56 protein-coding genes, 3 tRNA genes and 1 pseudogene (2 of these 60 cut by a window edge) are annotated in these 55,899 nt (G+C 70.6%); 29 read left to right on the top strand and 31 right to left on the bottom strand.

The window, feature by feature from the left end; translation table 11 throughout:
• The 3 genes in view from QZL85_RS09070 to sufU are tightly spaced (at most 49 nt apart) and all read left to right on the top strand, a layout consistent with a single transcriptional unit that may run on beyond the window.
• Positions 1-1,057, top strand: partial view of an APC family permease gene (locus QZL85_RS09070; RefSeq protein ID WP_295576221.1) — the 3' portion only. Its footprint begins 992 nt before the window's first position; the window shows 1,057 of its 2,049 coding nt (coding positions 993-2,049); its start codon lies off the left edge, out of view; the stop codon is at positions 1,055-1,057.
• A gap of 49 nt (positions 1,058-1,106) precedes the next feature.
• Positions 1,107-2,402, top strand: coding sequence for an aminotransferase class V-fold PLP-dependent enzyme (locus tag QZL85_RS09065; RefSeq protein WP_295576220.1), 1,296 nt, complete (start codon positions 1,107-1,109; stop codon positions 2,400-2,402).
• Complete coding sequence (gene sufU, locus QZL85_RS09060; protein ID WP_295576218.1) at positions 2,399-2,842, top strand: Fe-S cluster assembly sulfur transfer protein SufU; 444 nt, start codon at positions 2,399-2,401, stop codon at positions 2,840-2,842. The genes QZL85_RS09065 and sufU overlap by 4 nt, the downstream gene beginning before the upstream one ends.
• 24 nt (positions 2,843-2,866) lie before the next feature.
• On the opposite strand, the gene QZL85_RS09055 is transcribed toward sufU, so the two are convergent.
• From QZL85_RS09055 to QZL85_RS09040, 4 genes are read right to left on the bottom strand one after another with little or no spacing between them, the layout of a single operon-like run.
• Entirely contained in the window at positions 2,867-3,844 is a 978-nt protein-coding gene (locus QZL85_RS09055) for an SRPBCC family protein (RefSeq protein WP_295576216.1), read from the bottom strand.
• 28 nt (positions 3,845-3,872) lie between these two features.
• Positions 3,873-4,238 (bottom strand): helix-turn-helix domain-containing protein, encoded by a 366-nt coding sequence (locus tag QZL85_RS09050; protein WP_295576213.1) that lies wholly within the window; start codon positions 4,236-4,238, stop codon positions 3,873-3,875.
• 60 nt (positions 4,239-4,298) lie between these two features.
• Positions 4,299-4,646: a TraR/DksA C4-type zinc finger protein gene (locus QZL85_RS09045; RefSeq protein WP_295576211.1), complete on the bottom strand. Its 348-nt coding sequence runs from the start codon at positions 4,644-4,646 to the stop codon at positions 4,299-4,301.
• A gap of 6 nt (positions 4,647-4,652) precedes the next feature.
• Positions 4,653-5,558: a TerC family protein gene (locus tag QZL85_RS09040; RefSeq protein ID WP_295576209.1), complete on the bottom strand. Its 906-nt coding sequence runs from the start codon at positions 5,556-5,558 to the stop codon at positions 4,653-4,655.
• A 99-nt stretch (positions 5,559-5,657) separates the two neighbouring features.
• Between QZL85_RS09040 and QZL85_RS09035 the strand changes: the two genes are divergently transcribed.
• The 5 genes from QZL85_RS09035 (at position 5,658) to QZL85_RS09015 (ending at position 10,184) form a co-directional block, all read left to right on the top strand.
• Positions 5,658-5,882, top strand: a complete 225-nt coding sequence (locus tag QZL85_RS09035; protein ID WP_295576207.1) for a hypothetical protein — start codon at positions 5,658-5,660, stop codon at positions 5,880-5,882.
• Between the two features lie 81 nt (positions 5,883-5,963).
• Positions 5,964-8,297 (top strand): phosphoribosylformylglycinamidine synthase subunit PurL, encoded by a 2,334-nt coding sequence (purL, locus tag QZL85_RS09030; RefSeq protein ID WP_295576205.1) that lies wholly within the window; start codon positions 5,964-5,966, stop codon positions 8,295-8,297.
• Positions 8,294-8,428 (top strand): hypothetical protein, encoded by a 135-nt coding sequence (locus QZL85_RS09025; protein ID WP_295576203.1) that lies wholly within the window; start codon positions 8,294-8,296, stop codon positions 8,426-8,428. Before purL ends, QZL85_RS09025 begins: the two co-directional genes overlap by 4 nt.
• Positions 8,429-8,466: 38 nt before the next feature.
• Entirely contained in the window at positions 8,467-9,420 is a 954-nt protein-coding gene (locus QZL85_RS09020) for a hypothetical protein (protein ID WP_295576200.1), read from the top strand.
• A gap of 29 nt (positions 9,421-9,449) precedes the next feature.
• Entirely contained in the window at positions 9,450-10,184 is a 735-nt protein-coding gene (locus tag QZL85_RS09015; protein WP_295576199.1) for a hypothetical protein, read from the top strand.
• 11 nt (positions 10,185-10,195) lie between these two features.
• Here the strand turns inward: QZL85_RS09015 and QZL85_RS09010 are convergent, their stop codons facing one another.
• Positions 10,196-10,501, bottom strand: coding sequence for a chorismate mutase (locus QZL85_RS09010; protein WP_295576197.1), 306 nt, complete (start codon positions 10,499-10,501; stop codon positions 10,196-10,198).
• A 92-nt stretch (positions 10,502-10,593) separates the two neighbouring features.
• Here QZL85_RS09010 and QZL85_RS09005 point away from each other — a divergent pair, with 92 nt between their 5' ends.
• On the top strand, positions 10,594-11,235 hold the full coding sequence (locus QZL85_RS09005) for a hypothetical protein (RefSeq protein WP_295576195.1): 642 nt from the start codon (positions 10,594-10,596) through the stop codon (positions 11,233-11,235).
• On the opposite strand, the gene QZL85_RS09000 is transcribed toward QZL85_RS09005, so the two are convergent.
• Positions 11,236-12,450 (bottom strand): beta-propeller fold lactonase family protein, encoded by a 1,215-nt coding sequence (locus tag QZL85_RS09000; RefSeq protein WP_295576193.1) that lies wholly within the window; start codon positions 12,448-12,450, stop codon positions 11,236-11,238.
• On the bottom strand, positions 12,447-13,730 hold the full coding sequence (locus QZL85_RS08995; RefSeq protein WP_295576190.1) for an adenylosuccinate synthase: 1,284 nt from the start codon (positions 13,728-13,730) through the stop codon (positions 12,447-12,449). The genes QZL85_RS09000 and QZL85_RS08995 overlap by 4 nt, the downstream gene beginning before the upstream one ends.
• A 101-nt stretch (positions 13,731-13,831) precedes the next feature.
• Between QZL85_RS08995 and argG the strand changes: the two genes are divergently transcribed.
• Both argG and QZL85_RS08985 read left to right on the top strand, forming a co-directional pair.
• Positions 13,832-15,274 (top strand): argininosuccinate synthase, encoded by a 1,443-nt coding sequence (gene argG, locus QZL85_RS08990; RefSeq protein WP_295576188.1) that lies wholly within the window; start codon positions 13,832-13,834, stop codon positions 15,272-15,274.
• A 101-nt stretch (positions 15,275-15,375) separates the two neighbouring features.
• Positions 15,376-17,940, top strand: coding sequence for a penicillin acylase family protein (locus QZL85_RS08985; protein WP_366208651.1), 2,565 nt, complete (start codon positions 15,376-15,378; stop codon positions 17,938-17,940).
• Position 17,941: 1 nt separating this feature from the next.
• Here QZL85_RS08985 and mnhG read toward each other — a convergent pair whose 3' ends face one another.
• From mnhG to QZL85_RS08950, 7 genes are all read right to left on the bottom strand, one after another.
• On the bottom strand, positions 17,942-18,298 hold the full coding sequence (gene mnhG / locus QZL85_RS08980; RefSeq protein ID WP_295576185.1) for a monovalent cation/H(+) antiporter subunit G: 357 nt from the start codon (positions 18,296-18,298) through the stop codon (positions 17,942-17,944).
• Positions 18,295-18,567: a monovalent cation/H+ antiporter complex subunit F gene (locus QZL85_RS08975; RefSeq protein ID WP_028496188.1), complete on the bottom strand. Its 273-nt coding sequence runs from the start codon at positions 18,565-18,567 to the stop codon at positions 18,295-18,297. The genes mnhG and QZL85_RS08975 overlap by 4 nt, the downstream gene beginning before the upstream one ends.
• Positions 18,564-19,118, bottom strand: a complete 555-nt coding sequence (locus tag QZL85_RS08970) for a Na+/H+ antiporter subunit E (RefSeq protein WP_295576183.1) — start codon at positions 19,116-19,118, stop codon at positions 18,564-18,566. The genes QZL85_RS08975 and QZL85_RS08970 overlap by 4 nt, the downstream gene beginning before the upstream one ends.
• A complete protein-coding gene (locus QZL85_RS08965; protein WP_295576182.1) occupies positions 19,115-20,674 on the bottom strand; it encodes a Na+/H+ antiporter subunit D in 1,560 nt (519 codons plus the stop codon). The genes QZL85_RS08970 and QZL85_RS08965 overlap by 4 nt, the downstream gene beginning before the upstream one ends.
• Positions 20,671-21,216, bottom strand: coding sequence for a Na(+)/H(+) antiporter subunit C (locus tag QZL85_RS08960; RefSeq protein WP_295576179.1), 546 nt, complete (start codon positions 21,214-21,216; stop codon positions 20,671-20,673). Before QZL85_RS08960 ends, QZL85_RS08965 begins: the two co-directional genes overlap by 4 nt.
• Positions 21,213-24,146 carry a Na+/H+ antiporter subunit A gene (locus QZL85_RS08955; RefSeq protein ID WP_295576177.1) on the bottom strand — a complete coding sequence of 978 codons (2,934 nt, stop codon included), beginning with the start codon at positions 24,144-24,146 and terminating at the stop codon, positions 21,213-21,215. The genes QZL85_RS08960 and QZL85_RS08955 overlap by 4 nt, the downstream gene beginning before the upstream one ends.
• 73 nt (positions 24,147-24,219) lie before the next feature.
• Positions 24,220-25,263, bottom strand: a complete 1,044-nt coding sequence (locus tag QZL85_RS08950; RefSeq protein WP_295576175.1) for a LacI family DNA-binding transcriptional regulator — start codon at positions 25,261-25,263, stop codon at positions 24,220-24,222.
• Positions 25,264-25,321: 58 nt separating this feature from the next.
• Here QZL85_RS08950 and QZL85_RS08945 point away from each other — a divergent pair, with 58 nt between their 5' ends.
• Positions 25,322-26,554, top strand: coding sequence for an MFS transporter (locus tag QZL85_RS08945; RefSeq protein WP_295576173.1), 1,233 nt, complete (start codon positions 25,322-25,324; stop codon positions 26,552-26,554).
• Between the two features lie 12 nt (positions 26,555-26,566).
• Here the strand turns inward: QZL85_RS08945 and nucS are convergent, their stop codons facing one another.
• A complete protein-coding gene (nucS, locus tag QZL85_RS08940) occupies positions 26,567-27,256 on the bottom strand; it encodes an endonuclease NucS (protein WP_295576172.1) in 690 nt (229 codons plus the stop codon).
• Positions 27,257-27,324: 68 nt separating this feature from the next.
• Here nucS and QZL85_RS08935 point away from each other — a divergent pair, with 68 nt between their 5' ends.
• Both QZL85_RS08935 and QZL85_RS08930 read left to right on the top strand, forming a co-directional pair.
• Entirely contained in the window at positions 27,325-28,005 is a 681-nt protein-coding gene (locus tag QZL85_RS08935) for an HAD hydrolase-like protein (RefSeq protein WP_295576170.1), read from the top strand.
• Positions 28,002-29,258: a hypothetical protein gene (locus QZL85_RS08930; protein ID WP_295576168.1), complete on the top strand. Its 1,257-nt coding sequence runs from the start codon at positions 28,002-28,004 to the stop codon at positions 29,256-29,258. The genes QZL85_RS08935 and QZL85_RS08930 overlap by 4 nt, the downstream gene beginning before the upstream one ends.
• Positions 29,259-29,267: 9 nt before the next feature.
• Here QZL85_RS08930 and QZL85_RS08925 read toward each other — a convergent pair whose 3' ends face one another.
• Complete coding sequence (locus QZL85_RS08925) at positions 29,268-29,474, bottom strand: cold-shock protein (RefSeq protein WP_028496198.1); 207 nt, start codon at positions 29,472-29,474, stop codon at positions 29,268-29,270.
• A 292-nt stretch (positions 29,475-29,766) separates the two neighbouring features.
• Here QZL85_RS08925 and QZL85_RS08920 point away from each other — a divergent pair, with 292 nt between their 5' ends.
• The 5 genes and pseudogenes from QZL85_RS08920 to QZL85_RS08905 all read left to right on the top strand — a co-directional run bounded on the left by QZL85_RS08920 (position 29,767) and on the right by QZL85_RS08905 (position 33,976).
• On the top strand, positions 29,767-30,405 hold the full coding sequence (locus tag QZL85_RS08920; protein ID WP_295576166.1) for a GntR family transcriptional regulator: 639 nt from the start codon (positions 29,767-29,769) through the stop codon (positions 30,403-30,405).
• Between the two features lie 118 nt (positions 30,406-30,523).
• Complete coding sequence (locus QZL85_RS08915; protein WP_295576163.1) at positions 30,524-31,075, top strand: hypothetical protein; 552 nt, start codon at positions 30,524-30,526, stop codon at positions 31,073-31,075.
• Between the two features lie 440 nt (positions 31,076-31,515).
• The gene (locus QZL85_RS08910; protein WP_295576161.1) at positions 31,516-32,421 is read left to right on the top strand and encodes an Ltp family lipoprotein; all 906 of its coding nucleotides are present in this window, start codon (positions 31,516-31,518) and stop codon (positions 32,419-32,421) included.
• A 739-nt stretch (positions 32,422-33,160) separates the two neighbouring features.
• A pseudogene (locus QZL85_RS15185) lies at positions 33,161-33,328 on the top strand (DUF2510 domain-containing protein); the annotation flags it as partial.
• Positions 33,329-33,460: 132 nt separating this feature from the next.
• Entirely contained in the window at positions 33,461-33,976 is a 516-nt protein-coding gene (locus tag QZL85_RS08905) for a hypothetical protein (RefSeq protein WP_295576160.1), read from the top strand.
• 250 nt (positions 33,977-34,226) lie between these two features.
• Here QZL85_RS08905 and QZL85_RS08900 read toward each other — a convergent pair.
• Positions 34,227-34,310 (bottom strand) — tRNA-Leu (locus QZL85_RS08900).
• A gap of 146 nt (positions 34,311-34,456) precedes the next feature.
• Between QZL85_RS08900 and QZL85_RS08895 the strand changes: the two genes are divergently transcribed.
• The 7 genes from QZL85_RS08895 to pknB all read left to right on the top strand — a co-directional run bounded on the left by QZL85_RS08895 (position 34,457) and on the right by pknB (position 43,324).
• Positions 34,457-35,182 carry a DUF3662 and FHA domain-containing protein gene (locus tag QZL85_RS08895; RefSeq protein ID WP_295576158.1) on the top strand — a complete coding sequence of 242 codons (726 nt, stop codon included), beginning with the start codon at positions 34,457-34,459 and terminating at the stop codon, positions 35,180-35,182.
• On the top strand, positions 35,179-35,715 hold the full coding sequence (locus tag QZL85_RS08890; RefSeq protein WP_295576157.1) for an FHA domain-containing protein: 537 nt from the start codon (positions 35,179-35,181) through the stop codon (positions 35,713-35,715). The genes QZL85_RS08895 and QZL85_RS08890 overlap by 4 nt, the downstream gene beginning before the upstream one ends.
• A gap of 12 nt (positions 35,716-35,727) precedes the next feature.
• Positions 35,728-36,969, top strand: coding sequence for a PP2C family serine/threonine-protein phosphatase (locus QZL85_RS08885; RefSeq protein ID WP_295576154.1), 1,242 nt, complete (start codon positions 35,728-35,730; stop codon positions 36,967-36,969).
• The gene (locus QZL85_RS08880) at positions 36,966-38,345 is read left to right on the top strand and encodes an FtsW/RodA/SpoVE family cell cycle protein (protein ID WP_295576153.1); all 1,380 of its coding nucleotides are present in this window, start codon (positions 36,966-36,968) and stop codon (positions 38,343-38,345) included. Before QZL85_RS08885 ends, QZL85_RS08880 begins: the two co-directional genes overlap by 4 nt.
• A 1-nt stretch (position 38,346) precedes the next feature.
• A complete protein-coding gene (locus QZL85_RS08875) occupies positions 38,347-39,804 on the top strand; it encodes a penicillin-binding protein 2 (protein WP_295576152.1) in 1,458 nt (485 codons plus the stop codon).
• The gene (locus tag QZL85_RS08870) at positions 39,801-41,561 is read left to right on the top strand and encodes a serine/threonine-protein kinase (protein ID WP_295576151.1); all 1,761 of its coding nucleotides are present in this window, start codon (positions 39,801-39,803) and stop codon (positions 41,559-41,561) included. Before QZL85_RS08875 ends, QZL85_RS08870 begins: the two co-directional genes overlap by 4 nt.
• Before the next feature lie 80 nt (positions 41,562-41,641).
• Complete coding sequence (gene pknB, locus QZL85_RS08865; RefSeq protein ID WP_295576150.1) at positions 41,642-43,324, top strand: Stk1 family PASTA domain-containing Ser/Thr kinase; 1,683 nt, start codon at positions 41,642-41,644, stop codon at positions 43,322-43,324.
• 4 nt (positions 43,325-43,328) lie between these two features.
• On the opposite strand, the gene QZL85_RS08860 is transcribed toward pknB, so the two are convergent.
• Genes QZL85_RS08860 through QZL85_RS08850 form a run of 3 tightly spaced genes read right to left on the bottom strand, consistent with a single transcriptional unit; the run spans position 43,329 to position 44,904 of the window.
• Positions 43,329-43,970 (bottom strand): aminodeoxychorismate/anthranilate synthase component II, encoded by a 642-nt coding sequence (locus QZL85_RS08860; protein WP_295576149.1) that lies wholly within the window; start codon positions 43,968-43,970, stop codon positions 43,329-43,331.
• Positions 43,970-44,128: a hypothetical protein gene (locus QZL85_RS08855; protein ID WP_036272641.1), complete on the bottom strand. Its 159-nt coding sequence runs from the start codon at positions 44,126-44,128 to the stop codon at positions 43,970-43,972. Before QZL85_RS08855 ends, QZL85_RS08860 begins: the two co-directional genes overlap by 1 nt.
• The gene (locus tag QZL85_RS08850; RefSeq protein ID WP_295576147.1) at positions 44,128-44,904 is read right to left on the bottom strand and encodes a class E sortase; all 777 of its coding nucleotides are present in this window, start codon (positions 44,902-44,904) and stop codon (positions 44,128-44,130) included. The genes QZL85_RS08855 and QZL85_RS08850 overlap by 1 nt, the downstream gene beginning before the upstream one ends.
• A 71-nt stretch (positions 44,905-44,975) precedes the next feature.
• On the opposite strand from QZL85_RS08850, the gene QZL85_RS08845 reads away from it, so the two are divergent.
• Positions 44,976-45,215, top strand: a complete 240-nt coding sequence (locus QZL85_RS08845) for a cell division protein CrgA (RefSeq protein WP_028496210.1) — start codon at positions 44,976-44,978, stop codon at positions 45,213-45,215.
• Positions 45,216-45,314: 99 nt separating this feature from the next.
• Here QZL85_RS08845 and QZL85_RS08840 read toward each other — a convergent pair whose 3' ends face one another.
• Entirely contained in the window at positions 45,315-46,175 is an 861-nt protein-coding gene (locus QZL85_RS08840; protein WP_295576144.1) for a rhomboid family intramembrane serine protease, read from the bottom strand.
• A gap of 10 nt (positions 46,176-46,185) precedes the next feature.
• Positions 46,186-46,743, bottom strand: a complete 558-nt coding sequence (locus tag QZL85_RS08835) for a peptidylprolyl isomerase (protein ID WP_295576143.1) — start codon at positions 46,741-46,743, stop codon at positions 46,186-46,188.
• A gap of 89 nt (positions 46,744-46,832) precedes the next feature.
• Here QZL85_RS08835 and QZL85_RS08830 point away from each other — a divergent pair, with 89 nt between their 5' ends.
• A complete protein-coding gene (locus QZL85_RS08830; protein WP_295576141.1) occupies positions 46,833-47,408 on the top strand; it encodes a DNA helicase in 576 nt (191 codons plus the stop codon).
• Entirely contained in the window at positions 47,401-47,874 is a 474-nt protein-coding gene (locus QZL85_RS08825) for an aminoacyl-tRNA deacylase (RefSeq protein WP_295576139.1), read from the top strand. Before QZL85_RS08830 ends, QZL85_RS08825 begins: the two co-directional genes overlap by 8 nt.
• On the opposite strand, the gene QZL85_RS08820 is transcribed toward QZL85_RS08825, so the two are convergent.
• The 9 genes from QZL85_RS08820 to dnaN form a co-directional block, all read right to left on the bottom strand.
• Positions 47,871-48,308 carry an NUDIX hydrolase gene (locus QZL85_RS08820; protein WP_295576137.1) on the bottom strand — a complete coding sequence of 146 codons (438 nt, stop codon included), beginning with the start codon at positions 48,306-48,308 and terminating at the stop codon, positions 47,871-47,873. The two genes, QZL85_RS08825 and QZL85_RS08820, sit on opposite strands and share 4 nt — an antisense overlap.
• A 75-nt stretch (positions 48,309-48,383) precedes the next feature.
• Positions 48,384-48,456: transfer RNA gene (locus QZL85_RS08815), tRNA-Ala, on the bottom strand.
• 16 nt (positions 48,457-48,472) lie between these two features.
• A tRNA-Ile gene (locus QZL85_RS08810) sits at positions 48,473-48,546 on the bottom strand.
• 71 nt (positions 48,547-48,617) lie between these two features.
• Complete coding sequence (locus QZL85_RS08805; protein WP_295576135.1) at positions 48,618-49,022, bottom strand: DUF3566 domain-containing protein; 405 nt, start codon at positions 49,020-49,022, stop codon at positions 48,618-48,620.
• Positions 49,019-51,610 (bottom strand): DNA gyrase subunit A, encoded by a 2,592-nt coding sequence (gene gyrA / locus QZL85_RS08800; protein ID WP_295576132.1) that lies wholly within the window; start codon positions 51,608-51,610, stop codon positions 49,019-49,021. The genes QZL85_RS08805 and gyrA overlap by 4 nt, the downstream gene beginning before the upstream one ends.
• A 25-nt stretch (positions 51,611-51,635) precedes the next feature.
• Complete coding sequence (gyrB, locus tag QZL85_RS08795) at positions 51,636-53,675, bottom strand: DNA topoisomerase (ATP-hydrolyzing) subunit B (RefSeq protein ID WP_295576131.1); 2,040 nt, start codon at positions 53,673-53,675, stop codon at positions 51,636-51,638.
• A gap of 123 nt (positions 53,676-53,798) precedes the next feature.
• Positions 53,799-54,296: a DUF721 domain-containing protein gene (locus QZL85_RS08790; RefSeq protein WP_295576129.1), complete on the bottom strand. Its 498-nt coding sequence runs from the start codon at positions 54,294-54,296 to the stop codon at positions 53,799-53,801.
• A complete protein-coding gene (recF, locus tag QZL85_RS08785; RefSeq protein ID WP_295576127.1) occupies positions 54,289-55,443 on the bottom strand; it encodes a DNA replication/repair protein RecF in 1,155 nt (384 codons plus the stop codon). The genes QZL85_RS08790 and recF overlap by 8 nt, the downstream gene beginning before the upstream one ends.
• Positions 55,444-55,505: 62 nt before the next feature.
• Positions 55,506-55,899: the 3' portion of a DNA polymerase III subunit beta gene (gene dnaN / locus QZL85_RS08780; RefSeq protein ID WP_295576125.1), read on the bottom strand. It continues 749 nt past the right edge of the window; only the last 394 of its 1,143 coding nucleotides appear in the window; the start codon falls outside the window, past its right edge — the gene reads right to left on this strand; its stop codon occupies positions 55,506-55,508.

The raw sequence follows: 55,899 nt of genomic DNA, 5'->3' as shown, positions 1-55,899 counted from the left end.
CTACGTCATCCAGGCCGCGACCGCGTGCGTGCTCCTCCTGGCGGCCAACACGGCGTTCAACGGCTTCCCGCTCCTCGGCTCGGTCCTCGCGCGCGACGGCTACGCGCCGAAGGCGCTCAACACGCGCGGCGACCGCCTCGTGTACTCCAACGGCATGATCCTGCTGGGTCTTGCGGCGATCGCCGTGCTCGTGGTGTTCCAGGCGAGACTCACGACGCTCATCCAGCTGTACATCATCGGCGTGTTCGTGTCGTTCTCGCTCGGACAGCTCGGGATGGTGCGGCACTGGCGCCGCGAGCTGCGCCTGCTGCCGGCATCCCGCCGCCGCGAGCGCCGCGAATCGCACATCGGGCTCTTCATCAACTCCCTCGGCGCGACGTTCACGATCCTCGTGCTGGTCATCGTCACCGTGACGAAGTTCACACACGGCGCGTGGCTCGTCTTCTTCGCGATCCCGGTGCTCGCCCTCCTCATGATCGGCGTCAACCGCTACTACCGCGACGTCGAGCACGAGATCGCGATGGACGACGACGTCGAGTACGGCTCCTCCGGCGACGTCGCCATCATCCTCGTCAAACGCGTGCAGAAGCCGGTCGCGAAGGCCGTCGACTACGCCCTCGCGGCACGACACGACCAGACGCTCGCGCTGCACGTCGCGGTGACGAAGGAGGACGCCCTCGCGGTGCAGACCGACTGGGAGGTGCACCGGATGCCGGTCCCGCTCGTCGTCATCGAGTCGCCGTACCGCCACTACGCGTCGCCCGTCACGCAGTTCATCGAGGCGTACCGCGAGAAGCACGGCCCGTCGGTGGTGACCGTCTACCTGCCGCAGTACATGGTCGGCCACTGGTGGGAGTCGCTGCTGCACAACCGCCGGGCCCGCCGCATCGCGCAGCAGCTCCTCCTCGTGCACGGCGTCACGGTGACCCTCGTCCCGTGGCTGCTGGACTCCTCCGAGCTCGTCTACGGCCGCCGGTCGCGCCCGCTCCCCGGCGACGACCGCGGCGGACGGCTCGCGACCTACGGCCTCGTGGCGCACACCGACGAGGAGCCGTGAGCGCTCGCCCCCCGGCGCCCGCCCGGCCCAGGCGGCGTAGCCTAGAGGGGTGACTTCCGCCCTTCCTCAGACGATCCCCGGTCTGGATGCCGCCGCGCTGCGCGCGGACTTCCCGATCCTGGGCGAGCAGGTGAACGGGCGCCCGCTCATCTACCTCGACTCCGCCGCCACGAGCCAGAAGCCCCGGCAGGTCCTCGACGCCGAACGCGACTTCCTCACCCACGCCAACGGGGCCGTGCACCGCGGCGCGCACACGCTCGCTGCCGAGGCGACCGACCTCTTCGAGGACGCGCGCGCCACCGTCGCCTCCTTCGTCGGCGCGCGGCCCGAGCAGCTCGTCTGGACGAGCGGCGCCACGATGGGCCTCAACCTCGTGGCGTACGCGATCGGCAACGCCACGGCAGGGCGCGGCGGCGCGGCGGCCGCCCGCTTCGCACTGCAGCCCGGCGACGAGATCGTCGCGACGGCGATCGAGCACCACGCGAACCTCATCCCGTGGCAGGAGCTCGCGGCCCGCACCGGCGCGGTGCTGCGGCACATCCCCGCACACGAGGACGGGACACTCGACCTCGACGCCGCGGCGTCCCTCATCGGCGCGCGCACGCGCGTCGTCGCGTTCACGCACGTCTCCAACGTCCTCGGCATCGTCAACCCCGTCGCCGAGCTCGTCGCGCTCGCGCGCGAGGTCGGCGCGCTCACCGTCCTCGACGCGTGCCAGTCGGCGCCCCACCTTCCCCTGGACCTCCCGGCGCTGGGCGTCGACCTCGCGGTCTTCAGCGGCCACAAGATGCTGGGGCCCTACGGCGTCGGCGGGCTGTACGGCCGCGCCGACGTGCTCGAGGCCCTGCCCCCGTTCCTCACCGGCGGCTCCATGATCACCACGGTCACCCTCGACGGCGCGGAGTACCTGCCGCCGCCGCAGCGCTTCGAGGCCGGGACGCAGCCCGTGGGCCCGGCGGTCGGTCTCGCCGCCGCCGTCCGCTACCTGGACGGCGTCGGGCTCGGCGCGATCCACGCGCACGAGGCGGCGCTCGCGGCGCGTCTGGGCGAGGGACTGCGCGCCATCCCGGGCATCCGCCTCCTCGGCGACGCCGCCGGAGTCGAGCGGGTCGGGCTGTGGTCCTTCGACGTCGACGGCGTGCACGCGCACGACGCCGGCCAGTTCCTCGACGCGCGCGGCATCGCGGTGCGCGTCGGGCACCACTGCGCGGCGCCGCTGCACCGGCAGTACGGCATCACGGCATCCGTGCGGGCGAGCGCCGCGCTCTACAACACGGCGGACGAGATCGACGAGCTGCTCGACGCCGTCTCCGGCATCCGCGCCTACTTCGGAGCGGAGTCATGAGCGACCTCGACGGCCTGTACCGCGAGCTGATCCTGGATCACTCCAAGCACCCGCAGCACTTCGGCCTCGCCGACGAGGACGGCGCCCACGCGACCTCGCACCAGCGGAACCCGGTGTGCGGCGACGAGATCACCCTCCGCGCGCGGATCACGGCGGACGGCGACGCCATCCGCGATGTCACGTGGGAGGGGTCGGGCTGCTCGATCTCGCAGGCGTCGGCGTCGATGCTCTCCGACCTCGTCGAGGGGATGCCGCGGACCGAGGTCCGGACGCTCATCGACGGGTTCCGCGAGGCGCTGCGCTCGCGCGGCCAGCTCGAGCTCGACGAGGACGTGTACGGCGATGCCGCGGCCCTCACCGGCGTCTCGAAGTTCTCCGCGCGCGTGAAGTGCGCGATGCTCGCGTGGGTCGCGCTCGAGGACGCCCTCGCCCGCGCCTGAGCACGGGGAGGGCGTCCGCCCTCGTCAGGCCCGGATGACCTGCTCTTCGAGCCGCGCGTAGCTGGCCTCCATGCCCTCGGTCATGCCGGTGGCGAGGATCATGTCCCGCGTGTCCTTGTCGGGGTACTCGATGAGGATCGTCAGCAGGGTCGCCCCGTCCTCCTCGTAGAGCGTCATGTCGTTGACGGTCGAGGGACCGTCCATGCCGATCATCTTCTCCGTCGTGACGGCGCGCCGGGTCGGCTCGCTCAGGAGCGACTCCCCTTCGAACCCGAAGCCGCTGTCCGGGACGCCGTCCTGCTCCCACACGTAGCGGTACCGGTCGCCGGTCTTCTGGGCGATCTCGCACTCGGTCATCGACCAGCCGTCCGGGCCGAGGAGCCACTTCTTCATGAGGTCGGCATCGTGGTGCGCGCGCCAGACGAGGTCGCGCGGACCGTCGATGAGCCGCGTGATCCGCACGTGCGTGTCATCGAGCAGCTCGGTGCGCGTGCCCTTCCCCTGCGCGTACTCCCGGAGGCTCTGCAGGACGGCGTCGAGCTGGTTCAGCGCGAGACGCGAACCCTCGACGGCGCCCATCGCGACGACCTGCTCGAGGGCGTCGAGCGAGGTGAAGTACGTGACACTCGTGAGCCGCGATCCGTCGCCCGCGGCATCGACCGCGAACGTCATCCGCATGCTGGGGAAGCCCTCGAGCGGAGCGCCGTGCTCGTCGACGAACGAGTCGAGCACCTCGAACGAGGTGCCGTCCTCGATGCGGAGGAACTCCCACGCACCGCGCGACGCCTCGCCGTGGGGACTCGTCATGTGGTACTCCGCGCGCCCCCCGACGGCGAAATCGAACGCCGTGAAGGTCGCCGGCCATCCCGGCGGCCCCCAGAACCGCTCGAGCTGGCGCGGATCCGTGAGGGCGTGCCAGAGCCGGGTGGCCGGCGCGTCGAACTCCGCGAGCAGCGTCATCTGCAGGTTCTCGGGATCGGTGGTGATGTCGGTGACAGGCATGTCGGTCTCCTTCGTTCCGGTGGTGGTGTCAGCGTTCGGGGTGGGCGGGGTCGGCCAGCAGCGCGTCGAGGCGGTCGACGCGGCTGCGCCACAGCTCCTCGTAGCGGGCGAGCAGGGCACGGGCGCGGGCGATCATGACGGGATCCGCACGGACCAGGCGCTCGCGGCCCTCGGCCCGCTTGACGATGAGCCCGGCCGCCTCGAGGACGGCGACGTGCTTCTGCACCGCCGCGAACGACATGTCGTAGTCCGCGGCGAGCGCCGAGACGGACTGCTCGCGCTGGATCGTGCGGCGCAGGATGTCGCGGCGCGTCGCCGCCGCGAGTGCGTGGAACAGGCGGTCGGTTTCATCATCGGTCAGCTCACTGTGCTGTCGGGAGTATTGTGCAACCATTTGGTTGTACGTTAGACCTCGGGATGCCGCTCGTCAACCCCCCGCGGGAATCCGGTTCCGTCAGACCCGTCCCGCGCACGCGACGCAGAGCGACGCCATCGGCCGGGCCTCGAGCCGCGCCGCGGGGATCGGCCGGCCGCACGACGCGCACACGCCGTAGGTCCCGTCCGCGACGCGCTGCAGCGCGGCATCCACGTCAGCCCGCTCGCCGCGGGCCGCGCCACGGAGCGCCTCGATGCGCTGCCACTCCCCGGAGAGCGTCGAGCCCTCCGGGTCGTGCTCGTCGTCGGCCGTCGCATCCGCCCGGTCGGTGCGGATGCTCTGCTCGTCGCGGTCGAGCCGCGCCAGCAGGTCATCGAGCTCGCGCGCCCGCGCGCGCAGCGCCCGCTCCGGCTCCGCGGCGGCCATCCCCGGTCAGCCCAAGCCGTGGCGGTCGTCGGGGCCGGCGACGTCCGTCCCCGCGACGGGGCGGTTCGACAGCCCCACGGAACCCGCATTCGGGTCGGTCGAGGTCGCCGCGCGGACCGCGACCGACTCGTCGATCGCCGGGTAGGTCGGGCGCAGGCGCACGGGATCGGCCGACCGCGCGGCGTCGCGGCGACGCTTGCGGGCCGCAGCCGCGAGGTTGAGGCCTTCGACGAAGATCGCGAACGCCATGGGTCCGTAGATGAGCGCCTTGTCGATCTTGATGTGGAAGCCCTCGGCGATGAGGAAGACGCCGATGAGGAGGAGGAACGACAGCGCGAGCATCTTCACGGTGGGGTGCGCGTTGACGAAGGCGAAGATGAAGCGCGAGGCGAACAGCATGATGCCGAAGGAGAGCACGACGGCGGAGATGATGACGATCATGTTGCTCGTCATCCCGACGGCCGTGATGACCGAGTCGAGGGAGAAGACGAGGTCGAGCAGCAGGATCTGGACGAGGACGCTGCCGAAGGTCGCGGTGGCGACCTTCTCGCCGGTACCGTGATGCTCCTCGGCGCCCTCCAGCTTCTGATGGATCTCGTGCACGGCCTTGTAGACGAGGAAGAGCCCGCCGACGATGAGGATGAAGTCCTTGACGGAGAACTCGAGCTCGCCGAGCGTCACGATCGGCTCGGTCAGCGTGATGATCCAGCCCGCGGCGAACACCAGCAGCACACGCATGAGCATGGCGAGGGTCAGGCCGAGGTTCCGCGCCCGTGCCTGCTGGGCGACGGGCAGCCGGGAGGAGAGGATCGAGATGAAGATCACGTTGTCGACGCCGAGCACGAGCTCGAGCACGAAGAGCGTGAGGAAGACGGCGATCAGGTCGGGCGAGAGCTCGAGCGAGAAGTCCATCGTCCCAGCGTAAGCGGCTACCGTCGCGATCCCGATCGGTCAACCCCCTGGGCCCGGCGGGCCGGGTGGGCCACGCTGTCCTCGAGGAAGGGAGCCGTCATGTCCGACACGACTCAGGAGACCACCGGCGCGCCGAGCGAGGACCCCGGGACCGGCACGCCGCACGCGCCGGAGGAGGAGCCGACGACGGCCGAGCTGGCCGAGCCGAGCACGGAGAAGGACCCCGGCGAGGAGCCGAAGGCCCCCGCGCCGAAGGGCGGCGAGCCCAGCCACCACGCCGTCGGCATCGGCGTTCTGGACGACGAGGACCCGCACGAGGACTGACTCCGGGCGATCGGAAGGGGGCGCGGGCGGCGCCGGTAGGATGAGAGCATCCCCGGCACCCGAATCTTGGAGCCCAGCCGCGTGAGCACCCCTGTCGCAGACACTGTAGAGAACGCCGTCGCCACGCCGGAGAAGGAGCAGCCGTACGCGGCGCTCGGCCTCAAGCCCGACGAGTACGACCGCATCCGCGAGATCCTCGGGCGTCGCCCGACCTCCGGCGAGCTGGCGATGTACTCCGTCATGTGGAGCGAGCACTGCTCGTACAAGTCCTCCAAGAACTACCTCCGGCGCTTCGGTCAGAAGGTGTCCGAGGAGATGAAGACCCGGCTCATGGTCGGCATGGGCCAGAACGCCGGCGTCGTCGACGTGGGCGAGGGCTGGGCGGTGACCTTCAAGGTCGAGTCGCACAACCACCCCAGCTACATCGAGCCGTTCCAGGGCGCCGCGACGGGCGTCGGCGGGATCGTCCGCGACATCATCTCGATGGGCGCGCGCCCCGTGGCCGTCATGGACCAGCTCCGCTTCGGCGCCATCGACCACCCCGACACGGCGCGCGTCGTGCACGGCGTCGTCTCCGGCATCTCGTTCTACGGCAACTGCCTGGGCCTGCCGAACATCGGCGGCGAGACGGTCTTCGACGCCGTCTACCAGGGCAACCCGCTCGTCAACGCCCTCGCGGTCGGCGTCATGCGCCACGAGGACATCAAGCTCGCGAACGCCACGGGTGCGGGCAACAAGGTCGTGCTCTTCGGCGCGCGCACCGGCGGCGACGGCATCGGCGGCGCCAGCATCCTGGCATCCGACACCTTCGCCGATGGCGGTCCGACCAAGCGCCCCGCCGTGCAGGTCGGTGACCCGTTCGCGGAGAAGGTGCTCATCGAGTGCTGCCTCGAGCTCTACCAGGGCGAGCTCGTCGAGGCGATCCAGGATCTCGGCGCCGCGGGCATCTCCTGCGCGACGAGCGAGCTGGCCGCCAACGGCGGCTCGGGCATGCGCGTCGATCTGGAGAACGTGCTGCTGCGCGACTCGACGCTCACGCCGGAGGAGATCCTCATGAGCGAGAGCCAGGAGCGGATGATGGCGATCGTCGCTCCGGAGAAGCTCGACGCCTTCCTCGCCGTCACCGGCAAGTGGGATGTCGAGACGAGCGTCCTCGGCGAGGTCACCGGCGACGGACGCCTGCAGATCTTCTGGCACGGCGAGGAGATCGTCAACGTCGACCCCTCGACGGTCGCGGTGGACGGCCCCGTGTACGACCGGCCGGTCGCCTACCCCACCTGGATCGACGCCCTGCGCGAGGACTCGGCCTCGGCCCTGCCGCGCACGGACGACGCCGACACGCTCCGCCGCCAGTTCCTCCAGCTGCTCGCGAGCCCCAACCTCGCCGACACGTCGTGGATCACGAACCAGTACGACTACTACGTCATGGGCAACACGGCGCTGAGCTTCCCGGATGACGCCGGCATGATCCGCGTCGACGAGGAGTCCGGACTCGGCTTCGCGATCGCCACCGACTGCAACGGGCGCTTCTGCCAGCTCGACCCGTACGCGGGGGCCCAGCTCGCCCTCGCCGAGGCGTACCGCAACGTCGCCGTCACCGGCGCGGTGCCGACGGCCGTCACCGACTGCCTGAACTTCGGCAGCCCGGAGAACCCCGAGGTCATGTGGCAGTTCGGTCAGGCCGTGGACGGTCTCGCCGATGCGTGCCTCGAGCTCGGCGTCCCGGTCACCGGCGGCAACGTGAGCTTCTACAACCAGACCGGCGACACCCCGATCTTCCCGACCCCCGTGGTCGGCGTGCTCGGGATCATCGACGACGTCGCCCGCCGCATCCCGAGCGGGTGGCAGGATGCCGGCGAGAACATCTACCTCCTCGGCGTGACGTCGACCGAGCTCAGCGGCTCCGCCTGGGCGGGCACCGTGCACGGTCACCTCGGCGGTCGCCCGCCGGCGGTCGACCTGCAGAACGAGAAGAAGCTCGCCGAACTCATCCACGCGGCCTCGCACCAGGAGCTCGTCTCCGCGGCGCACGACCTGTCCGCAGGTGGACTCGGCCAGGCGCTCGCGGAGGGCGTGCTGCGCTTCGGCCTCGGCGCCCGGGTGTGGCTGCGCGAGATCATGGAGCGCGATGGAGTGGATGCCGCGACGGCGCTCTTCAGCGAGTCCACGGGTCGCGTCATCGTGTCGGTGCCCCGCGAGGAGGACGTGAAGTTCCGCGGCCTCTGCGAAGGACGCGGCTACCCGGTCCTGCGGATCGGCGTGACCGATCCTGCGGCCGCAGGGGAGGAGCCGGCGCTGGAGATCCAGGACCTGTTCACCGTGCCGCTCTCCGAGCTGCGCACGCAGTCGCGGGGGACGCTCCCGGCGGCCTTCGGGGCGATCATCCAGGAGAACACGGTGGAGGCCGGCGCATGAGCGATCAGGACGAGTACGCGGGCTTCGGCGACAAGCGGGCCGCGCGGATGAAGGTCATCGCGTGGACCGTGATCGCCGCCCTCATCATCGTCGGCGGCGGCGCGACGGTCCTCGCCCTGCTGTTCGGCTGACCCGCCGCACTCCCAGGCGGAGTGGCTAGCATGACGGCGTGGACCCCTTCTGGGCGGCGATCGCCGAATTCTGGTGGGTGGCGCCGGCCGTGATCGGCACGGGCGCCGTCGGCTGGTTCGGCGTGCGCCGCCAGCGTGCGGTCCACGCCCGCCGTCTCGCCTACGACGCGGCCCGCCACGAACTGCGCGGCGCCCGCACGACGGCAGCGGGCGCGCGCGCCGAGGTGCGTGTCGCACGGGCCGACCTCGCCCGCATCCAGGCCGAGCGCGCAGCGGGCCGCGCGTCGTCGTCCGATGTGACCCGCGCCCGCGACGAGCTCATCCGCGCCCAGCGCGACGCGCGCGCGCTCTCCGCCGGCGTGCGTGCACAGCGCGCGCGCGTCGCCGCCGCGCGCGCCGTCCTCCCGGGGGCGGCGTCCGATCCCGCGCGCCTGCCGCTCGCGCAGCTCATGTCCGCGCACGACACCGTGACACGGCGCTGGCTCGACTACGAGACCGACCCCGCCAAGCTCATCGCGTTCCCCGCCGTCAGCGACGCCCGCGCACCGCTGACGGCGGTGTACCTCACCGAGCGCGCGACGGCGCAGCGGCTGCGGCCGCGGTCGGCGCAGGCCGTGATCTCCCCGGCGGACTTCGCCGCCTACCGCGATGCGGTCCGCCGGCTCGAGGCGACGTTCGACGCGGCCGAGAAGGAGGCGTGGCGCCAGGCCCGCGCGAGCGGCGCCGTCCCGCCCGCCGAAGCAGAGACGCCGGCACCGCGCTGGACCGAGGTCGCGCAGCGCCTGACCGAGACCGTCATCGCCTCCTCCGCCGAGGTCATCGCGCGCGTCGGCGACGCGACCCGCTCCACGGCGCGCGCCGACGAGCCGGCCGCCGACCCGGCTCCGGACCCCGCCGCGGCACGGCCGACCCCGCCGCCACCCGCCGACATGACGCCGCCGCCGGTGTGGCCCGTGCCGTCCCGCTCGAACCGGCAGCCGCCCCGCCCATGACGGGCGGCGCGGTTGCATAGCATGGCACCGTGGATGCGTTCTTCGAGTTCCTCGGCCACTACTGGTGGCTGGCGTTCCCGCTCATCGGAGCGGCGGGCGCCGCTGCACGGGGCTGGGAGGGCGCCGCGCGTCGTCGGCACAAGCGCCGCCTGGAGATCCTGCGGGCCAAGGGGGAGTTGAAGGCGGCCGCCCACACCCCCGTCGCGACGGCGACCGAGCCGAAGCCCATCACGCGACCCTCGCCCGTCCCGACCCAGCTCGAGCAGCTGTTCGCCGCGCATGATGCCGTCACGGCGCGCTGGCTCGACTACGAGCTGGATGTCGCCAAGCTGATCGCGTTCCCCACGATGAGCGATGGCCGGCAGGACCTCACCGCCGCCTTCCTGCGGGCGAGGAAGACCGCCGACAACCTGCGGCCCCGCTCGGTCGACGCGCGGGTGAGCGCGGGTGACCTCGCCGCATACCGTGCTGCCGTCACCGACTTCGAGGTCGCGTTCGACATCGCCGAGCGCGACGCGCGCCGCGTGCGGGATTCGTCCTTCACCGAGGTCGAGCGCAAGCGACTGAGCACCGCGAAGCAGCTCCTCACGATCGCGATCGATCAGGCGGCGACCCCCGCGGAACGGCAGCTCGCCTACCGGCGCGTGCGGGAGGAGCTCGACGGGCTCATCTCCATCTCGGACGAGGCCATCGAGGTGCTCGAGAACAAGGTCGCGCTCGAATTGGATGCCGGACGCCGTCCGAGCGACCGGCCCGCGGACTGACCGGCGACCGCTCAGTCGGCCTCGGCGGCGGCGGTGTGGTGGCGGATCACCTCGGCCACGACGAAGCTGAACCACTTCTGCGCGAACTCCGGGTCGAGGTCGGCGTCGACGGACAGGCGGCGCAGCCGCTCGATCTGCTGCTCCTCCCGGGTGGGGTCGGAGGCCGGCATCCCGTGCTGCGCCTTCAGGACGCCCACCTGCTTCGTGCAGCGGAAGCGCTCGGCGAGCAGGAAGATGAGCGCGGCGTCGATGTTGTCGATGCTCGCACGCAGGTCGTGCAGTCGTGCGGTGGCGTCTTCGGCGGTGGCGTCGTCCATGGTGTCCTCCTCGTTCGACACTACCGGCCTCGTCGCGGCCGCCACCCGGCCTCGGTCCTGACGTCCCGCGGCTCGTCTGCGACGATGGTGGCGTGGACGACCTGAGCGCGCTGCGCGCCCGTGCCTACGGTCGCGGCGCCGCACCCCTCTCCGCCGAGGACGCCGCCCGGCTGGCGGAGCTCGAGCGCGCCCAGCGCGCGCCGGTCGTCGCGGATGCCGTCGGCGCCGCCGCCCCCGTCGAGACGCCGCTCCCTCCGGGTGCACCGCTTCCGCCCGCCCGGCGGATCTCCGCGTGGCTCCTCGCCGGAGCGGCGGTCCTCCTGCTGGTGCTCGGCGTCGCCACCGGCTACGCGCTCAGCGCCGTGCAGCGCGCCCCGGCCGCCGCCCCGACACCGACGTCCACCCCGCTGTCCCTTCCGGACGGAGCGCTCGCCAGTCGCGATCGCGTCGCCGCACGGCAGCCCTGGGACGACGGATCGCTCCGGCTCATCACCTGGATCGACGGCGCGAGCTACTGGTGGGGGACGCGGTCGGACGGGTCCCTGACGTGCCTCGCGTCGGACGGCGACGATGTCATCGTGACGTGCCTGCCGACGGACGAGGTGCGCGCCCGCGGCCTCGTGCTGACGGCGACCTTCTTCGATGCGGACACCGGCCTGAACGACGACGAGACGGAGATCTCCTTCGACCCCTACGGGACGGGGCAGCTGTACGTCCGCCACCAGGGCGGCTGATCAGGGCGCGTCGGGCAGGATGCAGGACGGCGACGGCGCCGCCGTGCGGTGCCGCACCCGCCCGGGGACCCCGGTGCGCTCGTCGAGCGTGAGCGAGGCGACCTCGTCGGAGCGCTGCCCGGCGACCAGCAGGGTGTCCCGGACGACGACATGGTGCCGCGGCCCTCGCACGCCGGCCTCGGCGAGCGCGACGGGCGTGAACGACGCCCCCGCATCGCGCACCCGCACCGAGGCGATGGCATCCGTCCCCCGCACACCGGCGTAGACGAATTGCGCATCGCGGGAGAGTGCCACCTCGGCGGCCGCATCCCCCGCCGACACGGCCGGCGAGAGAGGCGTGCCTCCGACGAGGCGCCACGCCCCCGCGGCATCCGGGGCGAGCGCGAAGAGCTCGAGCGAGTGCTCGGTCACGACGTAGAGGTGTCCGCTCGGATGCCACACCGTATGCCGCGGCGCGGAGCCCCGCGGCAGCACGACGCGCCCGCGTTCGCGGAGCCGGCCGCCGGCGGTGCTCCAGAAGCGGATGACGTCGAAGCCGGCGTCGGTCGTCACGAGCGTGCCGTCCGGGAGGAACCGGGCCTGGTGCGCGCGCGAGGATCGTCGCGCCGGCGCCGACTCCGGCACCGGCGACGGCGCGTCGGCCTGCCCGGACTCGTCCGCCTCGGCGGCGAACGGCACGAGGTGCGCGAACTCGGCGCCGGCGGCGTCCCGGAGCGCCCGTGCCGCGGCGGCGAGATCGATGCCGCCGTCGGTCAGGGGGCCACCCGCAGCCGGCACCGGACCGCCTGCGCCGTGCGGGTCCTCGGCGGGGGCGGCGACGGCCGGAGCCGACGGCGTCCCGTCGGCGGCGAGCGTCATCCGCACGACGCGGCCATCGCCCCAGCACGCGGCGACGAGCGAACCTCCGTCGGGGGCGACCGCGAGGTGGCACACCGCATCGCCGGCGGCCACAGCGGTGCCGAGCCGGACGAAGGACACTTCCCCCGTCCGGCGGAACGCCTGCACTGCGCCGGCGCCCTCGAGCGCGGCGTAGAGCACATCGCCGCGCGGATGCCACGCGATCCACGACGGCGAGCCGCCGATCGCGACCGCGTCGGGACCGGTCCCGAGGGGGCCGCCGGCGAGGACGTCGTGCGGTGTCCCGGCGTGCAGAACGCCGATGCCGGTCGCGGCCCCGTCCATCTCGGCGGTGTACCCGCCCAGGAGGAATCTCACACGAGGTCGTGGCGCACGATGACCGCGTCCCGCGCGGCCCCGACGCCGATGACGGAGATGCGGGTGTTGCTCATCTCCTCCAGTGCCAGGACGTAGTCCTGCGCCTCGACCGGCAGATCGTCGAACGAGCGCGCGGTGGAGATGTCTTCCTTCCACCCCGGGAAGTACTCGTAGACCGGCTTGGCGTGGTGGAAGTCGGACTGGTTCACCGGGACCTCGTCGAACCGCACACCGTCGACGTCGTACGCGACGCACACCGGGATCTGGTCCAGGCCCGTGAGGATGTCGAGCTTGGTCAGCACGAGGTCGGTGATGCCGTTGATCCGCGTCGCGTATCGCGTCACGGGGGCGTCGTACCAGCCGACGCGGCGCGGGCGGCCGGTCGTGGTGCCGAACTCGAAGCCGCGCGAGCGCAGCCAGTCGCCGGACTCGTCGAAGAGCTCGGTGGGGAAGGGTCCCGAGCCCACGCGCGTCGTGTAGGCCTTGACGATGCCGACGATCCGGTCGAGCCGGTTCGGGCCGACGCCGGACCCCGTCGAGGCGCCGCCGGCGGTCGCCGACGAGGACGTCACGAACGGGTACGTGCCGTGGTCGACGTCGAGCATCGTGGCCTGGCCGCCCTCGAAGACGACGACGTCGCCGGCATCCAGCGCGTCGTTCAGGAGCAGCGCCGTGTCGGCGACCATCGGGCGCAGGCGATCGACGTAGGAGAGGAGGTCGGCGACGACCTCGTCCACCGCGATCGCGCGCCGGTTGTAGATCTTCAGCAGCAGGTGGTTCTTCTGGTCGAGGGCGCCCTCGACCTTCTGCCGGAGGATGTTCTCGTCGAAGAGGTCCTGGATGCGGATCCCGACGCGGTTGATCTTGTCGGCGTAGGCGGGCCCGATGCCACGCCCCGTCGTGCCGATCATGCGCTTGCCGAGGAAGCGCTCCGTCACCTTGTCGAGGGTGCGGTGGTACTGCGTGATGACGTGCGCGTTGGCGCTCACGCGCAGCCGCGACGTGTCGAGTCCCCGGGCGTGCAGCGCCTCCAGCTCCGCGAAGAGCACCTCGAGGTCGATCACGACGCCGTTGCCGATGACGGCGTTGACGCCCGGCGAGAGGATGCCGCTGGGCAGGAGGTGCAGCGCGTACTTCTCGTCGCCGATGACGACGGTGTGGCCGGCGTTGTTGCCGCCGTTGAACTTGACGACCCAGTCGGTCCGGTCGCCGAGGAGATCGGTGGCTTTGCCCTTGCCCTCGTCTCCCCACTGGACGCCGACGATCACGATGCCTGGCATGGGTGCTCCCCCGTTATCGGACGGTTACACCCCATCCTATCGAGATGCCGCGGACCACCCGTCAGCGGGGCGGCGGGAGCACCGTCGATAGACTGGACCCCATGTCCAAGGTCCTCCAGTCCCTGCCCGTCGGCGAGCGCGTCGGCATCGCCTTCTCAGGGGGCCTCGACACCTCCGTCGCGGTCGCGTGGATGCGCGACAAGGGCGCGGTGCCGTGCACCTACACGGGCGACCTCGGGCAGCCCGACGAAGACGACATCGCCGCGATCCCCGGCCGCGCGCTCGAGTACGGCGCGGAGGTCGCGCGCCTGGTCGACTGCAAGACGGCCCTCGTCGAGGAGGGTCTCGTCGCCCTCGCGTGCGGCGCGTTCCACATCCGCAGCGGCGGCCGCACGTACTTCAACACGACCCCCCTCGGGCGTGCCGTCACCGGCACGCTGCTGGTGCGGGCCATGAAGGAGGACGGCGTCGACATCTGGGGCGACGGATCCACCTACAAGGGCAACGACATCGAGCGGTTCTACCGCTACGGCCTGCTCGCCAACCCCGCGCTGCGCATCTACAAGCCGTGGCTGGATGCCGACTTCGTCACCGAACTCGGCGGCCGCACCGAGATGAGCGAGTGGCTCGTCGCGCACGGCTTCCCCTACCGCGACTCCGCCGAGAAGGCGTATTCGACCGACGCGAACATCTGGGGCGCGACGCACGAGGCGAAGACCCTGGAGCACCTCGACGTGTCGCTCGAGACCGTCGAGCCCATCATGGGCGTCCGGTTCTGGGACCCCGCGGTCGAGATCGCCACCGAGGACGTCACGGTCACCTTCGACCGCGGCCGCCCCGTCGCGCTCAACGGGGTCGAGTTCGCCGATCCGGTCGCGCTCGTCTTCGAGGCGAACCGCATCGGCGGGCGTCACGGTCTCGGCATGAGCGACCAGATCGAGAACCGCATCATCGAGGCGAAGAGCCGCGGCATCTACGAGGCGCCGGGCATGGCCCTGCTGTTCATCGCCTACGAGCGCCTCGTCAACAGCATCCTGAACGAGGACACGCTCGCCACCTACCACGAGCAGGGCCGGCGCCTCGGGCGCCTCATGTACGAGGGCCGCTGGCTCGAGCCGCAGTCCCTCATGCTGCGCGAGTCGATCCAGAAGTGGGTGGGCTCCACCATCACCGGCACCGTGACCCTGCGCCTCCGGCGGGGCGAGGACTACACGCTGCTCGACACCACCGCCCCGGTCATGTCGTACGGTCCCGAGAAGCTCTCGATGGAGCGCGTCGGCGACGCCGCCTTCGGCCCGACCGACCGGATCGGGCAGCTCACGATGCGCAACCTCGACATCGCCGACTCTCGGTCGCGGCTCGAGCAGTACGCCGGCCTCGGCCTCATCGGCGGCGCGACCGCCGAGCTCGTCGGCGAGCTCTCCCGCGGGAGCGCGGACGAGATCACCGGCCGCGCCGAGCCGCAGGACGCGGCGGGCGCCCAGCTCGCGGACGCCGTCGAAGAGGCTTCGGACTCGGCGTCGTTCGACTTCGGCGCCGACTGAGTCCGCCCGGGATACGATTCCACCACGGTCCCGCCGACCCTGGGGGCACGGGACCGGGCCCGCTGCGGGCTGCGTCTGCACCGCCCCCGGAGAGCGCTTCGATGACGATGCCCGACCTGCCCGCGACCCCCGACGGCTCCCCGCCGACGGCGCGGCGCTCGTTGCGGCGGAAGCTGGCGATCGCTGTCGTGGGTCTCGTCTCCGCCCTCGTCGTCATCGCCCTCATCGCCGCGGGCCTGGTCGTCTGGACGATCCAACGCTCGTTCCCGCAGCAGGACGGCTCCATCGCGGCAGCCGGGCTCAGCTCGGAGGTGACGGTCCACCGTGACGGGCTGGGCGTGCCGACGATCGTCGCCGAGAGCACGCACGACCTCTTCTTCGCGCAGGGCTACGTGCACGCCCAGGACCGGTTCTGGGAGATGGACTTCCGCCGGCACGTCACGAGCGGCCGGCTCTCCGAGCTGTTCGGTGCCTCCCAGCTCGGGACCGACGCCTTCCTGCGCACGCTCGGCTGGCGGCGGATCGCGGAGCAGGAGGTGGCCGCGCTCGACGACCGGTCGCGCGGGTACTACGACGCCTATGCCGAGGGCGTGAACGCTTACCTCGCCGAGCACGACGGCGCCGACGCGTCGCTGGAGTACGCGCTGCTCGGCCTGCAGAACGCCGACTACGAGATCGAGCCGTGGACGCCGGCGGACTCCGTCGCGTGGTTGAAGGCGATGGCCTGGGACCTTCGGACCAACATCGAGGAGGAGACGGAGCGCGCGCTCCTGATGACCGCGTACACCCCGGAGCAGATCGCCGACCTCTATCCCGACTATCCGTACGCGCGCAATCCCGTCATCGTCCCGAGCGTGACGCCGCCCGGGGAGGACACGGCGGACGCGGCGCGCAGCAGCGCGCCCGCCGTCGAGTGGGCAGAGGTGGACGGCGTCATCGAGGCCGTCTCGACGCTCCTCGGCGGAGCCGGCGAGGGCGTCGGGTCGAACTCCTGGGTCGTCTCGGGCGACCTCACGGAGAGCGGCCTCCCGCTGCTGTCGAACGATCCGCACCTCGGCGCGTCCCTGCCGAGCGTGTGGCACCAGGTGGGGCTGCGCTGTCGCACCGTCACGGATGCCTGCGCCTTCGACGTCACCGGGTTCGGGTTCGCGGGCATGCCCGGGGTCATCATCGGCCACAACGCCGACATCGCCTGGGGCTTCACGAACCTCACGACGGATGTCACCGACCTGTACATCGAGTCGCTCGAGGGCGACGCGTACTGGCGGGACGGCGAGCTCGTGCCCCTCGAGATCCGCACCGAGACGCTGAAGGTCGCCGGCGGGGACGACGTCGAGCTGGAGATCCGCTCGACCGGGCACGGCCCGATCGTCTCGGGCCTCACCGACGACTTCACGGCGATCGCCGACCAGCCGCCCCCGGGCGCCCCCGGTGCAGAGCCGGCCGTGAGCCTGCGGTGGACGGCCCTGGAGCCCGGCACCACGGCGCGCGCCATCTTCGCGCTGGACACCGCCCGCAGCTTCACGCAGTTCCAGGCCGCCGCGGCCCTCTTCGACGTCCCGGCGCAGAACCTCGTGTACGCCGACCGGGTCGGCAACATCGGCTACCAGACGCCCGGCAAGCTCCCGATCCGCGGCGCCGGAGACGGCTCGCTCCCCCAGCCGGGATGGGACCCCGCGTACGACTGGAAGGGCTACATCCCGTTCGACGAGCTGCCCACGCTCTACAACCCCCCGTCGGGCTACATCGTCACGGCAAACAACGCGATCGTCGGCGAGGCCTACCCGCACCTGCTCACGGTGGACTGGGACAACGGCTGGCGCGCGGCGCGCATCGTGGACCTCATCGAGCGCACCGCGGCGACGAAGAAGCTGACCGCCGACGACATGACCGCCATCCAGGCCGACCAGGAGTTCTGGATGGGCAAGCGCCTCGCCGCCGCGTACGCCGAGATCGACGTCGACGACGCGGGGACGCGTCGTGCGCTCGCGCTCCTCGCCGACTGGGATGCCCAGAACCTCGATCGCTCCCCCGCCGCGGCCTACGCGAACGTCCTGTGGGACGAGCTGGTGCAGGACCTGTTCTCGCGTCGCCCCGACCCGGCGCCGGTGTCCGGGCAGTCCCGCCTCTTCACCCTCGTCGACCGGCTCCTCGATGAGCCGGGCTCGGAGTGGTGGACGAACGAGCAGGTCGGGGTCACGGGTCGCGACGAGATGCTGGCGCGCGCCGCCGAGGACGCCTACGACCGCCTCGTGGGGCTGCAGGGCGACGATCCCGCGCAGTGGCGCTGGGGCACCCTGCACGCGCTCCCGCTGACCCACGACAGCTTCGGCACGAGCGGGATCGCGCCGATCGAGGCGCTGTTCAACCGCGGGCCGATCCCCGTCGGCGGCGGCACCTCCGTCGTCGATGCCACCGGGTGGACGATCGGCACCGGCAGCTTCGCGACCGTCACGGTGCCCTCGATGCGGATGACCGTCGATCTCGCCGACCTCGACGCGTCGCGGTGGAACCAGTTGACCGGCGTGAGCGGGCACGCCTTCCACCCGAACTACACCGATCAGGTCGAGGCGTGGCAGGAGGCCCGGCAGACCCCGTGGCCGTTCACGCCGGACGCCGTGCGGGCGGCAGCCGTGCACACGCTCACGCTGACCCCGGCCGGCTGACTCAGCCGCCCGCGGCGGGCGGCGTCTGCTTCGACTCGGCCAGCTCGTCCACGACGAGCGAGTGCTCGTCCACCGTTCCGTTCCGGTACGCCTGGCGGCCGACCATGTGCGCCGACAGCGGTGCCGTGGCGAGCTGGATGAGGATCACGGGGAGGAGGAACGCGGCCGCCTGCCACGAGCGGAGGCCGATCGCCACCGCGATGCAGATGAGGATGAAGCCCAGCACCTGCGGCTTCGTCGCGGCGTGCAGGCGCGTCGGCACGTCGTGGAAGCGGAGGAGGCCGATCGCGGCCGTGAGGCACAGGAGCGCGCCGATCAGGATGAGGACGAGTGCGACGACGTCCAGGATCTCGTTCATCGTCCCTCTCCGTCCCGCCGCGCCACGAACCGCGCGATCGAGATCGACCCGAACACGCCGACGGCCGCCACGATGAGCAGCACCGGCAGGGTGCGGGTATGGCCGTTGACCGCCATCTCGGCGCCGAGCGCGCACATCACGAGGGTCAGCAGCACGTCGGATGCCACGGCGCGGTCGAGGATCGACGGGCCCAGGATGATCCGCCACACGGTCAGGAGCCCCGCGACCCCGAAGGCCGCGTAGATGGCGATCAGCAGCACATCGCTCATGAGCGTGCCTCCTCGGCGGCGCGGATCTTCTCCACCTGCGCGCGCGAGCCGACGGCGCGCACGATGCGCCTCTCCCAGTGCATGACCGAGCGGCGCTGCGCCTCGATGTCCTCGGCGTCCCGCACGCCGATGATGTGCAGGTACAGGATGCGGCGGTCGCGGTCGACGTCCACGATGAGGGACCCGGGGATGAGCGAGGCGGTGACGCCGACGTGCGTCATGATCAGGTCGTCATCCGTCACGAGCGGCACCGCGATGATCGCGGTCCCGGGGTAGTGCGCCGGGTTGAGCACCTGCCAGGCCACGAGGAGGGAACCGCGCACGAGCGACAGCAGGAACTCCGCGACGAAGACGAATCCCCACCAGAGGTTCACGCGTCCGGACAGCTCGACGGGCGGGAGGCGGAAGATGCGGGTGACGAAGATCGCGACGACGATCCCGGTGAGCAGGGACAGCACCGTGAACTGCGCCCAGAGCAGCATCCACAGCGCGACGAGCCAGATGAAGAACGGCAGCTGACGCCAGATCGCGGAGACGACGGTGGGGCTCATCGCTCACCCTCCAGCTCGCTCAGGCTGATCGGGTCCTGCAGCGCGTCGCCGATGCTCGCGCACAGGTCGTACAGCGGCCCGGCGAACACCGTGAGGGCCAGCGTCACGCCGACCATCCCGGCGGTGGCTGCCGTCATGATGCGGGGGATGACGCGTCGCTCGGTCTGCGTCGCGGCGGCCGGCGCACCGTCCAGGTAGGCGATCCGCTCCGGCACGCCCGGATCGTCGAGCTGGTCCTCGTCCTCGCGCCAGAACGACAGATTCCAGGCGCGCATAAGGGCGTAGAGGGTCAGCAGGCTCGTGACGATCCCGCCGATGATGAGGACGTACATGATCGGCGTGCCGACCGCGGCCGCCGCCTCGAAGAGCGCGAACTTCCCGATGAACCCCGAGAACGGCGGCAGGCCGCCGAGGTTGATGGCGGGGAGGAAGTAGAGCACCGCGATCACGGGGGCCGCCTTCATGAGGCCCTTGACCTTGAGGATCGAGGTCGACCCGGCACGGCGCTCGACGAGGCCGACGGCGAGGAAGAGCGTCGTCTGCACCACGATGTGGTGGACCATGTAGTAGATCGTGGCGCCCAGCGCCGCGGGCGTGGCCACCGCGAGCCCGAACACCATGTACCCGATGTGGCTCACGAGCGTGAACGACAGGATGCGCTTGAGCTCGGCCTGCGCGACTGCGCCGAGGACGCCGACGATCATGGTCGCGAGCGCCACGATGAGCAGGAGCATGTTGACGTCGTCGTCACGGAAGATCTGCGTCTCGGTGCGGATCATCGCGTACACGCCGACCTTCGTCAGCAGGCCCGCGAACACGGCCGTGACGGGGGCGGGCGCCGTCGGGTAGGAGTCGGGCAGCCAGAACGACAGCGGGAACACCGCCGCCTTGATGCTGAAGGCGAGCAGCAGCATGAGATGCAGCACGAGCTGCACCTCCTGCGGCAGCTCCGTCATGCGCTGCGACAGCTGCGCCATGTTTACGGTGCCGAGCGCACCGTAGATGGCGGCGATGGCGGCGAGGAACAGGATCGAGGAGACCAGCGACACGACGATGTAGACGACACCCGTGCGGATGCGGGACTCCGTCGAGCCGAGGGTGATGAGGACGTAGGAGGCCACGAGCAGGATCTCGAACCCCACGTACAGGTTGAAGAGGTCCCCCGCGATGAACGCCGTGAAGATGCCGGCCGCGAGGATCAGATACGACGGGTGGAAGATCGAGACGGGGGTCTCGTCGTCGCCGTCGGCGGCGCCCTGGCCGACCGAGAACAGCAGGACGGCGAGCAGCACGATGCTCGAGACGACGACGAGCAGCGCGGAGAGCCGGTCGACGTAGAGCACGATGCCGAACGGCACGGGCCAGCCGCCGACCGAGACCGCGAGGGGGACGCCGGAGCTGTGCACGTCGTACAGCAGGACGGCGGCGATCCCGAGGACGAGCGTCAGCGTGATGATCGAGACGCCGACCTGCACGCGGCGACGGCGACCGAAGATCAGGGCGACCGCCGCACCGAGGAACGGCAGCGTGACCAGCAGGGGGACGAGGCCGCTCATCGGTCGTCCTCCCGTGATCCGGCCGAGGCGTCGACGGGGGAGTCGGTGGGCGCGTCATCGCGGAGCGCGTCGAAGTCGCGGCTGTGCAGCACCGTGATCGGCGCGGTGTCGAGGCCGAGGAAGTCGGTCGTGGCGTCGTCGTCGGTGTCGCTGATCTCGTCGCCCATCGTGTCCTCGTCCTCGGCCGCGCGGACGCGGATCGCGAGGTCTGCCTCGTCGTCGTGCACGGTGTCGGCCTGACCCAGCTGCCACGAGCGGTAGATGAGCGCGAGCAGGAACGCCGAGACCGCGAAGGTGATCACGATGGCCGTGAGGGTGAGGGCTTGGGGCAGCGGATCGCTCATCTCCTCCGGCGAGTCGGCGGAGCCGAAGAACGGCGCGACGCCCGGGCGGCCCATCACGACGAGCAGGAACAGGTTCGCCGCGTTGCCGAGGAGCAGGAAGCCGATGAGGACGCGGGTGAGGCTGCGCTCGAGCATCGCGTAGACGCCGGCGGCGAAGAGGGCGCCCATGATGACGATGAGGACGAGCGAGACGGTCATGCGACGCTCACCCCCCGCTCGCGGAGGTCCTGCGACTGACGGTCGACCTCGGCCCCGAGCGAGCGGAGCACGTCGAGCACGAGGCCGATGACGACGAGGTACACGCCGATGTCGAAGAGGGTGGACGTGACGAACTCGACGTGGCCGACGAGGGGGAGATCCGCCTCGAAGAACGCGCTCGTCAGCGGTGCGGCGCCGAAGAGCACCGGGACGAGGGCGGTCGCGACCGCGAGCGCCATGCCGGCGCCCAGCAGCCGACCGGCATCCGTGGGAGCCGCGGCGCCCAGTTCGTAGCGCCCGCCGGCGACGTAGCGCATGACGAGCGCCATCCCCGCCACCAGGCCGCCCGCGAACCCGCCACCCGGCAGATTGTGGCCCGCGAAGAGCAGGTAGATCGAGACGACGATGATCGTGTGGAAGAGGATGCGGACGATGACCTCGAGCACGATGGACCGGTTCTCCGGCCGCACCCGCTGCCCGCCGATGAGCCACGTCTGGCGCGTGCTGTCCGGCGACGCGGCCCGCGGCCGCGGCCCGTCGGTCGTCTCGACGAGCGGTCGCCGGTGGCGGATCACGCCGGTCGGCATCGATGCGGTGCCGGCGGAGAGGTTGTCGGCGCGGTGCGTGACGAAGACGAGGGATGCCACGCCCGTGGCGGCGAGGATGAGCACCGACAGCTCCCCCATCGTGTCCCAGCCACGGAGGTCGACGAGCGCGACGTTCACAACGTTGCGGCCGTGGCCGAGCTCGTACGCGAGCTCGGGGAACCGGTCGGAGATGGGATCGGCGACCCGCGCGCCGGTCGCCACGAGAGCCACCATCGCCATCGTGGCTCCCACGGCGATCGCGATGACCGCACGGACGACTGGGAGGACCGACGCGTTGTGCTCGCCCATGCGGGCCGGGATCCGCCGGAGCACGAGGGAGAACGCGACGAGGGTCACGGTCTCGACGAGGATCTGCGTCAGGGCGAGGTCGGGCGCGCCGCTCGTGGCGAAGAGCAGCACCATGCCGAGCCCGGTCACCGATACGAGCACGACGCCCGTGTAGCGCTTGCGCGCGCGGACGGCGACCGCCCCGGCGAGGATCATGATCGGCGCGACGACAAGCTGCATCGTCGTCTGCCAGCCGTCCAGCTGGATCTGCCAGTCCCCGCCGGCGAGGAGCGCCGTCCCCTCCGCAGCGACGAACACGACGAAGATCGTGCCGACGTAGACGGGCAGCGAGCCGCGCTGCGTGAAGGTGGTGGTCGCGACGGCGGCCCGCGCGATGCCGCGGAGGACCAGGTTGTACGCATCGGCGGCCGTGAACGGCAGGACGCGGGAGTGCCAGTTCGTCACGCGGACGAGCCAGAACAGCAGGAAGCCGGCCGCGATCGTGCCGAGCGAGAGGAAGAGGGCCGGCTCCAGACCGTGCCAGAGCGCCAGGTGCTCGATGTGGCCCCCGTGCGCGGGGTCGGCGGCCAGATCGGCGTACCCCGCGAAGACGGTGTCCAGGGCCGGCGCCGCGATGCCGCCGACGATCGCGAGACCCGCGAGGATGACGGGGGCGGCGAGGAAGCCGATGGGCGGGTCCGGCCACTTCGTGACGGGTCGCGGCTGCCCGGCGGCATCCTTCTTCGTCGAGAACGCGCCCCAGAGGAAGCGGATGCCGTAGGCCGCGGTCAGCACGGATCCGAGCAGGATGCCGATGAGCGCCACCAGTGCCCACGCGTCGCCCCGCGCGTATTCCAGCAGCGACGCGAGCGTCGTCTCCTTCGCGACGAAGCCGATCGTCGGGATGATCCCGATCATCGACGCCACGGCGATCATCGAGAACGCGGCGAGCGTCGGAGCCTGCCGCCCCACGCCGGACAGCTCGCCGATGTCGCGCGTGGACAGCTGCCGGTCGATGACGCCGACGACGAGGAAGAGGGCGGACTTGAACAGTGCGTGCCCGAGGAGGAGGGCGAGGCCCGCGAGCGCCGTGTTGCGCGAGCCGTAGCCGAGCACGGCCGTGAGCATCCCGAGCTGGCTCACGGTGCCGAAGGCGAGGACGCGCTTGAGGTCGGACTCGCGCAGCGCCTGGATCCCGCCGAGCAGCATCGTGAAGATGCCGAGCGAGATGACGATCGGGCGCCACGGGTCGGTGAGCGCGAACGTCGGCGCGAGACGGGCGACGAGGTAGAGGCCGGCCTTCACCATCGCGGCGGCGTGCAGGTACGCGCTCACCGGGGTCGGAGCGGCCATGGCTCCGGGAAGCCAGAAGTGGAACGGGAAGATCGCCGACTTGCTGAGGGCGCCGACGAGGATCATCACGATCGCGGCGTCGACGATCGGCGCTCCTTCGCCCAGCCAGACCGCGCTCGTCTCGAGGATCTCGGACATGCTCGTCGTGCCGACGTGCACGACGAGCAGGACGACGCCCACGAACATGACGAGCCCGCCGAGGGTCGTCACGAGGAGCGCCTGCAGGGCCGCTCGGCGGCTCGCGCCGCGGCGGTGGTAGAAGCCGATGAGGAGGTAGGACAGGACGCTCGTGATCTCCCAGAACATCACGAGGACGACGATGTCGTCGGTCAGCACGAGCCCGTACATCGCGCCCGCGAAGGCCAGCAGGACGGCGGAGAACTGGCCGACGCCGTCCTTCTTGCCGTCGAAGTACCAGCGGCAGTAGACCATGACGAGCGCGCCCACGCCGGTGACGATGAGGGCCATGACCCAGCCGAGGGTGTCCATCCGCATCGACAGATCGAGGCCCAGCTGCGGGATCCAGGGGAACGTCTCGAACGGGCTGCGGCCCGCGAACACATCCGGCGCCACGACGAGCGCGTGGACGAACGCGGCGATCGGCACGAGGGCCGCGAGGAAGAACGCGCGAGCGCCGAGCCGTCCCACGAGCCACGGGAGCGCCAGCGGCAGGACCGCGAACGCACCGAGGAGGAACAGCAAGCGGGCCTCCTCAGAGCAGTTGCGGGGGGGTCGTGGGGCCCAGTCTACCGGCGCGAGACGACGCGCCTTCCGGTCAGGAGCGCACGGGACCGGTCGTGCTGCCCTCGCGGAACGTGCAGGTCAGCAGGATCGAGGCGGGCTCGCGCCCCTCGAGCATGGCCGCGATGGCGGCGCCGGCGGCGCGACCCTTCTCCGCGGCGGCCTGCACGAGCGTCGTCAGCTCGTACGGGGCCAGCCCGTCGACCTGCACGCCGTCGAACCCGGTGACACTGACATCGGCCGGCACCCGCAGGCCCGCCTCCTCAGCCGCGCGGACGACGCCGGCGGCGAGCAGGTCGCTCTGTGCGATGACGGCGGTCGGGCGGTTCGCGGGGTCGGCGAAGAGCACGCGTCCGGCGGCGAGTCCCTCGTCGATGAAGCTGCCGGCGGCGGCGTAGACGACGGCATCCGGGAAGACATCCCGTGCGCCGGCCAGCCGTTCCCGCGTGACGTCGACCGCGATCTCCGCGTCCGGCGCCACCCAGCCGCGCCGGCGAGCGGCGTCCAGCGGCAGGGTGAGGATCGCGACGGCGCGATGTCCGAGGCGGCGGAGGTGATCGGCGGCCTGGCGCTGCGCCTCGCGGTTGTCGAGCATGATGCGCGGCACGCCCTCGCCCGCGTCGCCCTCGATGACGACGACGGGGAGGCCCCGGGCGCGGACGAGTTCGAGCGAGTCGCGGAGCAGTCCGCTGCATCCGATCAGCACGGCGGCGTCGATGGGGGCCGTCGAGAGGGTCGGGGCGTTCTCGGTGAGCGCTTCGTCACGGAGGAGCAGGAGGCCCGCGCCGAGCGGCGCGACGGCGTCCGCGAGACCGTCCATCATGAGCGTCTTGACCGGGTCGAGGAACGCGGCGCCGAGGTGCTCCTCGAACACGACGCCGACGATGCCGCTGCGACCACGGCGCAGCGACGCGGCGAGCGGATCGGGGCCGGCGTAGCCGAGCGCGGCCGCCGCCGACCGCACGCGCTGTCGGGTCGCCTCCGACACGGGGGTCTTCCCGCTGAACACGACGGAGGCCGTCGACGGCGAGACGCCGGCTTCGCGGGCGACGTCGGCGATCGTGGGGCGACGGGTCATGACTCGATCGTAGCCCGCCGGGTTTCCGTTGGTCGAATCGATTCGGTACGCTGTTCCGATGGACACCGCCCTGACCTCGTCGCAGCTGCTGCGCTGGCGCATCGCGATCTTCGCCATCTTCACCGCGAGCGGGCTCAGCATCGCCACGTGGGCCTCGCGCGTGCCGTCCATCAAGGCCGACCTCGCCATCGAGAACAGCGACATCGGCCTGCTGCTGCTCGGGATGGGCGTCGCCTCGATCCTCGGCCTGTCGGCCGCATCCGTCGTGATCGCCCGGTTCGGCACGCGTCGCGGGATGCTCGGCGCCATGCTCGTCTTCGCCGTCGGCGTCGCCCTCATCGGCATCGGGACGAACCTCGTGCCCTCCGTCGTGATCGTCGTGATCGGCCTGTGCCTGTTCGGCTTCGGCAACGGGGCCGTCGACGTCATGATGAACGTGGATGGCGCCGCGATCGAGATCCAGGTCGGGAAGACGATCCTGCCGCTCTTCCACGCGTTCTTCAGCTTCGGCACCGTCATCGGCGCGGCATGGGGCGCCGTCGCGGCGGGCACCGGGATCGACGTGTTCGCGCACACGGCCGTCGTCGCCGTCGCGATCGTCGTGGTCGCCGTCGTCGCGTACCTCAACGTCCCGCCGCGCGAGGCGGCCGGAGACCCGGCGACCGACGGTGCGGAGAAGCCGGCGCTGGGCGCCCGCATCGCCCTGGCTCTCTCCGCGTGGCGGGAGCCGCGCACCTACGCCCTGGGCGTCGTGATGCTCGGCATGGCCTTCGCCGAGGGCGGCGCGAACGACTGGCTCGCGCTCGGCGTGAGCGAGGACCACGGCGGCGGTGCCGCACTGGGCGCCGCCGCGCTCACGGTCTTCTCGGTCGCGATGACGGTCGTCCGCGTCCTCGGAGGACCGCTCGTGGACCGGTTCGGCCGCGTCGCGGTGCTGCGCGTCCTCGCCGTGACGGCGGGCGCCGGCATCCTGCTCTTCATCCTCGCGCCGAACCTGCCGCTCGTGTTCGTCGGGGCGGCGCTCTGGGGCATCGGCGCGTCGCTCGGCTTCCCGCTCGGGATGTCGGCGGCGGCCGACGATCCCGCCAAGGCCGCCTCCCGGGTGAGCGCCGCCGCGACCATCGGCTACGTCGCGTTCCTCTGCGGGCCGCCGATCCTCGGCTTCATCAGCGACCACATCGGCCTGCTCAACACCCTGTTCATCCTCGTGGCCCTCGTCCTCGCGTCGGGCTTCGCCTCGAGTGCCGCCAAGCCCATCGCGGGCTCGAAGGTCGGCGCCGGGCACCACTGAGCCGGGCGGGCGTCAGAACAGGCGCGGCGCTCCTGAGTCGATGCCCTTCATCTCGTCGTAGTCGAGGGTGACGCAGCGGATGCCGCGGTCCGCGGCGAGCACTTTCGCCTGCGGCTTGATCTCCTGCGCCGCGAAGACGCCGGTGACGGGGGCGAGGTGCGGGTCGCGCCCGAGCAGCTCGAGGTAGCGGGTGAGCTGCTCGACGCCGTCGATGTCGCCACGGCGCTTGACCTCGACGGCGATCGTGCCGCCGGCGGGATCGCGCAGCAGCAGGTCGACGGGACCGATCGCGGTCGGGAACTCGCGGCGGACGAGCGTGAGGCCCGCGCCGATCACCTCGACCTGCTCGGCGAGCAGTCGCTGCAGGTCCGCCTCGACGCCGTCCTTCACGAGACCGGGGTCGAGGCCCAGCTCATGCGAGGAGTCGTGGAGCACCTCGTAGAGGCGCACCGTCAGAGCATCCCCCGTCTTCGTGTGGGTCACGCGCCACTTCTCCACGACATCCACGTCGTCCTCGTCGGGCGTGACGACCGTGAGCGTGCAGGGCGGGCTCATCCAGTTCAGCGGCTTGTACGACCCGCCGTCGGAATGCACGAGGAGGCTGCCGTCGCCCTTGTGGACGAGGAGGCGCGTGGCCAGCGGGAGGTGCGCGTTGAGGCGACCCGTGTAGTCGACGGAGCAGCGGGCAATGACGAGACGCACGGCGTCGAGCCTACCCGCCGGGCGGATCCCGGCCGGCCGGAGGCGACGGGGTTTGTAGGGTGGTCACCATGACGAGCCGATCACCGTGGAGCTGCATCCTGTGGGACGTCGACGGGACGCTCGTCGACGCCTCGGACGGGATCCTCCGGCGGCTCACGCTCTGCCTCGCCGACTTCGGACTGCCGGCCCCCACGCGCGCCGAACTCGTGCACTGGATCGGGCCGCCCATGCACGAGTCGTTCCAGGCCAACGCCGGGATGACGCCGGAGCGCGCCGCCGAGGCCGTCGCGCACTACCGGGTGATCGGCAAGGCCGACGGCTACACGACCGGCGCGAAGCTCTACCCCGGCATGGCCGAACTCGTCGCGGAGGTGGCGGCCGCCGGCATCCCGCAGGCGACGGCGAGCTCCAAGCCCGAGGTGCAGGTGTCGGCCCTCATGGACCACTTCGAGCTGGACGAGCACCTCCAGGCCATCGTCGGCGCGACACCCGACGAGAAGACGCTGGCCTCCAAGGCCGACATCGTCCGCGAGGCGCTCCGTCAGCTCGCGGTGGCCGGCTACGACACGAGCCGTCCCGTGCTCATCGGCGACCGCCACCACGACGTGGAGGGCGGCGCGGAGCACGGCGTGCCGGTCATCTTCGTGCGCTGGGGGTTCAGCTGGCCGCACGAATCCGAAGGCGCGCAGGCCGTCGTCGACACCGCCGCACAGCTGCGGGCCCTGCTCCTCATCGAGGACGAGACGTGAACGGCGCCCCGGAGTCGCTGTGGCAGTGGGCCGTGCCCGCGCTCATCGTCTTCGGGGCAGCCGCGCTCCTTGCGAGCGCCTCGATCTGGGCGCTGCGACGCGCGCGACGCTCACCGCGCGCACGCGCCGCCGCCGAGGCCGAGCGCACAGCCGCCGGGTCGGCTCTCGTCAGGCTCGACGATGCTGTCGCCGAGCTCGACATCGAGGTCGGCCTCTCCGGCGCGCTCTACGACGGCACGGCGCCGACCGCCCTCCGCCGCGCGCGGATGACGGCGCAGCATGCGCGGGACGAGGCATTCGCCGAGTTCCGCCAGCTCGACGCCGACACGCATCCCGACGAGGTGACGCGGGTCAGCCGGCGGATCCGCGCCCGCACCGATGCCGCGACGGCGGCCATCGCGCACGCCCGCACGGAGCATGCGGACTGGATGGACGCCAACGTGACCGCCACCGCGCAGGTGCGGGCGGCACAGGAGCGCTGGGCGAGCCTCCGCGATCAGATCGGAGATCCCCAGGCGCTGCTGGACGAACTGGCCGCCCGCTTCGACGCGTCCGAGTGGACGGATGCCGCACGTGCGGCCACGGATGCGCACGCCGGGCTCGCGGAGGCCGAGCGGCTGCTGCGCGACGCGGCCGAGCGCGCCGCCGATCCCACGCGGAGCGCTCTCGCGGCCCTCACGCGAGCCGAGCGCACGATCCGCCGCACGCAGACCGCCGCGCGGACGCTCGAGGAGAACCACCGCGTCGTCCTGGACGCGGCGGATGCCGTCGCCGGCCAGGTGGAGGCGGCTCGGGGGGCGCTGCGTCAGGCGGCGACGGTCCGCAGCGGCCTGGAGCCCGCCGACGCGGAGCGTCTCGGCGCGCAGATGCGGGAGATCGAGGCCGCCCTCACGGCCGAGGAGCGGCACGCGCTGCGCCGCCCCACGGCGACCGTCGTCGCGGTGGCCCGGCTGCGCGATCGGCTCGATCTCGCGCTCGGCGACGCCCGCACGGCGCAGCAGCGGCTGCGGGGCGCGCGCACGGCGCTGCCGGGAACCCTGGCGGCGGCACGGAACGCGATCGCGCACGCGGCGCCCGCGGTCGCGCGGTCCGGTGCCGACGCACGGGTGCGGCTCGCGACCGCGGAGCAGGAGCTCGCGCGGGCGCGCGGTGCCGACGATCCGGTGGCGGCCCTGGATGCGGCGCGGCGGGCGCTGCGGGATGCCGAGGACGCGTCAGCCCTCGCGGACTACGACCGTCTCACGAGGGGCTGACGCCGTCGATCACAGCGGGCGGATGTTCTCCGCCTGCAGGCCCTTCGGGCCCTGCGCGATCTCGAACTCGACGCGCTGGTTCTCCTCGAGCGAGCGGTAGCCGCCCGACTGGATGGCGGAGTAGTGGGCGAACACGTCAGCGCCGCCCTCATCGGGTGCGATGAACCCGAAACCCTTCTCCGAGTTGAACCACTTGACGGTACCGCTGGTGCTCATGAAACTGCCTTACCTCCGCATGAGTCCGGCGCGTCCGCGCCGGGTGATCCCACGGTAACGGCCGCGTGCCGGTGCAGGGAAGCAGGCAGCCGATGGTTACGCAGATGTTGCATGACCGACTCCCATTCGACGCCCGGGCGCCACGGCAGATGCACGCTCGCCCGGGCGTCGACGGATCCCCCCGGATATGTCACGACGAGCGTGACGGGGTCACTCTACTGATATATCGGGGGTCTGGCGAGAGGGAGAATGATGAGAATCCGCCCCACGTCCGCCCTACACTGGAGCGGCAATGCGCCCCCAACTCCCACCCATCGAACTGACCAGCGGCACCATCCTCAGCGACGAGGTGTACGCCCGCATCGGTGACGCCATCCTGGACGGGCGGCTCGCCCCCGGCCAGCGGCTCCGCGACGTCGACCTCGCCGCCGACCTCGGCGTCTCGCGCACACCCGTGCGGGAGGCGCTGCAGCGGCTGGAGCGCTTCGGGCTCGTCGAGATCGCCGTCGGCCGCTACACCCGGGTCGCGGACTACGACGACCAGACCCGCGGCGACATGGGCGCCTTCACGGTGTACATGCTCGGCAACGTCCTGCACCTCGCGCTGATGACCTGCAGCGATGACGAGCTCGCCGGCCTCGTCAGGGCCGCGGATGCCGTCGTCGGCGCCGTCGGGCACGACGCGCTCCGGCTGTTCGACGCGAACGCCGCGCTGTTCGAGAAGGTCACCTTCGCCGCCGGCAACCGGGTGTTCGCGGGGTTCATCCGCGAGACGTCGGTCGCGATCCGGCACAGCCTGCGCGGCTGGGCGCCGTTCCTGCCCGACCCTGACCAGCGCACCGAGGCGTACCTGCGCCTGCGCGACTGCATCGCGGCACGCGACGCCGACGGCGCCGAGCAGACGCTGCGGCGCCTCCACAACCTCGTCTGAGAGCCCGCTCCGCGCCGGTGGAATTGACACCGATTTCGTGATTCTCCGGGCCTGCCGGCCGCCGGATCTCGGGCGTACCATGTGCGATGAGGGGCCTGAGTTCTAGGAGTGGATCGCGATGAAGCGTTCCATTGCACTATTGATCAGCATCCTGCTCGGCGCCGTGTTCCTGGTGTCCAGCGGTCCTGCTGCAACCGCCGCGCCCTACTGCGGCATCACCTGGGGATCGCTGCCGGAATCCCATCTGGTCGGCACCATGGACGCGTCCCTGACGAACGTGCGGGCCGGGCGGCACACCTGCTTCGACCGACTGGTCATCGACGTGCGGAACGACATCCACGGATACGACGTCCGCTACGTGTCGCAGGTCCTCACCGAGGCGTCGGGCGTGCCGGTTCCCGTGCGGGGGGCCGCGGACCTGCAGGTCGTCGCCTACGCACCCGACTACAACGTCCTCACCGGACAGCTGACCTACACGCCTGCCAACCGGAAGGAGCTCGTCAACGTGACGGGCTACACGACGTTCCGCCAGGTCGCGTGGGCAGGGAGCCACGAAGGCCAGAGCAGCGTCGCACTCGGCGTCCGGGCACGACTCCCGTTCCGCGTGTTCATCCTGGACGGGCCGGGCACCGGGAGTCGCCTCGTCGTGGACGTCGCCCACCGCTGGTGAGGTGATCGGGCCCTCGACCACGCGAAAAGCCCGGGAGGAAGCGAAGAACCCGGCCGGAGCATCTCGCTCGGACCGGGTTCCTCGTGCGCTGTGGCCCTGTTCGGAAATCTCCGATCCCTTGTGGGACAAGGGCTCTTGCACGGTCGTTCCGAGGGCATTCCGCGCTAAGCCCGAAAGTTTTCCGTCGGGACGGTTCGTTCCAGATCAGAGACCATTTCTGTCCGTTCTATTGCGAGGTCTTCCGCGGCGCCCATCGGCCGCGGCGGAACGCCTTCGCGTCCTCAATATTCCCTGCCCGTGCGGCGCAGGATGTCGGACCCGCCGGTCTATGGTGAGGGCGACGCGTCTGGGGATAGACGTCACACTCTCACCGTTGAGGGGTGACGCTCATCCGTCTACCCGGCGGATGTTCGCGTCTTCACCGCAAAGGGGACACAACGATGACGACACCCACTGACGGACAGCAGAACTACGCGTCGGGCTGGTACCCCGATGTGAACGCTCCAGGCACGGAACGCTGGTATGACGGCACCGCTTGGACACAGCAGACGCGGCCCGTGGCCGGCCCGGCCGCCGCCCCGATCGCCGCAGCGGCACCAGCGGCCGCAGCACATGCCCCCGCGGTCGCTGAGGAGCCGGGGGTCAAGCGCCCCTGGTACAAGCGGAAGGGCATCGTCATCCCGGTCGGGATCCTCGCAGGCATCATCGTGATCAGCAGCATCGGCAGCGCGCTCGGCGGCGGGAACCGGAATGTCACCCCGGCAGCGGACGACAAGGAGACGTCGGTCTCCGAGGTGCAGGAGACCGACGAGGCCCCGGAACCCGAGCCTGAGCCGGTGATGGTCGCTGTCCCCGCAGATCTCGTCGGGATGACGGCCGCTGAGGCCGCTGCGGCGCTGGAAGCCGCAGGGCTCGAAGCGGCGTTCGACGGGGACGCGGCCTGGAAGGTGCTGTCCATCGACGCGTCCGGTGCGGAGGTCGAGGAGGGCACGAAGGTGACCCTCACGCTGGACGAGCCGCCGGCGCTGACGCTCGCGCAGGAGAACGTGATCGAGGAGGCGCAGCAGTACGTGGACGTTATGGCGTTCAGCCGTCAAGGCTTGTTCGACCAGCTCACCAGCGAGTACGGCGGGGAGTACGAGGACAAGGACGCGGAGTTCGCTCTCGTCTACCTGGAAGACAACAAGCTCGTCAACTGGAAGAAGGAAGCGGTCGAAGCTGCTGAGCAGTACCTCGACACAATGTCGTTCAGCCGCGATTCGCTCTACGACCAGCTGACCAGCGAGTACGGGGGCCAGTTCACCAAGAAGCAGGCCGAGCACGCTCTGAAGGCTGTCGGCTACTGACCGGCAGCGGGCACCCCGCGTCTGTCCGCTGAAGCTGCGGATTGGTGCGGGGTTGCCCGGCCTGGTAACCGCTTCGAGTTCCCGGAGGATCCGGTCAACCGAGGATCGAGTGAAGTCCGCAGCGTGCTCTCCGCCAACGCGCAGGGCTTCCCTCCCGCTGCGCTCGCTGAATCAGCGTTTTCACGTTTGCGGGTGAGCGGGTGTGGGACGTCGTGCAGCCGGCGCTACTGATGCATGGACATATGCACGCGCCGGGGGCTGGCGTCGCCGACGACGGGCGTCGGGCAATCAGTCTTGGTGCGGACACGCAAGCGGGGCACCTCGTCCTGCTAGATATGGCGACTTTGACCGTCGAGATTCCGAGCCTGCGAGAGATCCGCGCCGCCGCGGGACAGGAGGGATGGTGACACAAGGCTAAGTCATCACCGGCGAGCCGAGCCTCCCCCTGATCGGCGCTTTCGACCGGTCGTCGCGGTCGATATCGACGGCGTGCTGCGGGTGGAAGGGCCCGAGCGGGGCACCGAGCCACCGGAGGGAGTGTTTCGATGGCGGGTCACGGTGCACCGGGACGGGTACCCCACCGTCTTCCACCGCGAACCTGAATGGGACGAGCGCGACAAGTGGCGCAGCAGCCACTGGTTCTCGGGTGTCGGTGCACGACTACACGGTGTAGCTGCATGGCCGGGCGCCACCTCGGTGTCCCGGTGAGGTGCTAGGTTCCATCCCAGTGCCGCCAACGATGGCGGCATCACGCACAGCACCTCGTATCGCCCGCTCGATACGCCCTGGGGAGGGAACTGCGATGTCTTCTGGCACGCCTGCAGGCTGGTACACGAATCCGGACAACCCGGCCACGAACAGGTACTGGGACGGAGGCCAGTGGACCGATCACACGATGCCGGTCCCCGCACCTCCCGTTTCCACTCCCCCGCCCCCGGCGATGCAGTCCGCCCCGACGGTGCCCCTGATGCCCCCGACCCCGCCAGCGCCATCTGTGCCGCCGGGGAACTCGAACCGGAAGTGGATCATCGGCGGGGCCGTGGTGGCAGGTGTCCTCGTCGTCGGCGCTGTCGGGCAGGCCCTCGCCGGTGGGCGGGACGACAAGATCCCCGCCGCGGCGCCGACAGTCACCGTCACCGCCGAGGCCGAGCCCGCCCCGGAGCCAGAGCCGACGGCGGATGTGGCGGAGCCCACCCCGGAAGCGGAGGAGACCGTGGTCGCGGACCCGGTCGCGTTCAAGGCGCAGGCCGGCAGTCACCTGGACGACATGAACAAGGACCTGGGCGACATGGTCACAACCGTCGCCGAAGACGGGTTCTGGCGGCTGCTGAGCAACACGGTGGAGCTGTCGTTCAACATCGGGCAGCTCAAAGCCCTCGACGTCCCTGAGAAGGTCGCCGGGGACTGGGCCGCGTCGCTGACCGCGCTCAAGAAGAAGCTCGACGAACTCTCCGACGCGGTGACCTCGGAGGACAAGCCCACGATCCTCGCCGCGGTGGACGCGATGGCCGGGCAGGTGGAAGCGACCCGCGCGGTCGCGGACACTGCCGAGTAGACCCCGCTCTACGCCCGCGTGCCGGGCTGAGTGCGACTGAACGCCCTCCCGGTGCACCTCCCGGTGCACCGGGAGGGCGTCCTCGCGTTCGTGGAGCGGCTGGCGGTCAGCGCGGCACCGATTCGATGAAGTCGTCGGGGTCGATGTCGGAAGCTTCCGAAACAACGAAACGGCCGGAGAGACCCTCCGGCCGTTTCGTTTTCGCACATTTCATGAGGCCCGCTCCTGCATTCTGCAAGAGAGTCCGCTGTGCGCGAGGGGGGAGTTGAACCCCCACGCCCTTTCGGGCACTGGCACCTGAAGCCAGCGCGTCTGCCTATTCCGCCACTCGCGCGAATCCGGTAGCACCGGAATCAACTTCCCGAGGATATCACGCGGCGCGGCGGCGGCAGAATCGCGGGGACCCGGGGCCGGCGTCCCGCGGTTGCACAGGGTGTGCAATTAGCATGGGGGCGTCGGCCGGCATGCCAGAGGAGCCCCGTGGGACTACTTGACAGCTTCGAGAAGGGACTCGAGCGCGCGCTCAACAGCGCCTTCGCGAAGACCTTCCGCAGCGGCGTGCAACCCGTCGAGGTCGCCGCCGCGCTCCGCAGCGAGCTCGACGCGAAGGCGGCCGTCGTCAGCCGCGACCGCATCCTCGCGCCCAACACCTTCGAGGTGCGGATGGCTCCCGCCGACGAGGAGCGCATGCGCTCGCTCGGCTCGACCCTCGACGAGGAGCTGCACCGTCTCGTCGACGCGCACGCCAAGGCGCAGGGCTTCAGCTTCGCGGGACCCGTGACCATCGACATCCGCTCCGACGACCAGCTCGCGACCGGAACGCTGCGCGTCCAGTCCCGCACCGCCGCGGGGGATGTCTCGTGGCGCGGCGTCGTGGAGATCGCCGGGAAGCGGCATCCGCTCCTGAAGAGCCGCACCGTCATCGGCCGCGGCAGCGACGCCGACATCACGATCCCGGATGCCGGCACGAGCCGGCGGCACGTCGAGATCCTGTGGGACGGCGAGCGCGCCATGGTCCGCGACATGAACTCGACCAACGGCACCACCCTCGACGGGCGCGCCGTCACCGAGGCCTCGCTGGCTCCGGACTCCGTCGTCCGGATCGGTCACACCGACATCGCCTTCCGTGTCGTCGCCCAGGCGACACCGCCCCGGCCGCCTGCGCCGGACGCCACCCGCGCCTTCGGCATCGGAGGGACCTCGTGAGTGAACTGACCCTCCTGCTGCTGCAGGTCGGCTTCCTCGTGCTGCTGTGGTTCTTCGTGTTCGCGGTCGTCTACTCGCTGCGCGCCGACCTGTTCGGCGTGAAGGTCCGCAAGATGCCGGAGCCGAGCGCCGCCCCCGCGCCGACGGCCGCCGCCGGCGCCGCCACCGCGCCCGTCGCCCCGATCGCCCCGCCGGCGCCGCGCGCGCCGCGCCCCACCGGCCCCGTCCCCGCGACACGCGACGCCGTCTCCCGCATCGTCATCACGAGCGGCCCGAAGGCCGGCCTCGAGCTGCCCATCGGCGGTGAGCCGCTCACGATCGGGCGCTCGAGCGAGTCGGGCCTCGTCATCCGCGACGACTACACCTCCAGCCACCACGCGCGCCTGCTGCTGTGGGGCGACCAGTGGATGATCCAGGACCTCGACAGCACGAACGGCACCTGGCACGACGGGGCCCGCGTCACGACCCCGGTCGCGATCGTCGTCGGCGCCCCCATCAAGGTGGGCGCGACGACGTTCGAGCTGCGGAAGTAGCGGCCACCCGCCATGGTCTTCGAAGGCTCGAGCGCCGCCATCTCCCACACCGGGAAGGTGCGCTCCAACAACCAGGATTCGGGCTACTGCGGCGCGAACCTGTTCATCGTCGCGGACGGCATGGGCGGCCACGCCGGCGGCGACGTGGCCTCGAGCATCGCCATCCACCGCCTGAAGGACCTCGAGCACGGCTACACGGTGACCGCCGATGCGGAGCGCGACCTGCGCGACGCGATCGCCGACACCGCCGGGCAGCTCATCGAGACGGTCGCCGAGCGCCCCGAGCTCGCCGGCATGGGCACCACCGTGAGCGCGCTCATGATGGTCGAGGACCACGCCGTCATCGCGCACATCGGCGACTCGCGCATCTACCTCTACCGCGACGCCACCCTCACTCAGATCACGACGGACCACACGTTCGTGCAGCGGCTCGTGGACTCCGGCCGCATCACGCCCGAGGAGGCGCGCTACCACCCGCGCCGCTCCGTCCTGATGCGCGTCCTCGGCGACATGGACCCCGACCCCGAGGTCGACACGTTCATCATGCCGACGCAGCCCGGCGACCGTTGGCTGCTGTGCTCAGACGGCCTGTGCGGCGTCGTCGACGACGCGCACACGTCGAAGACGCTCGACCACGGGTTCGCTCCCGGGCGGACCGCCGACCTCCTGCTCAAGCAGGCGCTCGATGCCGGCGCGCCCGACAACGTCACGATCGTCATCGTGGACGTGGGGGGCCAGCATCCCCTCGTCAGCGGCACGCCCACGATCGTCGGCTCCGCCTCCAACCCGCAGGGGATCGAGATCCCGGCGGCGCGCTCCGGCCGCGGCGGCGGATGGTTCCACCCCGGACGCGTCGCGGCCAACGAGCCGACGCACTACGAGCCGTCCTCGGAGTTCCTCGAGGAGCTCATCGAGGAGGACCGGCGCCGCGCCCGCCGCCGGCGGGTCTGGTGGATCGTCGGGCTCGTCGCCATCCTCGCCGCCTTCGCGATCGCCCTCTTCGGCGCCTACTCGTGGACGCAGACCCGCTATTACGTCGGCGCCGACGAGGACACCGTCGTGATCTTCCGCGGCATCCAGCAGGACATCGGTCCCATCCGCCTCTCCGAGGTGCACGACGACACGCAGATCCTGCTCGCCGACCTCCCCGCGTACCAGCGCATCGCGGTCGAGCAGACCATCTCGGCGCGCTCCCTCGCCGACGCGGTCGCGATCGTCGACAATCTCCGCCCCGTGACGGAGGACACGCCATGACCGCCGCGCAGATCACGACGGACACGACCGTCATGAAGGCGCTCCGCCGCCTCCGGATGCCGCAGACCCAGCGCAACCGCGAGCTCGGCCTGCTGCTGTTCGCCTTCCTCATCAACGGCTCCGCCGTCGCGCTCGTGCAGCTCGGCGCCCTCGGCGCGATCGACTGGACCTTCCTGTACTACTGCGGCGGCCTCACGGTCCTCGTGCTCGCCCTGCACATCGTGCTGCGCTTCACGGCGCGCGCCGCCGACCCGTTCGTCGTCCCGATCGCCACCGTGCTGTCCGGCCTCGGCCTCGCGATGATCTACCGCATCGACATCGAGGAGGGCTTGACCGGCTGGGCCGCGCTCTCGACGCGCCAGCTCGTCTGGGCCGCCATCGCGATCGCCGGATCGATCGCGGTCGTGGTGTTCCTGAAGAACTACCGCGTCCTCTTCCGCTACACCTACCTCTTCGGCCTGACCGGCATCCTGCTCCTGCTCCTGCCGTTCGTCCCCGGGCTCGGCACGGATGCCAACGCCGACGTGTGGGTCTCGATCGGCGGGCTCTTCTCGTTCCAGCCCGGCGAGCTCGCCAAGATCGCGCTCGGCATCTTCTTCGCCGGCTACCTCGTCCGCACGCGCGAGGCCCTGACCTCGGTCGGGACCCGGTTCCTCGGCATGACGTGGCCCCGCGCGCGGGAGCTCGGCCCGCTCCTGGTCATCTGGCTCTCGTCGATGGCGATCATCGTGCTCCAGCGCGACCTCGGCACGGGGCTCCTCATGTTCGGCATGTTCATCGCGATGATCTACGCCGCGACCGGCAAGACGAGCTGGGTCGTCCTCGGCGTGACCCTCGCCGTCACCGGCGCCCTCGCGGCATCCCGCGTGCTGCCGTATGTCGGCGGCCGCTTCACGAACTGGCTCGACGCGTTCAACCCCGAGCTCATGGACAACTCCAGCATGCAGCTCGTGAGCGGCATCTTCGGCCTCGCCCACGGCGGCCTGGTCGGGACGGGCCTCGGCCAGGGGCGCCCGGGGCTCACCCCGCTCGCGCACAGCGACTACATCTTCCCGAGCCTCGGCGAGGAGCTCGGCCTCATCGGCGTCTTCGCGATCCTGTGCCTCTACATGGTGTTCACGAGCCGCGGCATCCGGATCGGGATCGCCGGCCAGGACGACTTCGGCAAGCTCCTCGCGACGGGCCTGTCGTTCACGATCGCGCTGCAGGTGTTCATCATGGTCGGCGGTGTCACGCGGATCATCCCGCTGACCGGCCTGACGACGCCGTTCCTCGCCGCGGGCGGCTCGTCGCTCGTCGCGAACTGGCTCATCGTCGCGCTGCTGCTGCGCGTGTCGGATGCCGTCCGCTCCCGCCCGCGGGTGGTGATCGGCTGACATGACCAAGGAACTGCGCCGCCTCAGCATCGTCATGCTCGTGATGTTCCTCGCCCTCTTGGGGTCGACGAGCTACATCCAGGTCATCGGCGCGGGCGATCTGACCGACAACCCGCAGAACCGCCGGGCCCTGTACGACTCGTACGAGGTGCAGCGCGGCTCGATCATCGCGGGCGGGAGCGTCATCGCGGAGTCCGTCCCGAGCGACGACGTGTACAGCTGGATGCGGATGTACACCGACGCCGAGATGTGGGCGCCGGTCACGGGCTACATCAACCCCGTGCTGGGGTCGGCGACCGGCCTCGAGCAGGCGATGAACGCGGTCCTCGCGGGCACCGACGATTCGCAGTTCCTGGCGCGCATCGAGCGCATCATCACGGGTCAGGCCCCCCGCGGCTCGAACGTCATCGTGAGTCTGGATCCCGAGCTGCAGCGCGTCGCCTTCGAGGCGCTGGACGGCTACGAGGGCGCCGTCGTCGCGATGGACCCGAGCACGGGGCGCATCCTCGCGATGGCCACGAGCCCCAGCTTCGACACCAACCTCCTGGCCTCGCACGACACCCGCGCCGTGAGCGCGTCGTACGACGAGCTCGTCGCCGATGCGCTGAACCCGCTCTACAACCGCGCGATCGCCGGCAACCTCGAGCCGCCGGGGTCGACGTTCAAGCTCGTCGTCGCGTCGGCCGCGCTGTCGTCGGGCCGCTACACGCCGTCCTCGACGTTCCCGAACCCGGCGACCTACACGCTCCCCGGCACCGACACCTCGATCAGCAACTTCGACCGCGGCACGTGCGGGCCGGGGAAGAAGGTGACGATCGCCGATGCGCTGCGGCTGAGCTGCAACATCCCGATGGCACAGCTCGCGATCGCGCTCGGCGACGACGTCATCCGCGAGGAGGCGGAGAAGTTCGGCTTCAACACCGCCGTCGAGATCCCGCTCGCCTCGACCGCGTCGGTGTACCCGCAGGCGCTCAACGACCCGCAGACCGGACTCAGCGGGTTCGGACAGGGCGATGTCATCGCGACCCCGCTGCAGATGGCGATGGTCTCGGCGGGGATCGCCAACGGCGGTGTCGTGATGAACCCGCGGATGGTCGACTCCGTCGTCGCCCCCGACCTGACCGTCCAGCAGACCATCGACGACACCGAATTCGGCCGCGCGCTCACCGAGGAGGTCGCCGCGCAGATGACCACCCTGATGACCGCCAACGTCGCAAACGGCGCGGCGAGCGGTGCAAGAATAGACGGCGTCGACGTCGCCGGGAAGACCGGCACGGCGGAGCATGATCCGGGCGATCCGTACACGCTCTGGTTCACCGGATTCGCTCCCGCGGAGAACCCCGAGATCGTCGTCGCCGTGATGGTCGAGAACGGTGGTGGGCTCGGCCAGGACGGCACGAGCAACGGGATCGCGGCCCCCATCGCGAAGAAAGTCATGGAGGCGGTGCTGAGCAGATGAGACCGACACAGGGTGTGAGCTTCGGCGGGCGCTACGAGCTGGACTCGCGGATCGCCGTCGGCGGGATGGGCGAGGTCTGGGAGGCCACGGACCACGTCATCGGCCGGACCGTCGCCATCAAGATCCTCAAAGACGAGTACATGGGCGACCCGGGCTTCCTCGAGCGCTTCCGCGCCGAGGCCCGCCACGCCGCCCTCGTCAACCACGAGGGCATCGCCAGCGTCTTCGACTACGGCGAGGAGAACGGCTCCGCGTTCCTCGTCATGGAGCTCGTCCCCGGCGAAGCCCTGTCGACGATCCTCGAGCGCGAAGGACCGCTCTCGACAGACAAGACGCTCGACATCGTCGCGCAGACCGCCGCCGCCCTGCAGGCCGCGCACGCCGCAGGCCTCGTGCACCGCGACATCAAGCCCGGCAACCTCCTCATCACACCCGACGGCCGCGTCAAGATCACCGACTTCGGCATCGCCCGGATCGCCGACCAGGTGCCGCTCACGGCGACCGGTCAGGTCATGGGCACCGTGCAGTACCTGTCCCCCGAGCAGGCCTCGGGCCACCCGGCATCCCCGGCGACCGACACGTACTCGCTGGGCATCGTGGCCTACGAGTCCCTCGCCGGCAAGCGCCCGTTCACGGGCGAGTCGCAGGTCGCCATCGCGATGGCGCAGATCAACGACACCCCGCCGCCGCTGCCGCCGACGGTCTCGGAGCCCGTGCAGAACCTCGTGATGAGCATGATCGCGAAGAAACCCGACGAGCGACCGGCGTCGTCCTCGGCCGTCGCGCGCGCCGCGTCGGCTCTGCGCCGCGGCGATGTCGCCGGCGCGGCCGCCATCGTGCCGGCGATCGCCGGTGCCGCGAGCGTCGACGAGGTCACCCGTCTGCTGACGCCCGGCCTCGCCACCGAGGACGCGACGCGCATCATGCCGACCACGGCCGTCATCCCGGAGGAGGAGCCGGCCCCGGAGCGGAAGAAGCGCAGCCCGTGGACGTGGCCGCTCGTCGCGCTCATCGCGCTGCTGGTGCTCGTCCTCGGCGGGACCCTGTTCGCGCTCCTCGCCAATCCCGCGGACCCGGAGGAGACACCGTCCTCGACCGCCCCGTCGACGCCGACGGACACGGAGCCCACACCGTCGGACACCCCCGAGCCCGAGCCCACGAGCATCGATCTCGCCTCGGTCGGCTTCCTCGGCAAGACGTGCGAGGAGGCGCTCGCCCTGGCGGAGGACAACAACCTCTCCAACGTGTCGTGCGGCACCGGCTCGCCCGCACCGAGCGACGCCGACGTGGGCAAGGTCTACGAGATGAATCCGGTTGGCGGAAACGTCGACCTCGATGAGCGGATCACCCTCACGGCGTACGACGAGGCCACCGAGCTGGACAGCCCCACGGCGGCACGCATCCAGGTGAACGGAACCACCGCGGAGACCGTCGAGCAGGGCAGCGTCGTCCAGGTCGTGTGGGACGGGTACACCTGCCCGTCCGGCACCGGTTCGGTGACGTCCTACGACCTCACGCTCATCAACGGCACGTTCGAGTCGGACGGCGGCACGACCGGCTCCTTCCAGGGCGGGGACCGTCCGGTCTCGGTGACCGTCACGGGTGAGCCGACCCAGCTGCTCATCGTCTCCTACACCGTGTCGTGCGACGAGGCTCAGCGTGAGTCGGGTCCGTCCCCGGAGGCCTCGGCGACCATCACGGCACCCGCCGACGAGGGCTCGGGCGACGGCACGGAGGACCCCGGCGCGGAGGGCTGACCTCCCTGAGGCTTTCAGGGACGGTCGGTTACGCTGGGGTGTTGTCCAGCCCAGGGAGAGAAGTGTCAGTAGAGCCGCGCGTGCTATCCGGGCGCTACCGCATCGATGAGCTCATCGGGCGCGGCGGTATGGCGAGCGTCTACCGCGGCCAGGACCTCACGCTCGGCCGCGCCGTGGCGATCAAGATCCTCAAGCCCGATCTGGCCGCCGACAGCGCCTTCCGCACCCGCTTCCGCCTCGAGGCGCAGGCCGCGTCCCGCATGGCCCACCCCGCCGTCGTCCGCGTGTTCGACGCCGGCGAGGACGTCGAGATCCACCCGGACGGATCATCGCATCCGCTGCCGTACATCATCATGGAGCTCGTCCGAGGTCGCCTCCTGAAGGACATGATCTCCGCCGGGGGCGTCACGATCCCGGATGCGATCCGCTACACCGACGGCATCCTGGAGGCCCTCGAGTACTCGCATCGCGCCGGTGTCGTGCACCGCGACATCAAGCCGGGCAACGTCATGGTGACGCCCCAGGGCCAAGTCAAGGTCATGGACTTCGGCATCGCCCGCGCGGTCTCGGACTCCTCGTCCACCGTCGCCGAGACGACGGCCATCATCGGCACTGCGGCGTACTTCTCGCCGGAGCAGGCCAAGGGGGAGCCCGTCGACGCGCGCGCCGACCTGTACTCGGCGGGCGTCGTGCTCTTCGAGCTGCTCGCCGGCCGCACCCCCTTCCGCGGCGAGACCCCCGTGGCCGTCGCCTATCAGCACGTCAGCGAAGCTCCGCTCCCGCCGTCCGAGATCGTCGAGACGATCCCCCGGTCGCTGGATGCCATCGTGCTCCGCGCTCTCGCGAAGGACCCGTTCCAGCGCTTCCAGGACGCCGCGTCGTTCCGGGAGGCGCTGGATGCCGCCGTGGACGGCCGCTCGCCGAGCAAGCGCGACGTCGGCCACCTCACGAGCGAGCTGTACGGCGCGAACCCCCGGCAGGCGGCCGAGACCGCGCGCTCGCTGCGCCAGCTGAGCACCGACACGACGATGCGCCGCACCCAGGCCGGTCCCCCCGTCGCGTGGATCTGGACGGGCGTGGCCGTGCTGGCCGTCCTCCTCATCTCCGTGCTGATCTGGGTCATGACGATCCGCCCCGGTGCACAGATGCCCGCCAACGCGCGGATCGTCCCGGACCTCGTGGACATGTCGTGGGATCGCGCGAGCGAGATCCTCACGAAGGAAGACCTCGAAGCCGTCCGGCTCGAGGAGAGCAGCGACGCGATCGCCGAGGGCAACGTCATCCGGACGGATCCGACGACCGGCACGTCCGTCGCCGTGGGCCAAAAGGTGCGCGTCTACGTGTCGACGGGCCAGGAGATGGCGACGGTCCCGCCGTTGCAGGGACTCACCCGCACGGAAGCCACCGCCGCTCTCACGAAGGCGCGCCTGCGGCTCGGCCCCGTCACGACGGCCAACGACCGCGACCTCGCCGCCGACACGGTCATGACTGCGGAGTACGCGCAGGGCGAGGAGATCCCGCTGGGAACGAGCGTCGCGCTGCAGGTCGCGAGCGGGAAGGTGACCCTCGTCAACCTCGAGGGCTACTCGCTGGAGGGCGCGGAGCGCGAGCTCGACGCGATCGGCCTCACCGCGACGCGCATCGACAACCCGGACTGCCCGGGCGACCCGGACGCGCCCCTCGTGACGGCGCAGTCGCTGGCCGCCGGCGACGTGCCGATCCACTCCGAGGTGGCACTCACCGTCTGCACCGGCGCGCCCTGACCCGTCAGCCGATCGCGCGGTGCGGGTGCAGCTGCGCGCCCCGCGCCGCGGCCCCGACGGGCCCGATGCCCTCGAGCCACGTTCCCAGCAGGAGATAGCCGCCCTCGGTGAGGACGCTCTCCGGGTGGAATTGGACGCCCACGATCGGCAGCGTCTCGTGGGCGAGGCCCATGACCACCCCGGAGGCCGTCGTCGCCGTCACCCGCAGCGGGGCGCGGACGGATGCCGGGTCGACGGCCAGCGAGTGGTAGCGCGTCGCAGTGAATGGATTCGGGAGCCTCGCGAAGAGGCCGGTGCCGTCGTGCTGCACAGCCGAGGTCATCCCGTGCATGAGTTCCGGCGCATGGTCCACCCGCGCGCCGAAGGCCTCGCCGATCGCCTGATGTCCGAGGCACACGCCGAGGAGGGGGAGACCGGTGCGCGCGGCCTCGCGTACCACGTCGATCGAGGCGCCCGCGTCGGCCGGCGCGCCGGGTCCCGGCGAGATGACGACACCGGTGCGGCCGGCGAGCGCGCCGGCGACGTCGGTGACGGCATCCGCCTCGATCACCTCGCATGCGGCGCCCAGTTCGGTGAGGTAGCCGACGAGGGTGTGGACGAAGCTGTCGTGGTTGTCCACGACCAGGACGCGCGGGGCGTCCGCCATCAGCCGCCGATCGTGGAGTCGGTCGGCGTGAGGAACTGCGAGACCCAGGGGAAGACGTGGAAGAACAGGCCGTACAGCACGGCCGCGACGGCGAGGGTCAGGAGGATGATGCGGAGCCAGGCCGGACCCGGCAGCGCGCGCCACAGTGCCGCGTACATCAGGCCGCCACCCCCTCGGTCAGGGACGCCGGCGGGCCGTCGGCCGTCGGGGTGAACTCCTCGAACACGGCGTACGCGATGATGCGCTCGAGCATGTTGAGCTTGGGTGCGCAGCTCGTGAGCGTCAGGTAGCGCTCGTCGGCCGCCATGGAGGGCTGCTGGGGGACGGCGGACAGCACGTCGACCTCCGTGGCCTGCACGTATTCGAGGGTGCGGAAGCGGTACGTGTACCAGCCGTCCGGCGTCCGGATGACGATGGCGTCGCCCACGACGAGCCGGTCGATGGGGTCGAACGGCGCTCCGGAGGTCCACCGGTGCGCGGCGTAGACCGTGTTGCCCACCTCGCCCGGCATCGCGGTGTCGGGGTAGTGCCCGATCTCGCCGCGATCGAGGATGTCGGTGCGGGTGACGCCGGCGGCGATCGTGAACTTCCAGTCGGTACCGAACCGTGGCACGTACATGACGCCGAACTGCTCGCCGTGCTCCGGCTGCGCGCGGACGGGGATGACGGGTGCGGCGGGGGCGGTGGGCTCCGCGTCGGGCGTCTGCTCCGGCGTGGCGGCGGGAGTCGGCGCGGGCGCGTTCTGCCACTGCTCGACGAGCGCTGAGGCCTCCGCGTGCTTCTGGTTGCCGATGATGAGATCGCCGATCCACATCTGCCACGACACGTACAGCAGGACGACGACGCCCAGCGTGATGAGGATCTCCCCCAGGATGCCGAGGAACGAGATCCGAGGGCGCGCCCGTCGGGATCGCCTCGTCATCTCGTCGCCCACAGGCCGATTCTACCCAGCGCCGACTGTGGCGCGGCTGGGTCGGCGCCCGCGCGCCCGGTAGAATCACACGCATGGCACGTTCAGGCAAGGACGACGAACCGCTGGTCGAGCACACCGAGGGTGGCGCTGCTCCGAACCCGGTGTGGTTCAAGCCCATCATGCTGGGCCTGATGCTGCTGGGCCTCGCGTGGGTGCTCGTGTTCTACCTGAGCTCGATGGCCTTCCCCATCCCCGGCATCGGCCCGTGGAACCTCGTCATCGGCTTCGGCATCGCGTTCGTCGGCTTCCTCATGACGACGCGCTGGCGCTGACGCGCGCCCACGTCCACAGATCCACTCACAGGGTGTGAATTACACCGGTGTGATTCATCCCCAGCCTGTGGATGAAACTGTGGATAACTTCGCCGCAGGTCACCCGTAGACCAGCGCGGGAATGACGAGGAGCGCGAGAAGCGCGGCCCCGATCCCGATCAGCAGCCACAGCTGCGTGCGCTGCTGCCGGACGGCGCGTGTGCGTGCGAACACGAAGCCCACCAGAAGGCCCGCGAGCCCGCCGCCGATGTGCGCCTGCCAGGAGATGTTCGAGCCCGGCAGGAACGTGATCACGAGGTTCAGCCCCAGGATCACGGCGATCGCGGTCACGTTGGCCCCCAGGTGCCGGCCGATGACGAACATCGCGCCGAGGAGTCCCCACACCGCGCCGGACGCGCCGACGACCCACGTGCCGGGGGCCAGGAGGGCGACCAGCACCGACCCGCCGAGTGCGCTCAGCAGGTAGAGCGCGAGGAAGCGGATCCGGCCCAGCAAGGGCTCCAGACTCCGGCCGAGCGCCCACAGCGCCAGCATGTTGAGAGCGACGTGCCAGATCCCGGCGTGGACGAGGGTCACGGTGACCAGTCGCCACGGCTCGAACGCGTACACCGGCAGCACGTACAGGCTGTTGAAGGCCAGCGCCGACCGGATCACTCCGCCGATGCCGGGGATCAATCCGACGAGGAACAGCGCCGACGTCAGGATCACGAGCGCGTAGGTCACGACCGGGCGGTCGGACTGCCCGCGCGCCCGGCGCCGCGGCATCCGCGTCACCGTCGCGCCCTTCGCAGCGCGCTGCTGCTCCGCGAGGCATTCCGGGCAGATGACCCCGACGGGCATCTGCGTCTGGCATTCGGGGCAGATGGTGCGCAGACACCGCTGGCACAGCACGAAGCTCTGCCGATCCGGATGCCGGTAGCAGAAGTTCTCCGGGTTGCTCCGGTAGTCGGGGGAGCTCACGTGCGGTGCGTCAGGCGGCGACGACGTCGACCGAGGTGAGGACGACGGGCTCGACGGGACGGTCGCCGGCTCCGGTGGGGACCGCGGCGATCGCATCCACGACCGCCCGCGAGGCGTCGTCGGCGACCTCGCCGAAGATCGTGTGCTTGCCCTGCAGCCAGGGCGTCGGGTCGGTCGTGATGAAGAACTGCGAGCCGTTGGTGCCCTCGGGCTTGCCGGTGATGGCATTGCGACGCAGACCCGCGTTGGCCATCGCGAGCACGTACGGCTTCGTGAAGTCCAGCTCGGGGCTGATCTCGTCGTTGAAGGTGTAGCCGGGTCCGCCGATGCCCTGTCCGAGCGGGTCGCCGCCCTGGATCATGAAGCCCGGGATGATGCGGTGGAAGACGACGTCCTTGTAGAGCGCGCCCTCGCCGGGCTGGCCGGTCGCGGGGTCGGTCCAGGCGCCGGTGCCGTCGGAGAGACCGGTGAAGTTCTGCACCGTGCGGGGTGCGTGATCGCCGAAGAGGTTGACGACGATGTCGCCGTGGTTGGTGTGCAGAGTCGCGACAGCGGTGTGGAAGGCCATGCCTCCCATTGTCACATCTGTCAACCCCTCGCGCGGTCGCCCTGGTCTGGCAAGATGGGGGGAAACGTCTCCGATCAGAGGAGGGCCCCGTGAGCCTGAGCCGCAAGCGCAAGAAGGAACTCCGCAAGCTTCAAGAGCAGGCGAACAATCTGTGGGATTCCCAGCAGGTTCTCCTGGGGCAGGTGGGAGCGGTCGCCCGTGAGGCCGGCCGCCAGCTGGGCAATTACAGCCGGGAGCAGGTGGGCCCGACCGTGCAGCACACGTACGAGAAGTACGCCGCGCCGTATCTCGACAAGGGTCTGACGACCTCCAAGCAGGTCTACAACCGGAAGCTCGTCCCCGCCGCGGGCGCCGTCGTCGGATCCGCCCTGTCGGTGTGGGATGCCGCGAACGACACGCGGGAGCGTCTCGCCGCGGGCCGTGCGCCGAGCCCCGTCGACTTCGGCGCCTTCGCCAAGCGCGCCGAGAAGCACGGGAAGGATGCCGCGAAGCGGCTGACCGTCCGTGAGGCTCCCGCTTCGAAGGGCATCGGCGCCGGCGGCGTCATCGCGATCATCCTCGGCGTGGGCGCCGCGCTCGGCGTGCTGTATGCCGCATGGCAGACGCTGCGCGCCGACGATGAGCTGTGGGTGGCGGACGACCCGCTGCGCGCACCGGATGCCTGATCCGCTCGACCGGGTCAGAATCGCCGCAGCAGAACGCGGCCTCGACATCGAACTGCGCCCTCGTCCGGAGGCGCGCAGTCTCGTCGAGGCCGCGTCGCTGTTGGGGCTCCGGCCCGCCGACATCGTCAAGACCCTCGTCGTCAAGCGGGCGGACGACACGTACCTGTTCGCTCTGATCCCCGGCGATCGGGCCATCTCCTGGCCGAAGCTGCGGGCCCTGGTCGGCGTCAACCGGCTGCAGCTTCCTGATCCTGCGCTCGCCCTGGCCGCCACAGGCTACGAGCGGGGCACGATCGTGCCGATCGGCAGCACGACGGCCTGGCCCGTCTACGCGGACGAGTCGATCCGCGGCCGGCGCATCGCGATGGGGGCCGGCGCGCACGGCTACAGCCTGTTCGTCGAGGCGGACGCCTTGATCGCCGCCTTCGAGGCGACGGTCGCCGACATCTCGCAGGAGATCCCCTAGCCGCTCGGCGGCGACACACCTGCCATCCGCAGCCCGACATCGACGAGCTTCACGTGCGGGAGGTGTGCGACGGCGGCGAGCGGAAACCAGTCCGCCCGATCGGTCGATCCGTCGACCTCGTCGCGGAGCCGTCCGCCCGTGATGCGCGCGCGGTAGACGATGCGCAGGGCGTGCAGCGGCTCGGTGTGCCCCGGCTGCACGCGGTGCGAGGCGGGGATCACGTGGGAGTCGATGCCGAGGAGTCCCTCGAGCTGCACGCGGAAGCCCGTCTCCTCGCGCACCTCGCGACGCGCCGCCGTCTCGGGGTCCTCGCCGGGCTCGAGGCCGCCGCCCGGCAGCGTCCAGGCCGCGCGGCGGCCTTCGACCCAGTGCGCGAGCAGCACGTGGTCGCTGTCATCGATGATGACGGCGTACGCCGCGACGCGCAGGTCCATTCCGGAACACTACCGAACGGCGTCATCGTGGAACGAGGAAGAGGCCGACCCGATGGGGCCGGCCTCGTGATCCTGTGGAGCCTAGGAGATTCGAACTCCTGACATCCTGCTTGCAAAGCAGGCGCTCTACCAACTGAGCTAAGGCCCCGCGGGGAATGTTCTTGTGGGGCTACCAGGACTTGAACCTGGGACCTCTTCATTATCAGTGAAGCGCTCTAACCGCCTGAGCTATAGCCCCGTCTGGAGATCGGCGTCGCCGCCGTCAACCTCCAAGACTTTACCCGAATCGCGGGCAATCCCGAAATCCGGTCAGTTCGAGGTGAACCCCACGAGCAGACCGCCCGTGACCTTGACCATCAGGTTGTAGATCCCGGCCACGACCGCACCCAGCACCGTCACGACGATGAGGTTCAGGATCGCGACGATCGCGGCGAACGCCATGACCTGCGGCAGGCTCAGGAACTCGCTCAGCTGGAAGCTGCCGTCGGTGAAGGCGAGGAAGAACTCGTCGAGCTTGCCGATGAGGTTCGTCGTCTGCAGCACCATGTAGATGAGGAAGACCGACACGATCGTCACGATCGCGAGGGCGACCGCCGCGAGGAAGGACAGCTTCACGGCGGACCAGAAGTCCACGTACACCAGGCGCAGGCGCACCTGCTTGGAGCTGGTCTTGCTCGAGGATTTCTTGGCCAGCTTGTCGGCTACCGTGCTCATGCGTCAGTGTCACTCTCTTCGGGGCTCGCAGGCGGGGCGTCATCTGCGGCGGCGGAGGTGGCATCCTCGGATGCCGCGGCTTCGGCGGCCTGAGCCAGCCCACGCTCTCCGTTGCGGGCGATCGCGAGGATGCGATCGTCGTCATCGGGGCGGGCGAACACGACACCCATGGTGTCGCGTCCCTTGGCGGGGACCTCGGCCACGGCAGAGCGTACCACCTTGCCGCTGGCAAGAACCACCAAGACCTCGTCGTCCTCGGCGACCATCATGCCGCCCGCGAGGACGCCACGATCGTCGTTGAGCTTGGCCACCTTGATGCCGAGACCGCCGCGTCCCTGGACGCGGTACTGGTCGACGGCGGTGCGCTTGGCGAACCCGCCCTCGGTCACGACGAACACGAAGTCGGTGTCGCGTGCGACGGATGCCGACAGCAGGCTGTCGTCCTCGCGGAACGACATCCCCTTCACACCCTCGGTCGAACGTCCCATGGGGCGGAGCGAGTCGTCGCTCGCGGTGAAGCGCAGCGACATGCCCCGGCGCGAGATGAGCAGGATGTCGTCGGTCTCGTCGACCAGCAGCGCGCTGACCAGCTCGTCGCCGTCCTCCTCCTCCTGACCGCGCAGGCGGATCGCGATGATGCCGCCCTGACGGTTCGTGTCGTAGTCGGTGAGCGCCGTCTTCTTGATCTTGCCGTCGCGCGTCGCGAGGACGAGGTACTGGGCGGCGCTGTAGTCGCGCAGCGCCAGGATCTGCGCGATCTCCTCGCCGGGCTGCAGCGCGAGGAGGTTCGCGACGTGCTGACCCTTCGCGTCGCGGCCGGCCTCGGGGACCTCGTAGCCCTTCGACCGGTAGACGCGGCCCTTCGTCGTGAAGAAGAGGAGCCAGTGGTGCGTCGTGGTGACGAAGAAGTGCTCGACGACGTCGTCGGCGCGCAGCTGCGCACCCTTGACGCCCTTGCCGCCGCGGTGCTGCGAGCGGTAGTTGTCGCTGCGGGTGCGCTTGATGTACCCGTCGCGGGTGACGGTGATGACCATCTCCTCCTCGGGGATCAGGTCTTCCATCGACATGTCGCCGTCGAAGCCGTGCAGGATGTGCGTGCGCCGCTCGTCGCCGAAGCGGTCGACGATCTCGGTCAGCTCCTCGCGGATGATGGTGCGCTGCCGGCGCTCGTCGGCGAGGATCGCCTGGAAGTCGGCGATCTGCGTCTCCAGCTCGGTGGCCTCGTCGATGATCTTCTGCCGCTCGAGCGCCGCGAGGCGACGCAGCTGCATCGCGAGGATCGCGTCGGCCTGCTTGTCGTCGATCTCGAGCAGCGACTTCAGTCCCGCACGCGCGTCGTCCACGGTGGGCGACCGACGGATGAGCGCGATGACCTCGTCGAGCGCGTCGAGCGCCTTGAGGTAGCCGCGCAGGATGTGCATCCGCTCCTCGGCCTTGCGCAGACGGTAGGTCGTCCGGCGGACGATGACCTCGATCTGGTGGTCGAGCCACAGCGTCACGAAGCCGTCGATCGGCAGTGTGCGCGGCACACCGTCGACGATCGCGAGCATGTTGGCGCCGAAGTTCTCCTGCAGCTGGGTGTGCTTGTAGAGGTTGTTCAGCACGACCTTCGCGACGGCGTCCCGCTTCAGAACGATGACGAGGCGCTGACCCGTCCGGTCGGAGGTCTCGTCGCGGATGTCGGCGATGCCGCTGAGCTTGCCGTCGCGGGCGAGGTCGCGGATCTTCGCCGCGACGTTGTCGGGGTTGACCTGGTAGGGCAGCTCGGTGACCACGAGGCACGTGCGGCCCTGGATCTCCTCGACGTTGACGACGGCGCGCATCGTGATCGAGCCGCGGCCCGTGCGCTGCGCGTCGCGGATGCCGCGGGTGCCGAGGATCTGCGCGCCGGTCGGGAAGTCCGGACCGGGGATCCGCTGCATGAGCTGCTCGAGCATCTCCTCGCGCGGCGCCGTCGGGTTGTCCAGCACCCAGAGCGCGCCGTCCGCGACCTCGCGGAGGTTGTGCGGTGGGATGTTCGTCGCCATGCCGACGGCGATGCCGACCGAGCCGTTGACGAGGAGGTTGGGGAACCGCGCCGGCAGGACGGTCGGCTCCTGCGTGCGTCCGTCGTAGTTGTCCTCGAAGTCGACGGTCTCCTCGTCGATGTCGCGGACCATCTCGAGGGCGAGCTGGGCCATCTTCGTCTCGGTGTACCGCGGCGCGGCGGCGCCCATGTTGCCGGGCGAGCCGAAGTTGCCCTGGCCGTCGGCCAGCGGGTAGCGCAGCGACCACGGCTGCACGAGGCGGACGAGCGCGTCGTAGATCGCGCTGTCGCCGTGCGGGTGGTACTGGCCCATGACCTCGCCGACGACGCGCGCGCACTTCGAGTACGCCTTGTCGGGGCGGTAGCCGCCGTCGTACATGCCGTAGATGACGCGGCGGTGCACGGGCTTGAGGCCGTCGCGCACGTCGGGCAGCGCACGCCCGACGATGACGCTCATGGCGTAGTCGAGGTAGCTGCGCTGCATCTCGACCTGGAGGTCGACCTGGTCGATGTTGCCGTGCGAGTAGCCCGCGGGGAGCTCGGGGCGCTGTTGGTCAGTCATGTTCTCTCAGTTCCGTTCGCAGCGCTCAGATGTCCAGGAAGCGGACGTCCTTGGCGTTGCGCTGGATGAATCCGCGCCGCGCCTCCACGTCCTCGCCCATGAGCACCGAGAAGATCTCGTCGGCCGCGGCCGCGTCGTCGATGGTGACCTGGCGGAGGGTCCGCGTCTGCGGGTCCATCGTCGTCTCCCACAGCTCCTTGGCGTTCATCTCGCCGAGACCCTTGTAGCGCTGCACGCCGTTGTCCTTGGGGATGCGCTTGCCCGCGGCGACGCCGTCGGCCATGAGCGCGTCGCGCTCGCGGTCGCTGTAGACGTACTCGTGCGCGGAGTTCGACCACTTCAGGCGGTACAGGGGCGGCTGCGCGAGGTAGACGAAGCCGGCCTCGATGAGACCGCGCATGTAGCGGAAGAGGAGCGTCAGCAGCAGGGTCGTGATGTGCTGGCCGTCCACGTCGGCATCCGCCATCAGGACGATCTTGTGGTACCGCGCCTTGTCGACGTTGAAGTCCTCGCCGATGCCGGTGCCGAACGCGGAGATCATCGCCTGGATCTCGGCGTTGCCGAGCGCGCGGTCCAGCCGCGCCTTCTCGACGTTGAGGATCTTGCCGCGGAGGGACAGGATCGCCTGCCGCTCCGGGTCGCGCCCGGAGACCGCCGAGCCGCCGGCGGAGTCACCCTCGACGAGGAAGATCTCGCTGATGGACGGGTCCTTGCTCGTGCAGTCCTTGAGCTTGTCGGGCATGGATGCGGACTCGAAGACGCTCTTGCGGCGCGCGGTCTCGCGCGCCTTGCGCGCGGCCATCCGCGCCGTCGCGGCGTCGATGGCCTTCATGATGACGCGCTTGGCCTGCGCCGGGTTCCGGTCGAGCCAGTCGGTGAGCTGGTCGCCGACGACCTTCTGCACGAACGCCTTCGCCTCGGTGTTGCCGAGCTTCGTCTTGGTCTGACCCTCGAACTGCGGCTCGGAGAGCTTCACCGAGATGACGGCCGTCAGGCCCTCGCGGATGTCCTCGCCGGTGAGGTTGTCGTCCTTCTCCTTGAGCATGCCCTTCTCGCGGGCGTACTTGTTGATGTTGACGGTCATCGCCGCGCGGAAGCCCTCTTCGTGGGTGCCGCCCTCATGCGTGTTGATCGTGTTCGCGAAGGTGAAGACGTTCTCGGTGTAGCTCGTCGTCCACTGCATCGCGAGCTCGAGCGAGATGTGCCGGACGGTGTCCTCGGCCTCGACCTCGATGATCTCGTCGTTGACGACATCCGCCTTGCGCACCTTGTTGAGGTACTCGACATAGTCGACGAGGCCCCGCTCGTAGAGGAAGTCGTCCTCCTTGTGGACCGTCTTGGCGGTGCCGTCCTCGCCGTCGACGATGTAGGTCGAGTCCGGGCGCTCGTCGCGCAGCGTGATGCGCAGGCCCTTGTTGAGGAACGCGGTCTGCTGGAAGCGCGTGCGGAGGGTGTCGTAGTCGAAGGACACCGTCTCGAAGATCGTGTCGTCGGGCCAGAACGTGATGGTCGTGCCGGTGTCGGGGGTCTCCTCCGCCATCGCGAGAGGCGCCTGGGGCACACCGCCGTCGCGGTAGGTCTGCCGCCAGGCGTGTCCCTGCCGCTTGACCTCGACGTCGAGCCGGGTGGAGAGCGCGTTGACGACGGACGATCCGACACCGTGCAGACCTCCGGAGACCGCGTAGCCGCCGCCGCCGAACTTGCCGCCGGCGTGCAGCACCGTCAGGACGACCTCGACGGTGGACTTGCCCTCCGCCTTGTGCATGTCGACGGGGATGCCGCGGCCGTTGTCGACGACGCGGAGCGCGCCGTCTTCCATGATCGTCACGTGGATGGTGTCGCAGTAGCCGGCGAGCGCCTCGTCGACGGAGTTGTCGACGATCTCGTAGACCAGGTGATGCAGGCCCCGCTCGCCCGTCGAGCCGATGTACATACCGGGGCGCTTGCGGACGGCTTCGAGTCCCTCGAGCACCTGGATCTCGTCGGCCCCGTACTCGCTCGGCACCTTTGCGGGCGGCTGCGGCCGGAGATCGTCGGGAACGCTGTCGGGGGTTTCAGACGTCATAGGTTTCGAGCGCTCCACATCGTTCTTGCAGTGTGGTTCCAGTCTATCGCGAAACCGCTCCCGAGCCGGGCGAAAACGGCCCTGTGGCGCGCTGAAATCTCGGTTGATGGCGCAGGACGTGGCTCAGCCGTAGGTATCGCGAGGACCGCGCCCTGGAACGGCTCTGGGGCCCCATTTCCAGGAGGGGACGTCCGGGCCCACAAAACGGAGGTTCTCGACTCCCGCGTCGGGGAACCTCGCCATGATCTCGGTGAGGATGACGCCGCGCATGAGATGGAGGTTCTTCGCCCAGGCCGTCGAATCGCACTGGACGGTCAGCACCCCGTCGCCGAGTGCGACCGGATGCGCGTGCCGCGCGGTCTCGGAGCCAGCCACGTCCTCCCACTGCAGGACGAGGTCTTCGCGGGCGAGCGCCGGGTCCCATCCCGCCTGACGGGTGAGGTCCGCCAGCAGATCGCCGACGCCCTTCGGGTCGCGTCCGGGCGCGAACGGCAGGTTCTCGTCGTCGTCGCGCTTGCGGCGACGACGCTTCTTCGCCATGGAAGGCTCGAGACCGCGCAGGCGCAGATACGTCGCGATGGTCTCCGGGACACCGCTGTCCTCGGCGCCGCGCTCAGACATCGGCTGCCTCGCTGATCGTGCCGGCCTCGACGCGGACGGTGCGGGCGCGGAGCGCCGCCGGCACATCCTCCTCGACCGCGGCAGTGACGATGACCTGCTCGAAGTCGGCGACGACGCCGGCCAGCCGCGATCGGCGGTCGGCATCCAGCTCGGCGAAGACGTCGTCGAGGATCAGGACGGGGTCCCCCAGACTCGACTGCTCGCGCAGGAGTCGAGCGGATGCGAGGCGGAGCGCGAGTGCGACCGACCAGGATTCGCCGTGCGAGGCATACCCCTTCACGGGAAGCCCGCGCACCCGCATGAGCAGGTCGTCGCGGTGCGGCCCGACGAGCGTCATGCCGCGATCCAGCTCCGCGGACCGCTTGGCGGCGAGGGCCTGCCGGAAGAGCGACTCGATTCCGGCGGCATCGGCGACCGTCGCGGACGCCTCACCGTCTTCCGGATCCGCCCCGCTCACGGTGAGCGCCCACTCCAGCTCCGGCTGGTGATCGGCCCCGGCGATGGCCGTGTACGCCTCGGCGACCGGGATCGCGAGATCGGCGGCCAGCGCGAGCCGTGCCCGGATGACCTCGGTGCCGAGCTGGACGAGCTTGTCGTCCCACACCTCGAGCGTCGACAGGGCGTCGCCGCGGATGCCGCGGGCCCGCGCCGACTTCAGCAGCGCCGTGCGCTGCTTGAGCACCCGGTCGTAGTCCGCGAGCACGCCCGCCATGCGCGGCGCGCGCTGGATGAGGAGCTGATCGGCGAAGCGCCGGCGCGACGTCGGGTCGCCGCGGACGATCTGCAGGTCCTCGGGTGCGAAGAGCACCACTTGCGCGTACCGGGGCAGTTCCGCGGTCCGCGACGGGGCGCCGTTCACGCGCGCCTTGTTCGACCCGGTCCGGTTCAGCTGCACCTCGAGCAGCACACGGCGGTCGCCGTGGGCGAGGCGCGCGCGGATGATGGCGGCATCCGCACCGTGCCTGACCATCGGGGCATCCTGCGAGACGCGGTGCGATCCCAGCGTCGCGAAGAAGGCGATGGCCTCCGCGAGGTTCGTCTTGCCCTGCCCGTTGCGGCCGACGAAGACGTTCGCGCCCGCGGTCAGCGTCACGTCGGCGGCCGCATAGTTGCGGAAGTCGACGAGACTGAGCTGCTCCACGATCACCAGATCACCCTAATCCGCGCCCTGACCTCGCCGTGTGCGGCGAGGGACCGGAACGGCCCGACTCAGCGGAGCAGGAGATTGGGCTGCAGCAGGTACTTGAAGCTCTCCGGGCCGCCCGAGGTCTGCGGCGTCACGAGCACGGGGCTCAGCTTGTTGGCGTTCTCGCTGGAGGTGAACGTGATCCGCGTGAACTCGCTCTTGACGGCGCCGAGCGCCTCGAGCAGGTACTGCGGGTTCAGGCCCAGCGTGACGTCCTCGCCGGTGAGCGTCGCGTCGACGGATTCGGTGGCGCGCGCCTGCTCGGTCCCGGAGGCGTCCATCGAGACGCCGTCCTCGGAGAAGGTGAAACGCAGCGGCGCCGACCGGTCGAGGACGAGGGCGACGCGGCGGACGGCCTCGACGAGCTCGGCGGTGCCCACGACCGCGTAGTGGTCGGTCTGCTCGGGGAACAGCCGT

The organism is uncultured Microbacterium sp. (assembly GCF_900078385.1).
In the GTDB taxonomy this organism is placed as follows: domain Bacteria; phylum Actinomycetota; class Actinomycetes; order Actinomycetales; family Microbacteriaceae; genus Microbacterium.
Note: the sequence above shows the minus strand (reverse complement) of the source record. Positions and strands in the feature narration are given on the sequence as shown.

Bases quoted from the DNA above. Each gene is read 5' to 3' on its own strand.
- QZL85_RS08960 (WP_295576179.1), bottom strand. From the start codon at position 21,216: ATGACCGTCTCGCTCGTCCTCATCGTCATCATGGGCGCCCTCTTCGCC.
- QZL85_RS08950 (WP_295576175.1), bottom strand. From the start codon at position 25,263: ATGACCCGTCGCCCCACGATCGCCGACGTCGCCCGCGAAGCCGGCGTC.
- QZL85_RS08835 (WP_295576143.1), bottom strand. From the start codon at position 46,743: ATGGCCTTCCACACCGCTGTCGCGACTCTGCACACCAACCACGGCGAC.
- QZL85_RS09055 (WP_295576216.1), bottom strand. From the start codon at position 3,844: ATGCCTGTCACCGACATCACCACCGATCCCGAGAACCTGCAGATGACG.
- QZL85_RS08860 (WP_295576149.1), bottom strand. From the start codon at position 43,970: ATGGCGGACGCCCCGCGCGTCCTGGTCGTGGACAACCACGACAGCTTC.
- QZL85_RS08995 (WP_295576190.1), bottom strand. From the start codon at position 13,730: ATGCCAGGCATCGTGATCGTCGGCGTCCAGTGGGGAGACGAGGGCAAG.
- mnhG (WP_295576185.1), bottom strand. From the start codon at position 18,298: ATGAACGAGATCCTGGACGTCGTCGCACTCGTCCTCATCCTGATCGGC.
- QZL85_RS08925 (WP_028496198.1), bottom strand. From the start codon at position 29,474: ATGAGCACCAGCGGTACCGTCAAGTGGTTCAACTCGGAGAAGGGTTTC.
- QZL85_RS08805 (WP_295576135.1), bottom strand. From the start codon at position 49,022: ATGAGCACGGTAGCCGACAAGCTGGCCAAGAAATCCTCGAGCAAGACC.
- QZL85_RS08855 (WP_036272641.1), bottom strand. From the start codon at position 44,128: ATGTACGCGGCACTGTGGCGCGCGCTGCCGGGTCCGGCCTGGCTCCGC.
- QZL85_RS08935 (WP_295576170.1), top strand. From the start codon at position 27,325: ATGACGAGCCGATCACCGTGGAGCTGCATCCTGTGGGACGTCGACGGG.
- QZL85_RS08845 (WP_028496210.1), top strand. From the start codon at position 44,976: ATGGCACGTTCAGGCAAGGACGACGAACCGCTGGTCGAGCACACCGAG.
- sufU (WP_295576218.1), top strand. From the start codon at position 2,399: ATGAGCGACCTCGACGGCCTGTACCGCGAGCTGATCCTGGATCACTCC.
- QZL85_RS08910 (WP_295576161.1), top strand. From the start codon at position 31,516: ATGACGACACCCACTGACGGACAGCAGAACTACGCGTCGGGCTGGTAC.
- QZL85_RS09035 (WP_295576207.1), top strand. From the start codon at position 5,658: ATGTCCGACACGACTCAGGAGACCACCGGCGCGCCGAGCGAGGACCCC.
- QZL85_RS08975 (WP_028496188.1), bottom strand. From the start codon at position 18,567: ATGAGCGATGTGCTGCTGATCGCCATCTACGCGGCCTTCGGGGTCGCG.
- QZL85_RS08885 (WP_295576154.1), top strand. From the start codon at position 35,728: ATGGTCTTCGAAGGCTCGAGCGCCGCCATCTCCCACACCGGGAAGGTG.
- QZL85_RS08880 (WP_295576153.1), top strand. From the start codon at position 36,966: ATGACCGCCGCGCAGATCACGACGGACACGACCGTCATGAAGGCGCTC.
- QZL85_RS09010 (WP_295576197.1), bottom strand. From the start codon at position 10,501: ATGGACGACGCCACCGCCGAAGACGCCACCGCACGACTGCACGACCTG.
- QZL85_RS08945 (WP_295576173.1), top strand. From the start codon at position 25,322: ATGGACACCGCCCTGACCTCGTCGCAGCTGCTGCGCTGGCGCATCGCG.
- QZL85_RS08870 (WP_295576151.1), top strand. From the start codon at position 39,801: ATGAGACCGACACAGGGTGTGAGCTTCGGCGGGCGCTACGAGCTGGAC.
- QZL85_RS08985 (WP_366208651.1), top strand. From the start codon at position 15,376: ATGACGATGCCCGACCTGCCCGCGACCCCCGACGGCTCCCCGCCGACG.
- QZL85_RS08820 (WP_295576137.1), bottom strand. From the start codon at position 48,308: ATGGACCTGCGCGTCGCGGCGTACGCCGTCATCATCGATGACAGCGAC.
- QZL85_RS09045 (WP_295576211.1), bottom strand. From the start codon at position 4,646: ATGGCCGCCGCGGAGCCGGAGCGGGCGCTGCGCGCGCGGGCGCGCGAG.
- QZL85_RS08970 (WP_295576183.1), bottom strand. From the start codon at position 19,118: ATGAGCCCCACCGTCGTCTCCGCGATCTGGCGTCAGCTGCCGTTCTTC.
- QZL85_RS08920 (WP_295576166.1), top strand. From the start codon at position 29,767: ATGCGCCCCCAACTCCCACCCATCGAACTGACCAGCGGCACCATCCTC.
- argG (WP_295576188.1), top strand. From the start codon at position 13,832: ATGTCCAAGGTCCTCCAGTCCCTGCCCGTCGGCGAGCGCGTCGGCATC.
- gyrB (WP_295576131.1), bottom strand. From the start codon at position 53,675: ATGACGTCTGAAACCCCCGACAGCGTTCCCGACGATCTCCGGCCGCAG.
- QZL85_RS08875 (WP_295576152.1), top strand. From the start codon at position 38,347: ATGACCAAGGAACTGCGCCGCCTCAGCATCGTCATGCTCGTGATGTTC.
- QZL85_RS08825 (WP_295576139.1), top strand. From the start codon at position 47,401: ATGCCTGATCCGCTCGACCGGGTCAGAATCGCCGCAGCAGAACGCGGC.
- gyrA (WP_295576132.1), bottom strand. From the start codon at position 51,610: ATGACTGACCAACAGCGCCCCGAGCTCCCCGCGGGCTACTCGCACGGC.
- QZL85_RS09025 (WP_295576203.1), top strand. From the start codon at position 8,294: ATGAGCGATCAGGACGAGTACGCGGGCTTCGGCGACAAGCGGGCCGCG.
- QZL85_RS09050 (WP_295576213.1), bottom strand. From the start codon at position 4,238: ATGGTTGCACAATACTCCCGACAGCACAGTGAGCTGACCGATGATGAA.
- QZL85_RS09040 (WP_295576209.1), bottom strand. From the start codon at position 5,558: ATGGACTTCTCGCTCGAGCTCTCGCCCGACCTGATCGCCGTCTTCCTC.
- QZL85_RS08790 (WP_295576129.1), bottom strand. From the start codon at position 54,296: ATGTCTGAGCGCGGCGCCGAGGACAGCGGTGTCCCGGAGACCATCGCG.
- QZL85_RS08915 (WP_295576163.1), top strand. From the start codon at position 30,524: ATGAAGCGTTCCATTGCACTATTGATCAGCATCCTGCTCGGCGCCGTG.
- QZL85_RS08965 (WP_295576182.1), bottom strand. From the start codon at position 20,674: ATGAGCGGCCTCGTCCCCCTGCTGGTCACGCTGCCGTTCCTCGGTGCG.